We start from the raw sequence: 57,671 nt of genomic DNA, 5'->3' as shown, positions 1-57,671 counted from the left end.
TGGATGTCGAGGTTGCTGGCGAAGAAGTTCTTGCTCGCGTTGTCGATGACGATGCGCTGCATGCCCAGCACGCACAGGCCCACCAGCAGCAGGGCCGCGCCGGCCACCACGCGGCGGCGGCCGACCGGAATCACCTGCTCGCCGATCCAGCGCGGAATGCGGTCCCAGATGCGGTCGCGCTTTTCGGTGTGGCGGTCGCGGTCGCTCGGCGGCTTGAGCAGCGAGCGCACCGCCGGGATGAAGGTCATCTCCAGCAGCACCGCGCTCAGGATGCCGGCGCCGGTGAAGATGCCGAAGGCGCGGATGGTGGCGATGTTGAACACCAGCAGCGAGAAGAAGCCGAGCGCGGCCACCCCGCCGGCAATCATCATCACCGGGCCGACGCCGGCCAGCGAGCGCACCACGGCCTCGCGGTTGGCGGCCAGCGGGTCGAGCTTGCCGTCGGCGCGCAGCAGTTCGTATTCCTCGTAGTAGCGCTTGAGCAGCTGCACCGCATGCCCGGCCGCGATGGCCAGGATGAGGATCGGCGTCGGCGAATTGAAGATGTCCATCTGCTGGCCGAGCAGGCCCATGAAGCCGGTGCCCCAGGCCACCGCCATCAGCGCGGTGACCAGCGGCAGGATCAGGCCCTGGCGGGTGCGGAAGGCTTCGTAGTGCAGCAGCCCGATCACCACGATGGCGATCGGGAACAGGATGCCGATGCGCTCGGAGAACTTCTCGGTCTTGTCGAGATAGACCGGATTGCCGCCGAGCGTGATGTCGATGTCGGGCGAGCGCTCGGCATCGACGGCGGCCAGCACCGGCTCGACCATCTTGCCGAAGCCGTCCGAGCGCTCTTCCAGCTCGACCAGGATGGCGGCGGTGCGGAAGTCGCGCGAGACGACGGTGTCGAGATAGACCGGATTGGCCTCGATCGCGGCCTTGAGCGCGGCGCGGTCGGCCTCGGTCACGGGCAGGCGTTCGAGCAGTGGCTTGGCCTCGAAGCCGTCGGCGGTGCCGCGGATCGCGCGCGACTGCGGCGCGGCCAGGCTGGCCAGCGTCGCCTTCACCACGCCGGGCGTGTTCTCGAGCTTGTGCGTGATGCGCTCGATGCGTTCGAGCACGGCGGGCTGGAGCGCATCGCCCTGCTTGGGCGTGACGCCGATCAGCATCAGGTACTTCGAGCCGAAGACCTTCTCCACATGGTTGGTGGCGGCGATATAGGGATGGCCCTGGGGCGCGAGCGCGGCCGGGTCGATGACGACCTTGAGCCCGGCGGCGAAGGCGCCGAGCACGCCGGTGAGGACGAGGGTCAGGGCAATGACCCACCAGCGGTGGCGGATCAGCCAGTTGGCGTAGGCGAGCATGGTCGGATTCAGTCCTGGAGGATGGGTTGGGCGGCGCGCGCCGTGAGCAGGGCGGCCAGCCGGGGCACGTCTTTTTCCACCTGGCTGACGAGCACCTTGCGCAGCAGCGAGGCCGGGAGGATTCCGAAGAAGCGGCCGGGGTCGGCGGCGAAGCGCCAGTCGACGGCGACGCCGTCGGCATGCGGCGCGAGGCGGTATTCGCCCTCGTAGCGGAACGGGCCGTCGATCACGCGGAAGGCGTAGCGGCTGGGCGCTTCCAGCGCGGTGATCTCGGCGACGAACTTCATGCGCCGGCTCAGGAAGGCGAAGTCGATGCGGTAGCGCGCGCCGACGGCGGGCGCGCCGTCGAGCAGTTCGCAGGCGTCGCAGGAGGCCTGCCATTCGGCATCGTTGGCCGGGTTGCTCAGGTAGTCGAAGGCGAGTTCGGGACTGACCGGTAGGGTGTAGCTGTGGCGGGCTTCGATCATGGCTGGGCCTCGGCGGCGAGGGCGGCCGGCTCGGCCACCGGATGGTGCTGGTTGATGGCGCGCGCCACCTCGGCGGCCTGGGGCGCGTGGACGATGCTGTTGTGGTCGCCGGGCAGGCCTTGCGCGACGAGGCTGGTCGGCAGCAGCCGGTCCCAGCCGAGCAGCGGGCCGTAGTCGGCCGGCTCGTCGCGCGCCAGCAGCAGCAGCGCGGGGATGTCGTCGGCCGGCGGGAAGTACAGCTGGAGCGCGATGGCGTTGGCGATGTAGACCTCGAAATAGCGTTCGAGCCGGGCCCGGTCGGCGTCGGGCGGCAGCACGTCGATGGCGCGGGCGGCGTCGAGCACGGCGTCGAACATGGTGTCGGGCGGCAGCTCGCGCAGCTGTTCGGGCGCGAGGTGCAGCGTCTTGCCGTAGGGCGTGGCGAGGTCGCGCGCGAACCACGACAGCAGGGTGGCGTCGTCGCCGTCGCTCGGCACGTTGGCCTCGATGGGGGCGCGGGTGTCGATGAGCACGATGCCCTCGACCGTCTCGCCCTCGGCGCGCAGCTGGCGCGCGGCCTCGTAGGCGAGCACGCCGCCGAAGCACCAGCCGCCGAGCAGATAGGGGCCGTGCGGCTGGCGCGCCCGCAGCTCGGCGAGATGCGCCTCGGCCATCTTTTCGATGGTGACTTCGGCTTCGCCGTCGGCGGCCAGGCCGGGCGCCTCGAGCGCATGGATGGGCCGGGCCTCGCCGAGCTGGCGGCTGAGTTCGAGATAGCAGAACACCGTGCCGCCGATGGGATGGAACAGCCAGAGCGGCCGGCCGCCGCGTCCGGGCTGGAGCTCGACGACATGGCCGGAGGCTGTCGCCGTGCCGTCCTGCAGGGCCCGCAGCCGGGCCGCCAGCGCGGCCACGCTGCCATGCGCGATCAGCTCGGAGACTGGCAGTTCCACGCCGAGGCTGCGCTTGATGGCGGCCACCAGTTGCACCGCCAGCAGCGAATGGCCGCCGAGTTCGAAGAAGTCGGCATGCACGCCGACGCGCGGCAGGTCGAGCAGGCGGCAGAACTGGGCCGCGAGCGCGATCTCGACCGCGTCGCGCGGCGCGACATGGTCGGCGTCGGCGGCATCGAGCGTCGGCGCCGGCAGCGCCTTGCGGTCGATCTTGCGGTTGTGGGTCTGCGGGAAGGCGTCGAGGAAGACCAGCGCCGACGGCTGCATGTAGGCGGGCAGGCGTTCGCGCAGGGCGGCGCGCAGCGCGGCTTCGGACGCGTCGGCGACCACGTAGGCGACCAGCCGGGCGTCGCCGGCACGGTCTTCGCGCACCACGGCCACGGCGTCGCGCACGCCGGCGGCGGCGCGCAGCACGGCCTCGATCTCGCCGAGCTCGATGCGGAAGCCGCGCAGCTTGATCTGGAAGTCGAGCCGGCCGTGGTGTTCGAGCCGGCCGGCGGCGTTCCAGCGCACGCGGTCGCCGGTGCGGTACAGGCGGCCGGCGCCGGGCAGGCCGGCGGGTTCGGTGAAGCGCTCGGCGGTCAGCTCGGGGCGCTGCCAGTAGTCGAGCGCGAGGCCGGCGCCGCCGATCCAGAGTTCGCCGAGCACGCCGTCGGGCACCGGACGGCCGCGCTCGTCGAGCACATGCAGCGTGGTGTTGTCGATCGGCGCGCCGAGGTGGATCGGCTCGCCGGCACGCACTTCGGCGACGGTGGACCAGATGGTGGTCTCGGTCGGGCCGTACATGTTCCACAGGCTGGCGCAGCGCGCGAGCAGGGCCTCGGCGAGCCAGCCCGGCAGCGGTTCGCCGCCGCACAGCGCGACCAGGCCGGGGCGCGCGTCGAAGCCGGCGTCGAGCAGCATCTTCCAGCTCGCCGGCGTGGCCTGGAGCAGGTCGATGCGCTGCTCGTCGAGCCGGCGCGCGAGCAGGGCGCCGTCGGTGAGCGCGGCGCGGTCGCAGACGACCACGGTGGCGCCGACGGTCAGCGGCAGGAAGAGTTCGAGCAGCGAGATGTCGAAGCTCGGCGTGGTGACGGCGAGCAGGCGCAGCCCGGCCGGCAGCGGCAGTCGGTCGCGCATCGCGTTGAGGAAGTTGAGCAGCGCGCGATGGCCGATGCGCACGCCCTTGGGCCGGCCGGTGGAGCCGGAGGTGTAGAGCAGATAGGCGACGGTGCCGGCGCCCGGGCGCGCGGCGGCGCTGGTGGCGAGTGGCGCGTCGAGCGCGCTGGCGGCGATGCCGGCCGGCACGCGCGCGGCCAGCGCGCTCTCGGTGAGCAGATGGGCGAGGCCGGCGTCGGCGGCCATGTCGGCGATGCGCTCGGCCGGCAGCGCCGGATCGAGCGGCACATAGGCGCAGCCGGCGCGCCAGATGCCGAGCATCGCGGCGACCAGCTCGCGGCTGCGGTCGAGCATCAGGCCCACATGGCTGCCGGGCGCGACGCCGGCGGCGATGAGATGGCCGGCGATGGCGTCGGCGCGCGCCGCCAGCTCGGCATAGCTCCAGCCGCGCGTGGCGCCGGCGGGCGCTTCGAGGCAGTCGGTGACGGCTTCGGCGGCGGGACGGGCGGCGGCCACGGCGAGGATGCGCGCGAGCGTGTCGGCGGCGGGATCGGCGGCGGTGGTGTCGGTGGCGGCATCGGCGGCGGCCGGCGCGGCGGGATCGGCCGGCAGCGGGCGCAGCGGGCCGATGGCGCGCGCGGCCGGCGCACCGTCGGCGGCGCACAGCGGCAGGTCGGCGATGGCGCGTTCCGGGTCGGCGGCGAGCGCCGCGACCAGATGGCGGAAGCCGTCGAGCCAGTGGCCGATGGTGGCGGCGTCGAACAGGTTGTCGTCGTACTTGAGCGTGCCGACGAAGGCGCCGTCGCGCTCGCCGCCCATCTCCAGCAGCAGGTCGAGCTGGCCTTCCTGCTGCGGCACCGGGAAGGGGCTGAGCGCGAACGGCCCGAAGTCGCGTTCGACCGGGCCCGGCTCGGCCAGGAAGAAGTCGGCGAAGTCGGCCAGCAGCGGCAGCCGTTCCCACGAGAAGCCGAGCTGGGCCAGCGGCGCATGGCCCGGATCGCGGCGTGGCGCGAGCTGCTCGACCAGCCAGGAGAACGGGCAGTCCTGATGGCGCATCGCGGTCAGCACGGTCTGGCGCAGCTGCGCCAGCAGCGCGGTGAAGGGCGCCTCGGCATCGATGCGGGCGCGCAGCGCGAGCGTGTTGACGAACTGGCCGAGCATGCGGCGCTGCTCGGCGCGCAGCCGGCCGGCGACCGGGCTGGCGACGACGATGTCGTCGTCGCCCGACAGCCGGTGCAGCCAGGCGTGGCAGGCGGCGAGCAGCACCATGTAGGGCGTGGCGTTGTGCTCGCGGGCGATGCGGCGCAGGCCCTCGCTGGTGGCGGCGTCGAGCGCGAAGGCGCGGCTGCGGCCCTCCCAGCGCTGGCGCAGCGGGCGCGGGCGGTCGAGCGGCAGGCCGTGCAGCACCGGCGCGCCGTCGAGCATGGGCTTCCAGGCAGCGAGCCAGACCGCCTGCCGGGCCGGATCGTGCGAGCGCTGCGACTGGGCGGCGGCATGCGCGAACCAGCCGGCGCCGTCGGGCCGCGCGTCGGGCACGACCAGGCCGAGCCGGGCCGCGATGTCCTGCAGCAGCAGGCCGAGCGACCAGAAGTCGAGCAGCGCGTGATGGACCACGAAGGCGAGCGTCCAGCGGCTGTCGTCGAGGCGGTAGAGATGCACGCGCCAGAGCGGCGCGCGTTCGAGGTCGAACGGCGCGCGGGCGTCGGCGCGCATGCGTTCGCGCAGCTCGGCGTCGCTGACGCCGGCGTCGCGCAGGTCGAGCGTGCGCAGATCGGGCCGGGCGGCCTCGTCGGCGCGCTGGCGCGGGCCGGCGGCGCTGTCCTCGAGGCAGCTGCGCAGCACCGGATAGTTGGCGAGCAGCTCGTCGAGCAGCGCGTCGAGGCGGGCCGCGAACGGCGACGTCACGGTCTCGCGGCGTTCGATCGCGAGGCTGAACACCAGATGCCAGGCGCCGCAATCGGGCGCGAGCCGGTGCAGGAACCACAGCCCGCGCTGTTCCGGCGCGAGCGGGGTGGAGAGTTCGGTCATGGGACGGCGGCTCCGGTTCAGGCGGCGCGGGCGGCGAGATGGCCGGCCAGGTGGTCGGCGATGGCGTCGATGGTCGGGCAGTCCCACAGCAGCGTCGGTTCGAGTTCGAGCCCGAGCCGCTCTTCCAGCTCGCCAGAGACGGTGAGCGCGGCGATCGAGTCGAGGCCGTAGCTGGTCAGCGCGCGGGCCGGATCGACCTCGTGCGGCGGGATCCGCAGTTCGCGGCCGAGCAGGTCGGCGAGCAGGCTGCGCAGGCTGGTGGCGAGGTCAGGCGAAGAGAGATTCATGGCGGGATTCCGGTTGCGGTGTCGGTTCGAATTCGGGGTCGGCTTCGCGCGCGCCTTCGGGCGCCAGCGGCCAGGGCAGCAGCGAGTACATCTGCGGCTCGACGGTCTGGGCGTCGAGCCGGTCGATCAGCGCGGCGGTGGCGTCGGCGCCGAGCTGGCCGGCGGTGAAGCGGGCGTCGGCGCCGCGTTCGAGCGCGGCGAGCAGCCAGTGGCCGGCGGCGAAGAAGCCGGGCCGGCGGTCGCGGTTGAGCAGCCACAGGCCGAGCGCGGCGACCGCGCCGTGCAGCGCGCAATAGCGTTCGGCCAGCGCGAAGCGGCGCGCCGAGTTGCGCTGGCCGCGCGGCGTGGCGTCGGCGAGCGTTTCGGTGTCGATGGCGGCGATGGCGTCGGCCAGCTGCGCGACGGCGCGGCCGAGCGCGGCGAGCCGGTCGGCCGGGCAGTCGGCATCGGCGTCGAGCGCGGCAAGCCGGTCGGCCAGCGCGGGCAGGCTTTCGATGACGGCGTCGCGGCCACGGCCGAACAGCGTGAGCCGGCCGTAGTCGAGCGGCGGCAGGGCGCGGTCGAGGTCGTAGAGCGCGTCGATGGCGGTGGCGTCGAGCCGCAGGCCGCGCTGGCGGGCGCGCGCCAGCTCGGGCAGGAAGGTGGCGAGACTGTCGAGGCAGACGATGCTGCTGCCGTCGAACACCGCCACCACCGCGCCGTCGCGCAGGAACTTCTGGAACATGCCGTCGGCGTGCTTCTCGCGCAGGTAGTAGCGCGCGCCGAGCACGGCGGCGAGTTCGTGCATGGCGTTGTCGACCAGATGCGTGGCCTGCACCTTGGCGATGCTCGACCAGGTCGAGAACTGCTCGGCATGCAGATGCAGTCCGCGCGCCGCGACCAGCGCCACGCACTCGGCCATGAGCTGCGAGAGATAGGCGTTGGCGAGCGTGTCGGCCACATGCGGCAGGCGGTCGATGCTGTTGCCGTAGAGCTGGCGCCGGCGCGCGAAGTCGGTGACCAGGCGCAGCGCGCTGTCGCCCACGCCGAGCGACAGCGCGGTGCAGTAGGTGCGCGTGACCTGGAAGCCCTTGAGCGCGAGTTCGAGTCCGTGGCCCTCGGCGCCGATGCGCGCCATGGCGGGCATGCGGCAGTCGCGAAAGCCGATGCCGCTGATGTCGCAGCCGCGCAGGCCGTGGGTGCGCACGCGCGGCAGGTGGTAGTAGCGGCTCGCGTCGAGCCAGCTCTTGTGCACGATGAACAGCGAATGGTTGCGCAGATGCGGGCCGGCATCGGTGCGCGCCAGCATCACCAGGAAGTCGCTGCGGGTGGCGCGGTTGATCGGCCATTTCTCGCCGCGCAGGCGGTAGTCGGCGCCGTCGCGGCTGGCGCGCAGGTCGTTGGCCGTCAGGTCGGCGCCGTGCTGTTCCTCCGAATAGGCCAGGCAGGGGAACTGGCCGGCGTCGAGCACCCAGCCGGCGATGCGGCGCTGCTGCTCGGCGCTGCCGCCGATCCAGGCCAGCACGGTCCACAGCATGGTGCTGTAGCTCACCGCCACCGACATGTTGCGGCGCGCCAGCGTGCGGCCCAGCGCCAGAAAGCTCTCGCTGTCGTCGAACTCGCCGCCGAGCGCGCGCGGCACATAGCCGCGGTGCAGGCCGAAGTTGTGCAGCCGGGTCACGGCGGCGTCGGGCAGCGCTTCGTCCTCGTCCCAGGCGATGGCGTTGCGAAACGAAAGCAGGTTGTCGGGCGTGAGCGGATCGCCGAGCCAGTGCTCGAAACGGTCGGCCAGCGGGTAGTGGGCGCGGGTCATGCGAGGCTTCCTTCGAGTTCGAAATCGTTGGCCGGCGGGCTGGCCAGCGCGAGCTCGCCGGCCAGCAGCCGTTCGCGCGCGAGCCGGCGCTGGGTCTTGCCGCTCGAGGTGCGCGGGATGCCGCCCGGCCGCACGAAGGCGAGCCGGACGATCTGCAACTGGTGCTCGCGCGCGACCGCGTCGCGGATTGCGGCGGCGAGCGGCGCGGGGTCGGCGGCGAGCTGATGGCGGTCGAGTTCGACCACCAGGCCCAGGCCCTCGCCATCGCCGGCGTCGAGCGCGAAGGCGGCCGCGCCGCGCGGGCGCTGGCCGTCGGGCAGGTCGGCCAGCGTCGCCTCGATGTCGTGCGGGTAGTGGTTGGCGCCGCGCACGATGATCATTTCCTTGATGCGGCCGGTGACGTAGAGCTCGCCGTCGACCAGGGCGCCGAGGTCGCCGGTGCGCAGCCAGCTGCCCGGCTCGCCGTCGATGCGCGCATCGAAGGTGGTGGCGCTGTCGGCGGGCCGGCGCCAGTAGCCGGCGGCCACGGTTTCGCCCTGCACCAGGATTTCGCCGATGGCGCCGGCCGGCAGCGGCGCGCCGCTGTCGGCGTCGACGATGACGACGCGGGTGTCGGGATCGGGCCGGCCGCTGCTGACGAGCGGGAGCGCGTCGGCCGCGTCGGGCGCGGCGGCGCGCACCTGGCCCTGGCCGAGGCTGGCGCGCTCGGCGGCGAGCACGCGGGCGCCGGCGCCGGGCGTGGCGCCGCTCACGTAAAGCGTGGTCTCGGCCATGCCGTAGCAGGGGAAGAAGGCGCTGGCGCGGAAGCCGGCCGGCGCGAAGGCGTCGGCAAAGCGGCGCAGCGTGTCGGCGCGCACCGGCTCGGCGCCGTTGGCCGCGAGCCGCCAGGCCGACAGGTCGAGCGCCGCGAGCTGGTCGGGCCGCACCCGGCTGGCGCACAGCTCGTAGGCAAAGTTGGGCGCCGAGCTGATGCTGCCGCCGACCCGGGTCATCACGTCGAGCCAGCGCAGCGGCCGCTGCAGGAAGGTGTAGGGGCTCATCAGCCAGACCGGGCAGCGCGTGTACATCGGCTGGAGCAGTCCGCCGATCAGGCCCATGTCGTGATACGGCGGCAGCCAGATCACGCCGACGTCGGCCGGCGTGCAGTCCATGGCGCGCTGGATCATCCGCGAGTTGGTGACCAGATGGCGGTGTTCGAGCATCACGCCCTTCGGCGTGCCGGTGGAGCCGGAGGTGAACTGGAGCACCGCGAGCGTGCCGGCGTCGAGCGGCGTCTCGGTCCAGGCGTGGGCGTCGGCGGCGTCGATGGCGTCGGTGGCGAGCCAGCGTGCGCGCGCGGCGATCGGCCGGCCCCATTCGGTCGTGGCCAGCGTGTCGAGCGTGCGCTGCGACGACAGCAGTACCGCCGCGTCCGCGCTGGCCAGCACCTGCTCGATGCGCGCATACGAGGCATTGGGGCGCGGCGCGTACACCGGCACTGCGGTCACGCCGGCATACAGGCAGCCGAGCAGGGCGCGCACATAGTCGGGGCCGGGCGGATAAAGCAGTACCGCGCGTTCTCCGGCCAGGCCCGCGGCCACGAGGTGGGCGGCGATGGCGCGCGCCGCATCCGACAGCTCGCGATAGGTGCAGGCGATGTCGCCTTCGCTGGCCGAGCCGAGAAAGGTGAAGGCGACCTGGTCGGGCGCATCGGCGCGGGCCGACTCGACGATGTCGCGCCAGGTGGGATTTGCAGGCATGAACGCTCCGGATTTTTGCTGGGTGCAATCGACCGGCGCATGCTTGCGTTCGCGAGGTAACCGATTTCTAACGTTTCACCGCATCGTGAAATGTTGGCGCTCGCTTGTTCTTGCGCTGCGGCGCGCGTCGCGCGCGAATGTCCGGACTCACATTTGCGGCAGGGCCTGCAAACGCTTGCAGCCGGTTCCGCACCCCGCTCGGCGATGTCGGATGCCCCGAACAGTCCCGACTCTCCGCAGCAAATCCCCGCATGGCGCGGCCGCTTCGGTCGGGACAATCGCTGTCGCGACGTTTCCGCCCTCCGCCCGCCATGCCCGCCGACACAGTCCTGCTTCTCCTGCCGCTTGCCTGCGCGCTGACCTTTGCCGGGCTGTGGTTCTGGCCGCGCCTGATCGCGCCGCCGGGCGCCGAGCGCGGCTGGTCGGCGCGGCTCGACGACGGGCCGTGGATTGCACTCGTCGGCGCGCTCACCGGACTGCTGTGCTGGGCGCCGCTCGGGTTGCTGGCCAGGCGCGGCTGGCTCGATGCCGAGCTGGCGATGGTGGCGGCGATCGCCGCCGTGCTGGCGGCCAGCCGGGCCGCCGATCTGGCCCATTGCGCGCGGGCGCGCCGGGCCCAACGTCTGCTCACCGAGGTGCACGAGGAACTCGACGAACGCATGCGCCAGCAGGCGCGCCAGCTTGACATCGAGCGCCGCCGCATGGGCGCGCTGATCCGCGTGGCGAGCGACGGCTATGTGATGGTCGACCGCGCCGGCCGCATCCTTGAACTGAATACCGCTGCCGAGGCGCTGCTTGGCTGCAGCGCCGCCGAGGCGGCCGAGCGCTCGCTGCTCGATGCGCTGGCGCCGCTGGCCCGGCCGCGCAGCCAGTGGCCCGAGGATGAATTCGAAGCCTGGGTCGCGGCGCGCGGCGCGCGGCTGCGCTTCGACCAGCAGCTGCGCCGCTGCGACGGCAGCGAGCTGCCGGTGGAAGTGGCCATCGCCCGGCTGCGCGATGAACGCGGCGCGCCGTTCGCGATCTTTCTGCGCGACATCAGCGAGCGGCGCCGCGCCAAGGCCGCGCTCGAAGCCGCGCGCGATGCGGCCGAGGCCGGCTCGCGCGCCAAGAGCAGCTTTCTGGCCACCATCAGCCATGAGATCCGCACGCCGATGAACGCCATCATCGGCATGCTCGAACTGCTCAGCATGACCAGGCTCGAGGACCGCCAGCGCGAGACCGTGGCGCTGGTGCGCGAGGCCAGCGCCTCGCTGCTGGTGCTGATCGACGATGTGCTCGACTTTTCCAAGATCGAGGCCGGCAAGCTGTCGCTCGCGCCCGAGCCCTTCGCCATCGCCGATCTGGCGCGCAACCTGGCGCGCGTGTTCGAGGCCAGCGCGCGCGAGAAGGGCGTGCGGCTCGACTGCCACATCGACGGCCTGCTGGAACCGACCCATCTGGTCGACGGCCACCGGCTGCGCCAGATCCTCAGCAACTTCCTCAGCAATGCGGTCAAGTTCACCCGCGCCGGCAGCGTCGTGCTGCGCGTCGCCGCCGAGCCGACCGAGCTGGGCCCGCGCGGCCTGCGCCAGCAGCGGCTGCGCATCTCGGTCAGCGATACCGGCATCGGCATGGCGCCCGACACCGTCGCCAAGCTGTTCCAGCCCTTCGAGCAGGCCGACTCGGCCACCACGCGCGAGTTCGGCGGCACCGGTCTGGGCCTGGCCATCAGTCGCCGCATCGCCGATCTGATGGGCGCGCGCATCGATGTGCAAAGCCGGCTCGGCACCGGCACCCAGCTCACGCTCACGGTCGAGCTGGCGGTGGTCGGCGCGCCGGCGGTCAATTCGCTCGACCCCTTCACCCGCACCAACGTGATGGCGGCGCTCGGCGTCGAAGCGGCCGGCGGCGCGCCCGACGCCGCCGTGGCGGCCGAGCCCGACATCCTGGTGGTCGACGACCATCCGACCAATCTGCGCCTGCTGCGCCAGCAGCTGCGCGTGCTGGGCCATGGCGCCGAATGCGCCGAGAACGGCCAGCGCGCGCTCGACGCCTTCGGCCAGCGGCGCTGGCGGCTGGTGATCTCGGACTGCCAGATGCCCGGCATGGACGGCTACCAGTTCGCCCGCCTGCTGCGCGAGCACGAGCGCATCCACAACCTGCCGCGCACGCCGCTGCTGGGCTTTACCGCCAACAGCCACCGGGAGGCGCTCGACGCCTGCCTGGCTGCCGGCATGGACGATGTGCTGACCAAGCCGGCCGAGCTGGCCGGCCTGCGCGCCAAGCTCGACCGCTGGCTCGGCGCGCCGGCCAAGGTCGCGCCCAAGCCCTGGAGCGCCGGCGGCGCCAGCCCGACCCAGCCGCTCGACGTGCCGCCGCTCGACCTCACGCCGCTGCCGCGCGACGCCATGCTCTACGAGCCGCGCCGGCTGCTCGATGCCGCCGGCGGCGATGCCGGCCAGCTCAGCGAAGTGGCGAGCGAATTCATGCAATCGGCCCAGGCCGACCTCGACGCGGTCCGCAGCGCCGCCGCCGAGGGCGACGGTGCGGCGCTGCGCCGTGCCGCGCATCGGCTGAAGGGCGCGGCGCGCGTCATCGGCGCCGGCCGGCTGGCCGAGGCGGCCGCGCGCATCGAGGAGCAGGCCGGCATCGCCTCGGCCAGCTCGCAGGGCGACGACGTGGCCGCCACCGTGCCGCTGGCCTCGCTTGCCCACGCCACCCAGCCCGGCGAAACCCGGCGCGCCGCGCGCATCGCCAGCCAGGTCGGCGATCTGGTCGCCAATTTCGAGCGGCTGCGCTCGGCCCTGCCGGTGCGCCGCGCCGAGCAGCCCGCCGGCGCCGCCGAGCCCGACTTTCCGCCGCCGCTGCCCAATCCGCCGCGCAGATGAGCGCCGTGCCGACCCAGCCGGCCGACGGCGAGTTGCAGGTACTCGTCGTCGACGACGAGCCGTTCCAGCGCCGCACGCTGGCGCGCCAGCTGCGCGCCGCCGGCGCCGGCAGCGTGGCCGAAGCCGAGGACGGCGCCGCCGCGCTGCGCTGGCTGCATGCGCACGGCGACGAAGCCTGGCTGGTGCTCTGCGACCTCGACATGCCGGGCATGGACGGGCTGGAACTGCTGCGCCATTTCGATGCCGCCAATCCGCGCGGCGCCATCGCCCTGCTCAGCGCCCACGATGCCGATGTGCTGCGCTCGGCCGCGCTGCTCGGCGGCGCCGACAGCCAGCGCCTGCTCGGCACCTGGGCCAAGCCGCTCGCCGCCGCCGAGCTGGCCGATCTGCTCATGCGCTGGCGCCTGCTGGCCGGCGAAAGCCTGCTGCTGCCGACCGACGCCGGCAGCGCCGCCCGCATCGGCCTGCGCGAACTGCGCGCCGCCCTGGCCGACGGCCGCGTGGTGGCCTGGCTGCAACCCAAGATCGAGCTGGCCAGCGGCCGCGTGGTCGGTGCCGAGGCGCTCGCGCGGCTCGACCTGGGCGCCGGCGGCGTGATGCTGCCGGGCCAGTTCTGGCCCCAGGTGGCGACCGACGGCCGCGAGCTGGACACCACGCTGACGCTGATCGGCCAGCTCGGCCGCGCGCTGCCGGCCATCCTGGCGCGCCGGCCGGGCTTCGTGGTGGCGCTCAATCTCGGGCTCGACAGCATCGCCGGCACCGAGGCGCTGCCCCGCCTCGCGGCGGCGGTCGAGGCGGCCGGCATCGCGCGCGAGCATCTGATGTTCGAGATCACCGAAGGCGCGGCGGCGGCGCAATCGGCGGCGGCGGCCGGCAATGTGGCGCGGCTGCGCATGCGCGGCTTCCGGCTGTCGATCGACGATTTCGGCACCGGCCATTCCACGCTGGAGCAGCTCTACCGGCTGCCGTTCTCGGAGCTGAAGCTGGACCGCAGCTTCGTGCAGCAGGCCATGCACGACCGCACCGCGCGCGCGATGGTGCAAAGCACGCTGGAACTGGCGCGCACGCTCGGCCTGTCGACCGTGGCGGAGGGCGTGGAGGACGCAGCCACCGCCGCGCTGCTCAAGGAACTGGGCTGCGATTGCGCCCAGGGCTGGCTGTTCGCGCCGGCGATGGCGCCGGAGGATTTTGTGCGGTGGATGGCGGGGCAGAAGCAGGTAATTACATAAAGCTTTTAATTCAAGTATTTGTTATCGAATTCTTATTGGTGCAAGTCATCAATAATGAAATTGATTTCTTGGGTATTTGGTGGTTCGAATGGTCGAGTCGGGCTACATGCCGTAATACTTACTGCTAAAACCTACCGAAAATGGTGCGCCATCAAACAGGCAGGCAACATTGACTTTTAGCCTGCGACGGTGATCGTAATAAATGTGTGCGTGCGTACTTTTACGAATGAATTCGAGCTCGTTCGGATTGATGCTTAATGCTTCAAGGATTGGTTCTGAATCAAACTCAGTATTCTGATAGCGAGGGGCAGTACATTTTATTTCGATGTATGCATAACTGATGAAGTTTCCTTCGGCCTCAAGAAATAGATGGCAGTCATTTGTGTCAATGATGATATTGCTAGCGCTATTCGGTATGCCGCCTGTGAGTTCGGCGGCTTGTTGTACTGTGCATCCGACATATTGAAATGGTCTGTGAAAGGGTTTGGGTAACAATGGGAGTGATTGCCGGAGTGCCTTGTCGATTGCAATGCCAAGATTGGAGTTGGTGCTTTGTAGTACGAACGCTTTTCTGTTGAAAACGATATCCATGCTGCGTACCAAGCCTTCAAGTTCGATCATGTAACGTGACTCGTCTTGAAAGTCGGCGTAGCGTTTTCCCAAGAGAAAGCCCGGTAACTCGCATTTGCGATACATGATTGGAAGTACTTTGATCCTGCGCCCTGCAATTTCTTGATTCATTGCTACATCCATCTCCCGCTGCACCCAAGATGAGTTGACTGAGGCGGGCGATAAAATTATCGCAACAAAGTCCATTTCGTCTATGCCGGTACGGATTTTTTCGATGAGTGAGTCGCCAATCTTGATTTCCGCCTCATCCAGCCAGCATTGAATTCCCTGTGCGTCTAAATCGATTGCTAGGCGGCGTACGAATGCTTTGTCCGCGTGATTGTGGCTAAGAAATATTCCTTTTGTGTTCATGCTAAGCTCGGAGGAGGTTTCATTAATGAGATTTTCGCAGCACTGGTTTATTCTTTGGGTGAATCTTTTGCCGAGATGGCAATATAGGTTGCATGAATGATGATGGTGTCTGTATCGGTTATGTGGTGGGATTTGTCAACGATAATGGCAAATTTCAGCAGGTTATATTCTGGGAACCAATGTTCTGCTTGCTGGGAATTTAAATAAAATTTGTCGCCTATTGAAAATGAATTGAATGGGAGTGGGCTTTCAATGTTCATGACTCGGTCATTTGCTAACGAGTCGCGGCATACTTGGAGATTGTAAACGACGGATTTCTGAATTTCCATTAAATTCTCCGGTTGACTATTTGTTCCCATCAAGAACTGATGCGGATTGGTGCAAGAGTAACCAGCAATATTCTTGCTGCCAATCGCATCATTTTTAATCAGCTTTCAGCAGCGCCGGTACTCCACGAACGCATGCGCCGGCGCGCCGGTCGCGGCATCGGCCGGATGCGTTTCGCGCGCCACTTCCACCAGCCCGGCCGGCAGCGGCGGCAGTCGCGTGTCGCCGTCGGGATCGAGCGCCACTTCGGTAATCACGAAGCGCTCGGCGCGCGCGAACGCCAGTGCATAGAGCTGGGCGCCGCCGATCACGAACACCTCGGGCGCGTCGGCCGCGAGCGCCAGCGCCGCGTCGAGCGAGCCGACCACCTCGGCGCCGGCCGCCGCGTAGTCCGGGTTGCGGCTCACCACGATGTTGCGGCGCCCGGGCAGCGGCCGGCCCAGCGATTCCCAGGTGTTGCGGCCCATGACGATGGGCGCGCCGAGCGTGGTGGCCTTGAAATGCCTGAGGTCGGCCGGCAGCCGCCAGGGCAGGCTGTTGTCGCGGCCGATGATGCCGTTGCGCGCGACGGCGACGATGACGGAAAGCCGGCTCATCAGATCGCCACCGCCGCCTTGATGTGCGGATGCGCCTCGTAGCCGACCAGCTCGAAATCCTCGTACTCGTAGCCGTCGATGCTGTCGGGCTTGCGCTTGATGACGAGCTTCGGCAGCGGGAACGGCTCGCGCCCGAGTTGCTCGCGCGCCTGCTCCAGATGGTTGCTGTACAGATGCACATCGCCGCCGGTCCACACGAAGGTGCCCGGCTCCAGGTCGCACTGGTGCGCGATCAGCATCAGCAGCAGCGCATAGCTGGCGATGTTGAACGGCACGCCGAGGAACACGTCGCAGGAGCGCTGGTACAGCTGCAAATGCAGCTTGCCGTCGATGACGGCGGTCTGGAACAGGCAGTGGCAGGGCGCGAGCTTCATGTCGGGCAGGTCGCCCACGTTCCAGGCGCTGACCAGCTGGCGGCGCGAATTCGGGTCGCGCTTGATCTGGGCGATGAGCTCGGCGATCTGGTCGACGTGGCGGCCGTCGGCGGTGGCCCAGTCGCGCCATTGCTTGCCGTACACCGGGCCGAGGTCGCCGTTGGCGTCGGCCCATTCGTCCCAGATGCTCACCTTGTGCTCATGCAGCCACTTGACGTTGGTGTCGCCGCGCAGAAACCAGAGCAGCTCGATGAAGATGCTGCGCACATGCAGCTTCTTGGTGGTGATGAGCGGAAAGCCGTCGGCGAGGTCGAAGCGCATCTGGTGACCGAACACCGCGCGGGTGCCGGTGCCGGTGCGGTCGGGCCGGTCGTGGCCCTCGTCGAGAATGTGGCGGAGGAGATCGAGGTAGGGCTTCATGGCGGGCTCCGGGCCGGATGCGTCCAGAACGAAAAGCCCGCGAGTGTGGCCGCCGGGCGCGGCGCTGGCAATGCCGCCGCGCGGGCCGGGCTGCTCGGCGGCGGGCCGCGCAGTCGGGCCAGCGCGCCGACGGCCAGCCCGGCGCTCCGCTCAGCGCGCAGCCGTCGTCTGCTCGCCCATGTAGATCTCCACGCGCCGGTTGCGCGCGCGGCCGGCCTCGGTGGCATTGCTGGCGATCGGCTCATGCGAGCCGCGGCCGGCGGTCGCCACATTGGCGCCGGGCACGCCGCGGTTCACCAGATAGGCGCGCACGCTGTTGGCGCGGTCGAGGCTGAGCGGATCGTTGATGGCGTCGCTGCCGGTGCTGTCGGTATGGCCGACGATGCGCACCGTCGCGGCCGGGTTCTGCTTCAGCCCGCTGGCGAACTGGTCGAGGATGCTGCGGAAGTTGGGTTCGATGTCGGCGCGGCCGGTCTCGAACGAGATGTCGCTCGGGATGTCGAGCTTGAGCTGGTTGTCGGGCGTCTGGGTCACGGCCACGCCGGTGCCCTGGGTGGCGCGCTGCATCGACTGCTTTTGCTGCTCCATGCGCTGCGACCAGATGTAGGCGCCGAGCGCGCCGACGCCGGCACCGATCACGCCGCCGGTCACGGCGCTGCGGCCGGTGTGGCCGCCGGCAGTCAGCGCGCCCAGCGCGGCACCGGCGGCCGCGCCGGCACCGGCGCCCTTGGCGGTATTGCTCTGGGTGTCGTTCATGTTGGCGCAGCCGGTGGCGAGCACGGCGGTCGCGGCCAGGGCCAGGGTGCTGCGTTGCAGGAATCGGTTCATGTGGCTCTCCTTGTTGGTGTGGGCAGGCGCCGGCGTGCCGGCGCGTGCGGGCCGCAGTCTTGGCCTGGCGGCTCGCTTCAGGTGCGACGCGCGGTGACAGCCCGTTACCCGGTCGGGCCCGGGATACCTGCGGTCACCGCGTTGGCCGACCGGCGCCGCCAGATGGCTTGCAATGAGAATCGTTCGCATCTAGATTGCAGGCGACGGGAGCTGCGGCACTGCCGCATGCGCCCGGTTGCACCGCGCAAGCCGTCGCCAGCGGGTGCCTTGTCCGTTCGAGAGGTTTGCGATGTGCGATCACTTCATGCGCCTGCCGCTGGGTCTGGGCGCGGTTCATTGCGATGCGCCGTTGCCGCTGCCGGCGCTGGTTGCGGCGGCCGGCGGTTCGCGCCGGCGCCGGCTCTGGGACTTGCCGCACGAGACCCATTGCGCGCTGATCGGCGTGTGCTTCGGGCTCGATGCGCTGCGCCGGCTGGTCGGCAAGGTCACCGGCGGCACGGTGCAGGGCGACGATTACGAGGTGCATGTGGGCGCGGTGGCCGAGAGCCGCTCGCGCAACCGGCTGTCCGAGGCGCTGCAACGCGATCTCGATGCGCGCCATGCGCTGGCGATCCGGCAATGGGCGGCGCTCAAGACGGGCGATGCGGTCGAGGCGCGCTGGCGTGCCGCGCTGGCCGACGGCGCCGAGGTGGGCGCGGCGCTCTGGGTCGCGCTCACCCATCCGCGCTGCGACCCGCTGCTGCAGGAGCGCATCTGCCGCGACATCCACATGCTTCAGCACCAGGTCGGCCGGCACGGCGCCCGCCCCCGAGCCGGCCGCCGTGCCGGCCGAACCGGGCGGCCAGGCGCCGCTGCCGGCGGCCGCGCTGCGCGACCGCGCCGTGCTTTGCGTCGGCGGCCGGGTCAATCATCTGGCGCGCTACCGCCAGACCGTCGAGGACAGCGGTGCGCGCTTCCTGCATCACGACGGTGGGCTGGAGGACAAGCCGGCCCAGCTCGACAGCTGCCTGGCCGCCGCCGATCTGGTCATCTGCCAGACCGGCTGCATCAGCCATGCCGCCTACTGGCGCGTGAAGGACCACTGCAAGCGCACCGGCAAGCGCTGCGTCTTTGTCGAGAACCCGAGCGTTGCCAGCCTGGTGCGCTCGCTGTCGGGGCTGGCCGAGGCCGACTGAGCCCGGCTTGCGGCCACCCGTCGGCGCTGCGGGTTTTTCTCGATTTATGTTGCATTGCATCGTGAAGTCAGATTTCACCGGAAAGTGGGCGTGAACTTGTCACCCGCTGCGCTTTCTCTAGGGAAACTACGTAATCCGACCGACCAGATCGGGCATCAGCAAAGCCCCTGACTTGCTGTCGTTGGCAGTCGCCGCTTAGTCTTTTGTTGCGCCGCGACAAGGTTGCAGGAGCAACCTCAGCCGTGGGCCGCCGGGCAAACCTGCCGGCGTCCGCCACCGTCAACGACCGGGAACGAGCATGCCCCCCCAACTAACCACCCAGGTTTCCGCGCCGCCAGCGCAGCCGGCGCTTGCGGACGAGCAGCTGCATCGCGCGCTCGATGCCCTCGACGCCGCCGCGCCGGACCGTCAGCTGGAGGTACTGGTGGTGCTGTGTCAGGCCGCCGGCTTTGCCGGGCTGGCCGTGGTGCGGGCCGATGGCGATGGCCGGCTGCGGCTGACCGGCGGCGTGCAGCTCGATGCCGATAGCGAGGCGCGCGGTCGTGGCTGGTCGCCGGGCCAGGGGCTGCCGGGCCGGGTGTTCGTCACCGGCCAGCCGGCGGTGCTCGACGGCGAGCGGGCCGCCGAGGAGCTGGCCGCCGCGCCGCGGCTGTTTGCGTCGGCGCCTGGCGACGACCGGCTGCTGGCGGTACCGATCCGCCAGCGCGGCCAGGTCACCGGCAGCCTGGTGGCACTGCGGCGCGGCGTCGCGCCGGGCACGCTCGCGGTCGACGATCTGCGCATGCTGGCCCAGGTGGCGCCGACGCTGGCGCGCGCGGTCTGAGCCGGCGGCGCGCGGCCGGCGGCACCTGACGCGCCTCAGCCCGTCACCGGCTCGCCGTCGGGTTGCAGGCCGGCCAGCCGCGCATACATGCCGCCGCGCGCCAGCAGCTCGCCGGGCGGGCCCATTTCCACCACGCGGCCGGCTTCGACCACCACGATCAGATCGGCCTTGCGCACCGTGCTGAGCCGATGGGCGATGACCAGCGTCGTGCGGCCGCGCATCGCCGCTTCCAGCCCTTCCTGCACCAGCTTCTCGCTCTCGGTGTCGAGCGCGCTGGTGGCCTCGTCGAGCAGCAGCACCGGCGGGTTCTTGAGGATGGCGCGCGCAATCGCGATGCGCTGCTTCTGCCCGCCGGACAGCCGCACGCCCTTTTCGCCGAGGAAGGTGCGGTAGCCGTCGGGCAGGCGGGCGATGAACTCGTCGGCCAGCGCGGCGCGCGCGGCGGCGATCACCTCGGCCTCGCTCGCGTCGGGCCGGCCGTAGCGGATGTTGTCGAGCGCATCGGCCGAGAAGATCGCCGGCTCCTGCGCCACCACGCCGATCTGCCGGCGCAGCTCGCGCGGATCGAGCCGGCGGATGTCGTGGCCGGCAAACCGGATCGCGCCCGACTCGATGTCGTAGAAGCGCAGCAGCAGCTGGAACACGGTGGTCTTGCCGGCACCGCTCGGGCCCACAAGCGCGACCGTTGCGCCGGCCGGCACATCCAGGCTGAAGCCGGCCAGCGCCTGCACCAGCGGCCGCGACGGATAGCGGAAGCCGACGTTGTCGAAGCGGATCAGCGGCGGCGCGGCGCTGCCGGCGCTGCGGTGGGCGCGCGGGTCGAGCGCCATCAGATCGGCATCGAGCGGCTCGGGATCGGCCGGCGCGGCGACCGATGGCTCGGCGGCGAGCAGCTCGGCCAGCCGCTCGGTGGCGCCGGCGGCGCGCTGCACATCGCTCCACACCTCGGCCAGCACGCCGACCGAGCTGGCCGCGAAGGCCGCGTACATCACGAAGGCGGCGAGGTCGCCCTGGCTCATGCGGCCGGCCATCACGTCGCGCGCGCCGAGCCACAGCACGAAGACGATGGCCGCGAACACGCCGCCGATCATCGCGGCCATGAGCAGCGAGCGGGTGCGGCTGCGGCGCACCGCCACGGCAAAGCTGCGCTCGACGCTCTCGGCATGGCGCGTGGCCTCGCGGTCTTCCTGGGCATAGGCCTGCACGGTCTGGATCGCGCCGAGCACCTCGCCGGCCAGCGCCGCGCTGTCGGCGATGCGGTCCTGCGATTCGCGCGACTGGCGCCGCACGCGCCGGCTGGCGATCACCAGCGGCACGACCACCACCACGAGCAGCAGCAGCGTCACGCCGAACAGGCGCGGACTGGTCACGCCGAGCATCGCCAGCCCGCCGGCGAGCTGGAACAGGCTGCGCAGCCCCATCGACGCCGACGAGCCGACGACGGTCTGCACCAGGGTGGTGTCGCCGACCAGCCGCGACAGCACTTCGCCGGTACGGGTTGTTTCAAAAAACTCGGGCGACTGGGCCAGCATGCGGCGTTGCACCGCGATGCGGAGATCGGCGGTCACGCGCTCGCCGAGCCAGCTGACTTGATAAAAGCGGCCGGCCATCAGCGCGGCCCAGGCCAGCGCAATGCCGAGCAGGCCGAGGAAATGGCCGCCGACCGGCTGGCCGGCGACGAAGCCGCGATCGACCAGATCGCGGAAGGCCCAGGGCACGGCCAGCAGCGCCAGCGAGGCGCCGATCAGCAGCACGAAGGCAAAGCCGAGCCGGGCGCGGTAAGGGCGGATGAAGGGCAGCAGCGTGCCCAGGGTGGCGAGGGCGGGGCGGCTGGCCGGCGTGGCTGCCGCCGCGTCGGCGGGACGGGCGAGGGAATCGGGCATGGGCGCAGGAGGAGAGTCGGCCTGCGGAAGGCGGCCGGCGAGGCCCGATTCTGGCGCCGGTGCCGGTCGGCCGGCGGGCGCTCGGGTTACCGGAGTGCCGCGCGCACGGGCCGCAGGCGGCGCTCGATCAGCCGCGTCCGACGCCCGGGCCGGCGGCGATCAATGCATCAATGCGTGTCGTCGAGCGCCCAGGCCGCCACATGGTCGATCAGCAGCGTGGCCGGCGCGGGCGTGCTGGCGTCGGACTTGCCCACGCTGCCGTGGCTGCCGACCGCCAGATTGATGAGCAGATACATCGGCGTGCGCATGCTCTCGGGCGTGGGCGCGCTGGCGATCGGCTGGCGGTCGATGTACCAGGTGACGACATCGGCGGTCCACAGCACGCCGTACAGATGGAAGGCGCTGGCAGCGTCGGGCACATGGGTCTGGCAGGGCGAATGGGCCCAGCCCTTCGAGTCGATCCAGTTCAGGTTGAACTTGATCAGATCGACCTTCTGGCCAGCCACCTCGAACACGTCCAGTTCGGGCGGCCAGCGTCGGTCGGTCGGCAGCAGCCAGAACGCCGGCCAGAGCGCCTTGCCGGCCGGCATGCGCGCGCGCAGCTCGAAATAGCCGAAGCGCTGGCTGAAGAACTTGTGCGACGACAGCAGCCCCGAGGTGAAGTGGGCATTGCCCAGCAGCGAGCGGAGCTCGGGCGGCGTGCGGTCGGCGGTGATGCCGAGCACACCATCCTTGATGGAGAACGGGTCGAGCTTGAGCGGTATCGCGCCGGTGCCGCGAAAGCCGGCATCGACATAGACCTGCTCCTCGCCGTTGGGCAGCGAGCGCTTGACGAGTCCGTCGTAGCCGAACCAGCGGTGCGTCACCGGATCGTGGCCGCCATCGAAATGCGGCGCCCAGTGCTGGTCGTCGAGTTGCAGCCGGTCGAAGCGGTCGACGAAGCTGAGCTTGAGCCGGGCGTGGCCGGTGGTGTTGGCGCGGGTGTTGATCTGGCAGACCACCGGCTTGTCCGCCGGGCGGTCGGGCGGATCGGCCATGGCCCGGTCGGCGGCTGGCAGGTCGAGCGTGTCGGGGATGTCGGCGGGAGCCGGCGCGCTGAGATCGGGCGTGGGCACGTCGACGATGGTGTAGGGCAGTGGCGCGGGCCGTTTCGCCTCCTTGGAGCAGGCGGCAAGAACGAGCAGCAGCGCGGCAAGTGCCGCAGTGCGCGGGCGGAACGAAGGCATGCGAATGAGTCCGTGAACGGCCACCGGCGACGGCCGGCGGCGATGCGCCAATTCGCGCACGGAGCGCCTTGCCAAGCGCTTGCCAACGGCCGTCGGCCGGGCCGCGAGCGTGCGGAGTTGCCGCATCGCCGCGCCGTGGCGGCCGCTCGGGCGCGGCCGCCGGACCGCTTCAGATCGGCCCGTTCTCGTCCAGCGCCTCGACCGACACCATCTGCTCGCGCAGCGCGAAGCGGGCATAGAAGTGGGTGTACTTGTCGAAGTCGGGATCGTTCTCCATCGCGGCGATGGCTTCCTTGTCGCTCCACAGCACATGGCACAGGCCGTCGACGCGGATCGCCACGGCGGCGGCGCAGGCGTCCTTTTCCTCGATCGGCTCGGGCTGGTAGACGCCTTCGCCGAGCAGCGCGTCGGCGCGGTAGAGCGGCGTGTCCCAGCCGTGGGCTTCGCCGAGCGCATAGACGGCCGGGCAGTCGTCCTTGACTCCTGGGGTCTCGGGCGTCTTGTCGAACAGGTCGAGCAGTTCGCGCGCGCTGGTCACGTCATAGATTTCCCAGGGCTCGCGGCCGCCGAGGGCGTAGACCTTGCGGATGAAATCCGGCAGGTCGAAGGCGAACCATGCCTTCACATCGCCTTGTTTCGGTTCTTCAACGACGTAGATCACGGTTTCTCCGGGAGTAGTTAAGTAGCGCTGGCGCCGGGCCATGCAGATTTGGTGCCGTGCCGGTTTTGTCGCGAAGCCGACAGCGCCGCCTCAGAGCTTGAGCGCGCCGGCATAGCCGGTGAGTTCGAGATAGCCGAGGCCGACGCGGCGGCCGTCCTCCAGCGCGCGCACCGCGCCTTCCCAGTAGACGGTGCCGGTCGAGCGGCGCGAGTCGAGCTCCTGATCGTCGAGCAGCGGTTCGAGCACCAGCCGGCGCGCGCCGAGCTGTACCGCCATCGCGACCGGATAGCGCGCGCCGCTGCGCGGGCTGGTCCACCAGCGCAGCGGGGTCAGCGCCGGCGCGCCCGGATCGGTGACGGTGGCGCTGCCGGCGGCGCGCCAGCTCGCGTGCTGCCAGAGCGGCGCGGCGCCGTCGCCGGCGCCCTTGCGGCGCATGCGGAAGGCCATGAAGGCGCCGCCGTCGTCGAGATTGAGCGCCAGCCAGTCCCAGCCGGCGGCATCGGCCGCGAGGTACTGGCTCGACCATTCGCGGTCGAGCCAGGCGCGGCCGCTGACGGCGCGGGCGCGGCCGGCGCGGCTGACGCTGCCGGTCACGGCGAGCCCGGGTAGCGAGTAGTAATGGCTGGCCGGCACCGGCTGGCCGGGCAGCGCCGGCGATTTCTGCGACCAGCCGGCGTCGCCTTGCAGCATCGCCGGCTGGGTCGGCGCAAAGCTCAGGTCGAGCGTGAAGTCGCGCGCGGGCAGCCGGGCCTGCCAGCGGTCGCTGGCGGCGTCGCGCGCGAGCGACCAGTCGCCGAGCACGAGGCGCGCATCGCCTTCGGCAGCGACGGCGTCGGCGAAGCCGGCGCGCAGCGCGCGGTCGTCATGCAGCGCATGGCCCGCGGCCGGATCGGACAGCGCCACATGCGCGAACACGATCTGGCGCGGCGCGAAGCGCGAGGCGTTGTCGGCAGCGACCGCGAGCCGGCTGCGGAAGAAGGTGATCTGGAAGCCGAGCGGCGCGGCGCCGTCGGCATCGAGCCAGCCGGTGACGTACCACCACTCGGTGCGAAACCGCGGATGGGCGCCGTGATCGCGCGGGAAGGTCAGCCGGGCGCCGCGCTGCGGTTCCGCGAAGTCGGCGTCGGCCGGGTTGGCGGCGGCGCGTGCGTCTGCATTGCCGGCAGCGCCGGCCGCTGCGCCGCCATCCGCGCCGGCCGCCCGGCTCGCGCGCCCGGCCAGCCCGGCGCCCGCTGCCAGCGCGCCGGCCAGCAGACGTCGGCGCGTCAGCGCCGCCGGCAGATCGATGGGCGCCGGCGTCGCTGCCGGCCCGTTCCTGTCACCGCTGTCCATACCCGCTCCTTCACCGCGCCGCCCGTCGGCCCGGTGCCGGAGCATGCCGCAGCCGTCACTGCCAGTCGGCGCTCCACAGATGCACGACATAGCTGGAGACGAAGGGCGCGGTGTTGCCGTAGTAGGCGGTGGTGTTGGTCCAGAGCAGCGTGGTGCGGCCGTCGGCCTGGGCGGCCAGCCGCGGATAGCTGGCGCTGTAGCCGGCGCTGCCGGTCTCGATCGCATGCACGCCGGGCAGGCTGGGCGCGCTCCAGCTGGCGCTGGCGGCGGTCCAGCGCCGGGTGCGCAGCTCGCGCGCATTGCCGCTCGCGTCGCCGCCGTCCCAGGCCAGGGTCAGATTGCCGGCGCCGTCGGCGGCGAACTGCGGCGGGCTGCTGTCGTCCGGCGTCTGGGTGAAGGCGGCGACTGCCGCATCCCAGCGCAGGTTGCGCGCATCGAAGCGCTGCACCTTCCATTGCGCCAGCGGCCGCGCGCCGTCGCCGTAGAACAGGAAGGCGTCGTTCTGCCGCGCCGAGGTGCCGATGACGCTGGCCGGCGCGCCCGGCACGCGGGCGGCGGCGGTCACCGGCCAGCTGTCGGGGCCGACCATGCGCCACCAGGCGCCGGTCTCGGTCTCGCTGCCGCTCCAGGCCACGACCGCGCGGCCATAGCTCAGCGGCAGCACCTGCGGCGCGCTGGCGCGCAGCTGGTCGACCGACAGCAGATTGGGCCAGCGCGAGGCGCCGGTGAGCGGGTTGTAGAGCTGGATCCAGGTCGCGGTGCGGCCATCCGCCAGACAGCGCGTGGTGTAGGCCACCAGCAGCTTGCCGTCGCTGTTGGTCACCACGCTCGGCGTGCCTTCCCAGCTGTAGGCGGGCGTCAGCAGGCGCAGGTTGACCGGCGTCTTCCAGGCCTTGGCGGCGGTGTCGAAATGCGCCACCCACAGGCCGAGCTGCTGCCAGCCGGTGTCGTCGCTGGCCGGGCCGCCGATGCCGACCAGCAGCGCGCCGCCCTGGCCGTCGGAGACGAGGCGCGGCGGGCTGTCCAGGCTCACGCCGTCGAAGCGGTCGCCGGGCACGCGATAGGGGCCGCTCCAGCTGCCGCTCGCCGCGTTGTACCAGGCGCTGCGCAGTTCGCCGCGCGAGCCGTTGCGCCAGGCCCAGAGCGCGACCGCGTCGCCGCCGGCCACATGCACGATTTGCAGATCGGACAGCGCCTCGAAGCCGTCCGGATCCTCGGGGCCCATCGGCAGGTCGGCATTGACCCACACCGAGCTGCCGGCGGCGCGATGCAGCGCCTTGTAGGTCGCATTGCCAAAGCCGCTGTCGACCAGCCAGGCGCTGATGGTGTTGCCGGCGGGGTCGGTCACCACCGTGTGCGCGCGCACGACCCAGGAACGGTAGCGCTCGATCGGATAGTCGATGCCGCTGCCGGTATCGGTCGGCGGGCGCCAGCTGCGTACCGGCGCGGCGGCGATGCCGGCGCGCCCGGTGGTTGCAGTGACGGTGACCGCGCTGTCTGTCAGATCGGCGCTGCTGGCCAGCATGGCGGCGGCGCCCACTTCGTCGCGCGGCAGGTCGGAGAAGGTGGCGCGCGCGAGCGCCTTCTCGGCCGTGCCGACCTTGGTCCAGCGCTGGGCCTTTTCGACCGGCACGCCGGCCAGGGTGAGGCGGGCCAGGGTGGCGCTGGCGGAGCTGGCGGCGGCGATGCTGGCGCGCGCGTCGGTGGCGGCGCCGTCGGCGCCATTGCCGCCGCCGCAGGCGGCCAGCGCGAGAACGAGCGGCAGGACCAGCAGACGGGCGGCGGGGTGATCGGACGGGTGCGCGTGGAGGGCGGACATGGCAGGGCTTCCTGTGAGTAAGACGGCACTGGCCGATTGCCTGAAGGCTAGCCAGCGCCGCCGGGCCGACCTGGCCAAAGTCAAGGAACTGTGGCTGGTCGATCTGCAAGTGCAAGCGAATCTTACGGTTGCAACACAGGTTTTTTCCTAGGCATTACTAGGTGTCAGCAAATTTTCCCTGGGTGGCCGCTCGCTTTTGCAGCGCGGGCTACGGGCATTCCCAGGGGCTGGAAAAGCGCTGGCTGGCGGCTTGACAGGGCTCTCGGTCCGGGGGCCTCGCGGTGGCAGTGCGGTCAGGCCCTGATCGGCCGGCTGGGCCGGGCTTCGTCTGCCTGCCGCATGGACGAATTCATCACGTTGTTGCCATCACCTGTGAGTGTTACCTGTACCGGCAATCAACCGGAAACAGGGAATTCGATCGATTCCCGCTCCATCGAATATGCGCGAGGAATTGAGCGAATGGGTACTTACAACTTTGCCGCGCTGGCGGGCACTTCGCTGTCGGGATTCAATATCGCCAGCGACAGCCTGCTATTCGATTACGGCTATCCCGCCACTCAACTGGGTTTGCTGGCCAGCGGTGCCGACACCCTGGTGACCCAGGGCAGCCAGACGCTGCGACTGGTGGGCATCGCGCCGGCCAGCCTGGGCGGCAGCCAGTTCAGCTTTGCCGACGGCTCGATCTATCGCCAGGGCACGGCAGCCGCCAATGCATTTGCCGGTGGCACTGCCGGCGATTTGTTCGATATTTCGCAAGGCGGCAACGACAGCGTTTCGGGCAATGACGGCAATGACGTGATCGTGGCCGGCAATTCGCTCACCCAATTCGACACGATTGCCGGCGGCGCGGGCAATTACGACGAATTGCGGCTGTCCGGCAATTACGCCGCCGTGGTTACGGCCGGCAGCATCACCGGCATCGAGCATTTCGTGTTCGGGCCCGGCACGGTGCAGCTGCGGCTCAATGCCGGCATTTTTTCGTCGGTGCAGGGCGCGGTGACTTTCGATGCCAGCGGCCAGGGCCAGAGCGATGCGCTGGTGCTCGACGCGAGCGGCATCGCCGCCTACATCGATGCGCTCGGCGGCGCCGGCGCCGACCGCCTCACCGGCGGCAACCTGGGCGACAGCCTGCGCGGCGGCATCGGCGCCGATGCGCTGGCCGGCGGCGCCGGCGACGACACGCTGGTGGGCGGGCTCGATGCCGACACGCTCACCGGCGGCAGCGGCAACGACCGCTTCGTCTACGACTTTGCCTATGGCCTGGGGCTGGCGCGCACCGACTCGTCGCCGAGCACCGCCGATCATATCGCCGACTTCACCACCGGCGACCGCATCGATCTGCCCGGCATCAACACCATCAACGGCAAGCCGCTGGTGTTCGAGCGGCTGCCGCTGGCCTTCGAGTACATCGACGGCAACTCGGGGCAATGGGCGCCCACCGGCGACGAGAACGACGGCTTCGTGGGCGTGTACTGGAACAACGATGTCGCCAACCACCGTCTGCGCATCTGGGTCGACGGCAACGACGACGGCCAGTTCAGCGAGGCCGACCTGCTCATCTACCTCGACAACCAGGCGGCCGGCGCCACGCTGACCCGGGCCGACTTCGTCGACAACTTCCTGGGCTGGCGCGGCACCACCGGCAACGACAGCGATTACGGCGGCAACGCCGGCGACAACTTCGGCTGGGGGCTGGCCGGCAACGACACGCTGATCGACGACCTCGGCCGGGACTCGCTGCATGGCGGCCTCGGCAACGACAGCTTGGCGGGGGGCGCCGGCAACGACTGGCTCGAAGGCGGCGACGGCGCCGACACGCTGCTCGGCGGCGAAGGCGATGACCAGCTTGATGCCGAGGGCAGCAACTACCTCAACAGCAGCGCCAGCGACGAGCCGGGCACGGTCAACCTGCTCTACGGCGGCAACGGCAACGACTACCTCTACGGCGGCGCCGGCGACGATCAACTGAACGGTGACGCGGGCAACGACCAGCTGAGCGGCGACGCCGGCAACGACCGGCTCGACGGCGGCAGCGGCGACGACCGGCTCTGGGGCGACGCCGGTGCCGACACGCTGCTCGGCGGCGCCGGCAACGACGACCTCGACGTGGGCGGCGGCAGCGGCAGCGGCGTGGCCGACAGCCTCGACGGCGGCGACGGCGACGATGTGCTGCACGCCGGCCGGCGCGTCTATGGCGCGGACCGCGCCACGCTCACCGGCGGCCTGGGCGCCGACCGCTTCGCCTTCACCACCGGCCAGTACGACGCCGCCGGCTGGTACGACGACAACATCGCCAGCAACAGCTACAGCCCGGTGTACTCGCCCGATCTGGTCAGCGATTTCCGCAATGCCGAGGGCGACCTGATCCGCACCGGCCTGTACGGCGGCACCTATGTCGGCGTGCCGGTGGTGTGGCGCGGCACGGCGCTGGCCGGGTTCACCGGCACGGTGGGGCAAAGCCTCGCGGCGGCCGGCAGCGATCCGACCGACACCCGCTTCCTGGAGCTGTGGACCTGGTACGACGCTGCGGCCAACCAGACAGTGCTGTTCATGGACCGCAACCGCGACTTCACCGTCGATTCCAACGACCTCAAGATCCTGTTCACCGGCAATGTCGGCCTGACCGAGGCCAGCTTCGTCGCTGGCACCTTCACGGTGAAGGTCGGCACGGTGGGCGCCGATACCGATACCCGGCCGGCGCTCGGCAACGGCGCCGATCTCGCGTTCGGCCTCGGCGGCAACGACACGCTCAACGCGCTCGACGGCGACGACACCGTCAACGGTGACGCCGGCAACGACTACCTTGTGGGCGGTACCGGCGACGACCGGCTCTACGGCGGCAGCGGCAACGACGTGCTCAGCGGCAGCGCCGGCAACGACTATCTGGTCGGCGGCAGTGGCGCCGACACGCTGTTCGGCGGCGACGATGCCGACCAGCTCATGGCCGAGGGTGCGCTCGACTCGACCGGCGGATCGGGCACCGACGCGGCCGGGACGGTCAACGTGCTGTTCGGTGGCGCCGGCAACGACGGGCTCCAGGGCGGCGCCGGCAACGACGCACTCAACGGCGACGGCGGCGACGACACGCTCGATGGCGGCGACGGCCGCGACACGCTCAACGGCGGCGATGGCAACGACACGCTTTCCGGCGCCGGCGGCATCGACCTGCTCGACGGCGGCGCGGGCAACGACCAGCTCCGGGCCGGCTACGGCGGCCTGGGCAGCGGCACGATCGACACCCTCACCGGCGGCAGCGGCGACGATGTGCTGTGGGCGGTCCGCCGCAACTACGGCGGCGAGCAGGCGGTGATGGTCGGCGGCAGCGGCGCCGACCGCTTCGTCTTCACCGGCGTCGGCTACGACGGCGGCGGATCGCCCTACGACAACCTCACCTCCGGCTACAGCACGGTGGCGGCGCCCGACCGCATCACCGACTTCAACGCCGCCGAGGGCGACCTGATCCGCACCGGCATCGCCGACGGCCTGGGCGGCTACAACCTGCCGATCGTTTGGGGCGGGTCGACCGCCGCCGGCTTCACCGCCACGCTCGGCCAGACGCTCACGGTCGCGGCGGGCAGCGCGATCGATCCGCGCTTCCTCGCGTTCTGGACCGGCTATGACGCGGCCAGCGGGCGCAGCTTCGTGTTCATGGACCTCAACCGCAATTCGCTGGTCGATGCCGACGACTTCAAGCTGCTGTTCAACGGCCAGCCGACGCTCAACGCCGGCATCTTCACGGCCGGCAGCTTTAGCGTGAAGGTGGGCACGCTGAACGCCGACAGCAACACCACGGTGGCGCTCGGCAACGACGCCGACCTGGCCTTCGGGCTGGCCGGCAACGACACGCTCAACGCGCTCGACGGCAACGACACGGTGAACGGCGATGCCGGCAACGACTACCTCGTGGGCGGCAACGGCTACGACCTGCTCTATGGCGGCACCGGCAACGACGTGCTCAGCGGCGGCGCGGATCGCGACAACCTGATCGGCGGCAGCGGCGCCGACACGCTCTACGGCGGCGACGACGCCGATCAGCTCTCGGCCGAAGGCGCGCTCGATTCGACCGATCCCTATACCTCCGGCGCCGACGCGGCCGGCACGGTCAACGTGCTGTTCGGCGGCAATGGTGACGACGGGCTTTCCGGCGGCGCCGGCAACGACGTGCTCAATGGCGACGCCGGCAACGACTACCTGTCGGGCGGCGATGGGCGCGACACGCTCAGCGGCGGCACGGGCGACGACCGGCTGTACGGCGCCGGCGGCATCGACCTGCTCGATGGCGGCGCGGGCAACGATTCGCTCGATGCCGGCTACGGCACGCCCGGCAGCGGCGTGATCGACACCCTGACCGGCGGCGACGGCGACGACGTGTTGAACGCGGTCCGGCGCAACTACGGCGGCGAACAGGCGCTGATGACCGGCGGTGCCGGCGCCGACCGCTTCGTGTTCGCCAGCACGACCTATGACGGCGGCGACGCACCGAGCGGCGACATCACCTCCGGCTTCAGCACCGTGGCGGCACCGGACCGCATCGTCGATTTCAATGCCGCCGAGGGCGACCTGATCCGCACCGGCATCGGCGACGGCCTGGGCGGCTACAACCTGCCGGTGGTGTGGCGCGGAGCGGCCGCCAGCGGTTTCACGGCCAGCGTCGGCCAGACGCTGGTGCAGGCCGATCCGCGCTTCCTGGAGTTCTGGACCGGCTATGACGCCGGCAGCGGCCGCAGCTTCCTGTTCATCGATCTCAACCGCAATGCGGTGGTCGATGCCGACGACTTCAAGCTGCTGTTCAACGGCCAGCCGGCGCTCGGCACCGGCGCCTTCACGGCCGGCACCTTCACCGTCAAGGTCGGTACCGTGGGCGCCGACGGCAACACCGCGCCGGCGCTCGGCAGCGGCGACGATCTGGCCTTCGCGCTGGCCGGCAACGACACGCTCGACGCGCTTGACGGCGCTGACACGGTGAACGGCGACGACGGCAACGACAGCCTGCTCGGCGGCCTGGGCGACGACCGGCTCTACGGCGGCAATGGCAACGATGCGCTTGCCGGCGGTGCGGGGCGCGACAACCTCTGGGGCGGCAGCGGCGCCGACACGCTCAACGGCGGCGACGATTCCGACCAGCTCTCGGCCGAAGGCCCGACCGATTCGACCTCCGGGCAAAGCGCGGCTGACGCCGCCGGTACTTACAACCTGCTCAACGGCGGCGCCGGTGCCGACTATCTCAGCGGCGGTGCCGGCACCGACCAGCTCAACGGCGATGCCGACGACGACCAGCTGTACGGCGGTGACGGCAACGACACGCTCAACGGCGGCGACGGCGCCGACTACCTGTATGGCGACGCCGGCAGCGACTCGATGCTCGGCGGCGCGGGTGCCGACACGCTGTGGGCCGGCTACAGCGGCGGCGGCGCGACCGACACGCTCTCGGGCGGCGAGGGTGCCGACGTGCTCTATGCCGCCCGTGGCACCGGCGGCGATCGCTCGGTGCTGACCGGCGGCCTGGGGGCCGACCGCTTTGCGTTCACCACCAATTCATCGGATGTCTACGGTTCCAGCTCATCCGATCTGACCGCCGGCTACAGCCGCGTGGCCGCGCCCGACCGCATCACCGATTTCAATGCCGCCGAGGGCGATCTGATCCGGATCGACACGCTCGACGGCCGGGCCAGCGGCATGCCGGTGGTCTGGCGCGGCGTGGCCGCCGCCGGCTTTACCGCCACGCTCGGCCAGAGCCTGGCGCTGGCCGGCGCCGACGCGACCGACAGCCGCTATCTCGACTTCTGGACCTTCTACGACAGCGCGGCCAACCGCACCGTGCTGTTCATGGACAGCAACCGCGACTTCGTCGTCGACGACAACGACTTCAAGCTGCTGCTCGACGGCAACGTGGCGCTCGGCACCGCCAGCTTCAATGCCGGCGCCATCGTGGCGCGGCGCGGCGGCAGCGGTGCCGACAGCGCCGCCACCCTCGCGCCCACCGAGGCCGCCGATCTGCTCATCGGCGCCAAGGGCGACGACAGTCTCGCCGGCCTCGGCGGCAACGACCGCCTGTACGCCAACCAGGGCCGCGACACGCTCGACGGCGGCATCGGCGACGACGAGCTGTATGGCGGCGCCGACAACGACAGCCTGCTCGGCGGCGACGGCCGCGACACGCTCTACGGCGGCAGTGGCAACGACACGCTCGACGGCGGCGTGGGCGACGACCAGCTCTGGTCGGCCCGCTACAACGACAGCAATCTTTACAGCGATGCGGTCGAGGACGCTGCCACCGCCGTGAACACGCTGCGCGGCGGCATCGGCAACGACACGCTGACCGGCGGCGCCGGCATCGACCTGCTCTACGGCGGCGGCGACAACGATCAGATTTACGGCTACGCCGGCAACGACCAATTGCTGGGCGAAGGCAATGCCGACAACCTCGACGGCGGCGACGGCGACGACACGCTCGCCGGCGGCAGCGGGCTCGACTCGCTTTACGGCGGCGCGGGCGCCGACGTGTTCGTGTTCGACACCGCGCCGGTGCTCGGCAATGCCGACAACCTCTGGGACTTCAGCAGCGTCGACGATGTCATCCGGCTCGACCACAACGCGATGGTCGGCCTCGGCGCCACGCTCGGCACGCTGGCGGCGGCCAGGTTCTGGAGCGGCGCCGGCGTGACTGCGGCCCACGATGCCGACGACCGCATCGTCTACAACACCACCACCGGCGAGCTGTACTACGACGCCGACGGCACGGGCGCCACGGCGGCGGTGCTGCTGGCCACGCTCGGCTATGGCAGCGGGGCTGCGGTCGACAGCGGCGACTTCGTCATCGTCTAGCCGGGGAGTCGGGGGCGCTCAGGTATCGGCCCGCACCGCCGCGATCGCCGACGTGCCGGTTGCCGTGCGCGCCGCCAGCACCGCCGTGAGCGCCGCCGCGCCCACCAGCGCCAGCGCCACGCCGGCCAGCAGGCCGAGCGGCGCATGCCAGTGCATGGTCCAGTGAAAGCTCTGCGGATTGACCACGAACACCAGCACCGCGCCGATGGCCGCGCCGAGCGCCAGCCCGGCCAGCACGCCAACGCTGGCCAGCAGCGCGCCTTCGAGCGCCAGCATGGCCAGGATCTGGCCGCGCGCCACGCCCAGGTGCTGGAGCATCCCGAACTCGCGCGAGCGCGCCAGCGCCTCGGCGCCGAAGGCGGTGGCCACGCCGGCCAGCCCGACCGCGATGGCGACCGCTTCGAGCAGATAGGTGATGGCGAAGCTGCGGTCGAAGATGCGCAGGCTGAGCGCGCGGATGTCGCGCGTGAGCGCGATGTCGGCGCCGGCCAGACCGGGCAGGTCGCGCAGCGCGCCGGCCAGCGCTTCGGCCGAGGCGCCGGGCGCGAGCCGGAAGGCGGCATCGGTGGACGGTGCGGCGCGGCCCGAGGCGGCGGCCAGCGCAGCCCGGTCGATGACGATGGCGCCGAACTGGCGCGCGTAATCGCGCCACACGCCGGCCACGCGCACCGGCACCGGCGCGCCGTCGGGCCCGAGCGGCAGCGTGCCGCGGCTGCCGGGCGCGAGGCGGTAGAGATCGACCATCGCCTCGGACACCCAGATCGGGATCGCGGCCGGATCGGTGGCGGCAGCCGCGACCGCGCTGCCCTCGACCAGCGGCAGCCGTTCGGCGGCGGCACGCGCATCGGGCAGCGGGCGGGCGATCAGCAGCACATTGGGCCGCAGCGGATCGAGCGCCAGCGGCGCCAGCCGGGCGAATTCCACCGCAGCCACGCCGGGCAGGGCGGCCATGCGCGCCTCGGCGCCGGGCGGCAGGGCGGCGTCGCTGCCGGTCCGCAGATAGACGTCGGCCGGCAGGATTTGCCCGAGCCAGTCGTCGACCGAATGGCGGAAGCTGGCGACCATGATGGCCATCGCCACCACCAGACTGAAGCTGGCGACCACGCCGGCCAGCAGGCTGCCGGCGCGCGCCGGGCTGTGCGCCACCCGGGCCGACGCCAGCAGCAGCACCGCCGAGCGCAGACCGGCGGCGCGCCGGCCGAGCGGCCGCACCAGCGCCGCCGCCAGCGCCGGCATCAGCCACAGGCCGCCGGCCAGCAGCGCCGCAATCGCCAGATAACCGCCGAGCGCAATGCCGCCGACCGGCGGCAGCCAGGCCAGCGCCAGCCCCAGCGCGAGCAGGCCGAGGCCGGGCGCAGCGGGTGCGCCGGCCAGCCGGATCGCGCTCCAGCGTGTCGGCCGCTGCGCACCGGCCGACGCAGTGCCGGCCGACGCCGCACCCGCCGGCGCGCTCGCTGCCTCATCCGCATCGATGCCCTTGAGCCCGCGCGCCGGCGCAATCCGCCCGGCCGCGCGCGCCGGCCACAGCCCGCCGGCCAGCGCCGCGCCCAGGCCCAGCGCCGCAAACACGCCGGCCGCCGGCCACGACCAGGCCAGCGCCGGCGTGCCGCCCTGGAAATAGCCGCCGCCCAGATCGCCGCCCAGCAGCCTGAGCACCGCCGCCGCCAGCGCGCCGCCGGCCGCGATGCCGAGCGCCGCGCCGCCCAGGCCGAGCAGCAGGCCCTCGGCCATGACCGCGCCGGCAATCTGGCCGCGCGACGCGCCGATCACCCGCAGCAGCGAAAACGCCACCAGCCGCCGCCGCACCGCCAGCGACTGCACCGAGTAGACGAGGAAGCCGCCGGTCAGCAGCGCCACCAGCGCCAGCATGTTCAGGTTGACGCGGTAGGCGCGGCTGAGGCTGGCGCCGCGCTGCTCGTCGATGGCCGGCTCGGCGGCGACCACATTGCCGGGCAGATCGAGCGCGGCGGCAAAGGCGCGCGCATTGCTGCCGGGTGCGAGCCGCAGATCGATGCGGCTGAGCCTGCCGAGCCGGCCAAAGCCCTGCTGCGCGGTGGCGATGTCGACCACCGCGAGGCTGCGGCCGGCGCCCGCACCCGGCACCGCGCCGGCCACGGTCAGGCGCTGCGGCGCGCCGCCGTCGGGCGCGGCCAGCAGCAGCCGGTCGCCGGGCGCCACGCCGAGCGCGGCCTGGGCGGCGGTCGACAGAAACACCGCCGCCAGATCGAGCGGCCGCAGATCGAGCCCGCCGGCGGGCTGGCCGACCAGCGCCGGCGCCACCGCCAGCGCGCGCAGCGGATCGAGGCCGACGAGGCTGAGATGGGTCGGCCGGGCATCGGGCGCGGCGGGCAGTGCGGCCGCGGGCGCGCCCTGGCGCTCGACGCCGAGCACGCGCACGTCCAGCTCCAGCACCGGGCTGGCGGCCTGCACGCCGGGCGTGGTCAGCAGCCGGTCGAACAGCGCCTCGTCGAAACCGTCGGCCACCGCCAGCCCGCGGCCGCGCAATTGCAGATCGGCGCTGCCGGCGGTCTGGCGCACGGCGGTCGAGAACTCGTCGAGTGCCGAGGCATTGACCAGATGCACCGCAAAGCCGAGCGCCACGCCGGCCGCGATGGCCAGCAGCGCGACCGCCAGCCGCAGCGGATGGGCGCGCCATTCGCCGGCCAGCGATTGCGCGATCAGCGCGGCCAGGGCGCGCAGCGCGGCGCGGCGGTCGGCCGGGCGGCGGGGCGAGGTGGCGGCGGCGGCAACGCGCAACCGGCTCATTGCCGCACCAGCCCGGCCCGGGTCAGGGTCACGATGCGGTCGCAGCGTCGCGCCGCCTCGTGCGAATGCGTGACCAGCAGCGCCGCCGCGCCGCTGCTGCGCAGCCGGCTCTCGAACAGGTCGAGCATCGCGGCGCCGGTCTCGGGGTCGAGATTGCCGGTCGGTTCGTCGGCCAGCAGCAGGCGCGGCCGATGCACCAGTGCGCGCGCGATCGCCACGCGCTGCAATTCGCCGCCCGACAGTTCGCGTGGCCAGCCGTCGGCGCGGTCGCCGAGGCCGACGGCCGCGAGCAGCTCGCGTGCGCGCTCCTCGCGCTCGGCGGCGGGCCGGCCGGCCAGCAGCAGCGGCAGCGCCACGTTCTGCGCCAGCGTGAGGTGCGGCAGCACATGAAAGGCCTGGAACACGAAGCCGATGCGCTCGCGCCGCAGCGTCACGCGGCCGGCTTCATCAAGCGCCGGCACCGAGATGCCGTCGAGCCGGATGTCGCCAGCGTCGATCGGTTCCAGCCCGGCAATCATGTTGAGCAGCGTGGATTTGCCGATGCCCGATTCGCCCATCACCGCCACGTATTCGCCCGGCGCCACCGTCAGGTCGAGATCGCGCACAAGGCTGCGCTGGCCATAGGTCTTGGTGACGCGGAGGAGTTCGAGCATCGGGGCGGTGGCGGACGGGCGGGAGGAGGGCCGGCGCGCGGCCGGGCGCCGTGGGACGCAGAGCGCGGCGCGAGGTTCCGCCACGGCGGCGGCAATGTCACGCGGCGCGCCGGCCGGGCAGCGCCGGCGCGCGCATTTGGCCGCATGCAGCCGGCGCCGGTGTTACAGCGGCGCCACCGGGCCGGCGCGGCCGCCCCGGCTCATGCGGTCGAGCTGGCGCACCCAGCGCCGCGCGACGGCGGCATCGGCATGCTCGGCCAGCCAGCGCAGGCCGGCGCGGCGGCAGTCCTCGCGCATGGCGGGCGCCAGCAGCGCGGCGGCCAGCAGCAGATCGAGCCCGCGCGGCTCGTTGCCGGCCAGCAGCAGGCAGCCGTAGAGGTAGCGCGGCCGGGCGGCGTCGCGCGCGCGCTCGATCACATGCTCGAACAGCGTGGCGGCGTGCTGGCGCTGGCCCTGCTCAGCCAGCAGCACGGCGCATTCCTCCTGCTCCTGTGGCGTCAGGCTGTCGAGCGGGCGGCCGCGCCATTGGGCCAGCCGTTCGGCGGCCTGACGCATGCGTTCGTGGCGGCGCCGCCAGGCGCGGCCGTGCTCGTTCCACCAGCGCCGGTCCAGCTCGCCGGCCAGGCTGCGCATGCTGCTGCCGAGCAGCGCGGCGGCGGCGGTCTCGGGCGGCGCGACCGGCGGTGGCGGGCGCGGCGGCAGGTCGAGCGCGGCGAGCCGGCGCGCCAGCCCGGGATGGCTGTCGCCGGGCAGGGCGCCGCGCGCCAGGGCGCAGACCAGCCGGCCCGGCTCGCTCCAGCCGCGCTGGCCCTTGGCGATCAGCCGCACCATCGACACATGCGGCAGAAACGGCGGCACCGGGCGCAGGTCGGCATGGGCATACAGGTCGGGCCAGAAGCGCTCGTTCATCCAGCCCTCGACCAGCTCGATGCGCACCAGCGCGCGCGCCACGGTGACCGCGCCGACGGTGCGCGCCGCGAGCAGATCGGCGTCGATCTCATGCTCGCGCGCCAGCACCAGACTGCGCGGCTCGTACCACGGCGCGATCGCGTCGAGCAGCTTGCGGCCGATGCAGGCCGAGATGCCGCCGCGGTCGCGCAGCCGGGCCCGCGCGCGCGCCCGCAGCGCCACGAAGCTGCCGCGCTGGCGATACAGCCGCGCGCCGAGCGGCATCGCCTCGGTGATGTGTGCCAGCTCATGCGCCACCACCGCGGCCAGCTCGTCGCGGCTGAGCGCGCACAGCAGCGGCAGCCCCAGCACCAGCGTGTTGCGATGGCCGCCAAACAGCCCGAAGCGCGGCGACTGCACCAGCGCCGCATTGAAGTCGGCCGTGATCACCACGCGATGCACCGGCCGCGTGTCGAGCCGTCGGCACAGCTCGCCGACGAGCGCGAACAGCGCCGGCGCATGGCGCGGCCGCAGCTTGATGCCCTCGGGCGGATCGAGCCGCGCCGCCAGCGTCCCCAGCACCGCACGCGCCAGCAGCAAGGCCAGCAGCAGCGCCAGCCCGGCGCCGAGCCGCTCCAGCCAGCCGGCATGGCGCCACAGCGCCAGATTGAGCGCCAGCACGAAGCCGCCAAGCGCCGCCAGCGTCAGCGCGATGCCGGCCCACAGCGCCAGACTGGCCAGCGCAAACCGGCGACCGAAGCCGCGCGGCGCGCGTCGCAGACGGGCTTCCAGTTGGGCCAGCAATCTGGCCTGCGCGCGCTGGGCGGATGACGGCATGAGGTGTTAGTGGTTGCTGACCTGGGTCGCGGGCGGCCGATTGTAGGGACAAGCCGCCGCTTCATGCGAACGTCACCGGACTGCCATGCATGGGTCATCGCGCACGCCGACCATGCCCGCGTGACCTCCGACACCGCCTCCGCCGACAGCCCCGCGCACTACCGCGCGGTGTGGATTTCCGACGTGCATCTGGGCACCAGCGAATGCCAGGCCGGCCATCTGCTCGACTTCCTGCGCAGCTTCGAGTGCGAGCGGCTCTATCTGGTCGGCGACATCATCGACGGCTGGCAGCTGCGGCGCGGCTTCTACTGGCATCGCAGCCACAACGACGTGATCCAGAAGCTGCTGCGCAAGGCGCGCAAGGGCACGCGCGTGGTCTATGTGCCGGGCAACCATGACGAGGCCGCGCGCCAGTTCATCGGCCTGGCCTTCGGCGACATCGAAATCGTGGATGAAACGGTCCATGAGCTGGCCGACGGGCGGCGGCTCTGGGTGACGCACGGCGACCTGTACGACGGCGTGATCCAGCACGCCAAGTGGCTCGCCTACGTGGGCGACCAGGCCTACGAGTTCACGCTCCAGCTCAACCGGCGGCTCAACAGCCTGCGCGCGCGGCTCGGGCTGCCCTACTGGTCGCTGAGCAAGTACCTCAAGCACAAGGTCAAGCGCGCGGTCGGCTTCATCACCGACTTTGAAAAGGCGCTGGCGGCCGAGACGCGCCGGCGCGGCCTCGACGGCGTGGTCTGCGGCCACATCCACCATGCCGAGCTGCGCGACATCGACGGCGTGCTCTACGCCAACGACGGCGACTGGGTCGAGAGCCTGACCGCCCTCGTCGAGCATGCCGACGGCCGGCTCGAAATCGTCGACTGGGCCGCCCGCGTGCGCGCCGAGGCCGCCCAGCGCCGCTCGGTCCGCGCGGCGCGCCCGCCCGAGCCGATCGCGCTGCCGGCGCCGGTCCCGTCCGAACCCGTTACCGCCCGCGCAAGCCTGCGCGGCTGACTCCCGTTTCCAAGGCAGCTCCCTGCAATGCGCATCGCGATCGCGACCGATGCCTGGCATCCCCAGGTGAATGGCGTGGTGCGCAGCACCGCGCAACTCGTCGACGCCCTGGTGGCGGCCGGCCATGAAGTGAAACTGCTGTCCGGCGCCGGCCTGCCCGGCTTTGCGCTGCCCAGCTATCCGGAAATCAGGCTGGCCTGGGCGCCGGGCCGGCAGGTGGCCGAATGGCTCGACGGCTTCGCGCCCGACGCGGTCCACATCGCCACCGAAGGCACGCTCGGCCATGCCGCGCGCAGCCATTGCCTCAAGCGCGACTGGCCCTTCACCACCCACTACCACACGCGCTTTCCCGAATATCTGGCGCTGCGCACCGGCCTGCCGACCGGGCCGTTCTACCGCTGGCTGCGCCACTTTCATGGCCCGGCGGCGCGGGTGATGGTGCCGGGCGCCGGCGTGCTGGCCGACCTGGAGCGGCACGGCTTTCGCAATGCGGTGCTGATGCCGAACGGCGTCGATACCGCGCTGTTCCGGCCCGATGCGGCGGGCGCACTGCCGGCCGGCTTCGAAGACCTGCCGCGACCGATCTTCACCACCGTCGGCCGGGTTGCGGTCGAGAAGAATCTCGATGCCTTCCTGCGCCTCGATCTGCCCGGCAGCAAGGTCGTCTGCGGCGACGGGCCGGCGCGCGCCCGGCTGCAACGCCAGTATCCGCAGGCCTTCTTTGCCGGCCAGCTCGACACGGCGCGGCTGGCGCAGGTCTACCGCGCGAGCGATGTGTTCGTGTTCCCGAGCCGCACCGACACCTTCGGCCTGGTGCTGCTGGAGGCGCTGGCCTGCGGCACGCCGGTGGCGGCCTATCCGGTGTCGGGGCCGGTCGACGTGATCGGCGATTCGCCGGCCGGCGCGCTCGATGCCGATCTGCGCAGCGCCTGCCTGCGCGCGCTCGAGCTGCCGCGCCCGCTGGCGCGCGCGCATGCGCTGCGCTTCTCGTGGGCCAGCGTGGCCGAGCGCTTCGTCGGCCAGCTGGCGCGCATCGAGCGGATGGCGCTGGCCTGAGCCGGCGGGCGGGGCGGTCTTGCGGCGGCGCCGGTGCGCGGCGGTGTCAACATCGCGGGCGGCACTCCATTCCGACAGCGAGACACCCATGACCAAGCGAATCCAGTTCGATGCCCCCGGCGGCCCCGAAGTGCTCAATTACGTCGACCACGATCCCGGCGCGCCCGGCCCGGGCGAGGTGCTGGTACGCCATGCGGCCATCGGCGTGAACTTCATCGACATCTATTTCCGCTCGGGCCTGTATCCGATCGCCAGCTGGCCGTCGGGCCTGGGCCAGGAAGCCGCCGGCACGGTCGAGGCGGTGGGCGAGGGCGTCAGCGGCTTTGCGCCCGGCGACCGGGTCGGCGCACCGTTCGGCCCGCTCGGCGCCTATGCCGAGTTGCAGCGCATTCCGGCCGCCAAGCTGGTCAGGCTGCCCGACGGCGTGAGCTTCGAGGCCGCGGCCGCCGCCATGCTCAAGGGGCTGACGGTGCAATACCTGTTCCGCCAGATCCGGGAGCTGAAGGCCGGCGACACGGTGCTGTTCCATGCGGCGGCCGGCGGCGTCGGGCTGATCGCCTGCCAGTGGGCGCGGGCGCTCGGCGTGCGGCTGATCGGCACCGCCGGCGGCGCCGAGAAATGCGCGCTCGCCAAGGCCGCCGGCGCGGCCGAGGTCATCGACTACCGCAGCGAGGATGTGGTCAAGCGGGTGCTGGAACTGACCGACGGCAAGAAGGTGGCCACGGTCTACGACGGCGTCGGCAAGGACACCTGGGCCGCCTCGCTCGACTGCACCGCGCCGCGCGGGCTGGTGGTGAGCTTCGGCAATGCCTCGGGCCCGGTGGACGGCGTGAACCTCGGCATTCTGTCGGCCAAGGGTTCGCTGTTCGTCACCCGGCCGACGCTGGGCACCTATGCCGCCACGCCGGAGATGGTGGCGGTGTCGAGCGCCGAGCTGTTCGGGCTGATCGCCGGCGGCGCCATCGTGCCCGACGTGAGCCAGCGCTTTCCGCTGGCCGAGGCCGGCGCCGCGCAGGAAGCGCTGGCGGGCCGGCGCACCACCGGCTCGACGGTGCTTGTGCCTTGAAACGGGCGCGACGCGCTCAGAACTCGACCGTCTCGCTGCTTGTGAGCGTGCCTTCCTCGTCGAAGGTCATGGTCGTGGTCTGGTCGTCGGCCAGCTCGATGACGGCGTGCGCGACGCGGCCGTTCGGGTGATAGCGGTAGGTGTGGCGCAGCTCGACCGCGCCGTACACCGCCTTCTCGATTTTCACCACGCGCTCGTCGGCATCGAACCAGCCGCGGAAATAGGTGTTGCGGTTGTTGAGCGCCGTCTCGGGCATTTCGTCGAGCAGCTTGAGCGGCAACTTGACGCCGGTGTAGGTGACGAAATAGCGCAGGGCGAGCGAATCGGTATCGGTGGTCATGACGGCGGCGGGCAGCGGTGGGCGGGCATCCGGCGCAGCGGCCGGATGAGCGAGGCCGCGATTCTCGCGCAATTCCCGCACGTTTCGTGGGGGCATGGCGCCGCGCCGGTTCAGCGCTCGTCCATCCAGTGCGCTTTCGACTTCATGCCGACCACCGGCGTGCCGCCGCAGGCAAACGGCCCCTGCGCGGCGATGCAATCGTTGCGCTGGCCAAAGCTGTCGCGGTCTTCGCGCAGGCCGCCGTTGCGGTCGGCCAGCGAGCGGAACGGCCGGTCGGGCTTGTTGAGGCTGTTGCGCAGGATTTCTTCCGGGCTGCGCCGGTCGGCAAAGCCTTCGACCACCACCCGGCCCAGATCGACGCCGGCATAGGCGCTGTCTTCGAGCCGCTGGCGCGCCGCGTCGAGCGTGGCCTTGGTCGGCGCCGGCTGCTCGACGCCGGGCAGTTGCGGGCCCGGCGTGGGCTTGAGCACGAAGGAGCGGCCGCTGGCCGTGCCGGCCTGGGCCGCCGCACCGTGCGGCGCGGCGAGCGCCACCAGCGCGAGGGCCAGCGATGCGATTGCCGCGCTCGGCTTCATGTCAGGCCTTGTGGTAGCTGGTGGCCACGTCGACTTCCTCGGCGCTGCCGAGCACCACGCTCACGCGCTGATGCAGCTTGGTCGGCTGGATGTCGAGGATGGTCTCGATCGCATTGGTGCTCTTGCCGTGCGCCTGCTCGACCAGAAAGCTCATCGGATTGGCTTCGTACATCAGGCGCAACTTGCCCGGCTTGTCGGCTTCGCGCGAGTCCTTGGGGTAGGTGAAGATGCCGCCGCGCGTGAGCACGCGATGCACGTCGGCCACCATCGAGCCGATCCAGCGCATGTTGAAGTCCTTGCCGCGCGGGCCGTCCTTGCCGGCCAGCAGTTCGCCGATGTAGCGCTGCATCGGCGCTTCCCAGTGGCGCTGGTTGCTCATGTTGATCGAGAACTCCTTGGTCGCCGCCGGAATGCGCATGGCGGCCTCGGTCAGCACGAACTCGCCGGCCTCGCGGTCGAGCGTGAACGCCTGCACGCCGTGGCCGAAGCTCAGCACCAGCGTGGTCTGCGGTCCGTACACGCAATAGCCCGACGCGGCCTGCTCGCGGCCCTTGATGAGATAGGCCTCGTCGAGCGACGGATCGATGCCGGTCTTGTGCGGCAGCACCGAGAAGATGGTGCCGATGCTCACGTTGACGTCGATGTTGCTGGAGCCGTCGAGCGGATCGAACAGCAGCAGATAGGGCGCGTCGTCGAAGCCGGTGGCATGCGGATGCTCAAGCTCCTCGGACGCCATGCCGGCGAGCGCGCCGGTCCAGGCGTTGCCGCTCAGCAGCAGGTCGTTGGAAATGACGTCGAGCTTCTTCTGCTCTTCGCCCTGCACGTTGCCGGTGCCGGCCGAGCCGATGATGGCCGCGAGCGCGCCCTTGCTGACCAGCGAGCTGATGCGAAAGCAGTTGGCGGCCACGGTTTCGAGCACCAGCGACAGCGCCGGGTCGAGGTTGCCGGCGCGGATGTGGCCGGTGAGATGGGCTTTGAGCGAAAGAGTCATGGGCGATTGGGTTGCTGGGGATGCGGACTGCGGAAGGCCGCGCGCGGTGGCGCGGGTGACGGTCCCGGATTTGTGGGTTGGAATTTGTCGGGCACCAGACCGCGCATGGCTGCGCGGACAACGGCCGCTAGTGTAAAGACGCGCGGCCGCCGGCGTCTGGCCTGCGTCACGCCGCGCTGCGTCGAGTCGGCAATGTCGGACTGGATCGCAGGGCTTTTCCGCGCTTTCGGGCCCGGTGGCGACGTTCAAGCTCAGCACACTGACAACAAGTCCGCCGGCGCCTTGAAGAGGATTGGCGCGGCGACCATGGAGACCGCGAATGCTGCTCAATCTGCGGCTGACGACCCGAATTGCCGGGGGCGTCGCCATCCTCATCTGCCTCATCGTCGTCAATGGTCTGGTCGGGGCGCTGGCGCTACGCAGCCAGGCCAGTGCGGCGCATGAATCGCTGGTCGGCGGCGTGGGCGCGCTGCGACTGGTGGCCCAGCTGCGCGCCGAGGCCGCCGAGCTGGCCTGGGCCGATCCGGCCGCCGTCGATGCGACGCGCGCCGATACCGAGCGGCTGGCGACCGCGCCGATCGATGCGGCGCTGCTGGCACGCCGCGACGCCGTGGTGGCGCAACTGCGCTCCCAGCTCGACGGCAAGACCGGGCGCGGCGGCTCGGCGGAAGACGATCTGGGCGCGTTCGCGGGCGAGCTGGTGACGGCCGCCGAGCAGCGCACCCAGCGCGAGGTCGAGGCTGCCGATACCGCGTTCTCGGTCATCGTCGGCAGCACGATCGCGTCGGTGCTGTTCGGCGCGCTGCTCGGCTGGCTGATGCGGCAGGCGATTCGCCAGCCGGTCGAGCAGCTGGTCGAATCGGTGCAGCGCATCGCCGCCGGCGACCTGGTCACGCGCATCGGCTCCAAGGGCCGCGACGAGATCGCCTGGCTCAACTACGAGCTGAACACCATGCGCAAGAAGCTGCACGCGACCATCGATTCGGTGCGCTCGTCGTCGGCGACGGTGGCCCATGCCACGCAGGAAATCGCCTCGGGCAATGCCGACCTCAGCGCGCGCACCGAAGGCCAGGCCAGCGGCCTGGAACAGACCGCCGCGTCGATGGAGGAACTGACCGCCACCGTGCGCCAGAACGCCGAGAACGCGCGCCAGGCCAATCAGCTGGTGCTGCGCGCGAGCGACGTGGCGACGCGCGGCGGCACGGTGATGAGCGAGGTGGTCGCGACGATGGGCGACATCAACGCCAGCGCGCGGCGTGCGGTCGACATCATTTCGGTCATCGACGGCATCGCCTTCCAGACCAACATCCTCGCGCTGAACGCGGCCGTCGAGGCGGCGCGCGCCGGCGAGCAGGGGCGCGGCTTTGCGGTGGTGGCGAGCGAGGTGCGCAGCCTCGCGCAGCGCAGCGCCGAGGCATCGAAGGAGATCAAGCAGCTCATCGGCAACTCGGTCGAGAAGGCCGATGTGGGCGCACGGCTGGTCGGCGACGCCGGCAGCACGATGGACGAGATCCTGACCAGCGTGCGTCAGGTGACGGACATCATGGCCGAGATCTCGGCGGCCAGCGAAGAGCAGCGCATGGGCATCGAGCAGGTGAATTCGGCCATCGAGCAGATGGACGGCGCCACGCAGCAGAACGCCGCGCTGGTGGAGCAGGCCGCCGCCGCGGCCGAGTCGCTGCGCGAGCAGGCCGGGCGGTTGCATGAGGCGGTGCAGGCCTTCCGCACCGCCTGACGGCCGTCAGGCCGCGAGCGCCTTGCCGACGATCTCGCGCACGTCGTTCGACAGCTCGGGCTTGTCGGCCACGCGTTGCAGCGCCGCCCGCATGCGCGCCTGACGCTCGGGCGTGTGGCGGCGCCAGCGGTCGAGCGAGCGTGCCAGCCGCGCCGCGATCTGCGGATTGAGGCCGTCGAGCTTGAGCACGTATTCGGCCCACAGCTCATAGCCGCTGCCGTCGTCGGCATGGAAGTGGCGCGGGTTGTTCATGCAGAACTGCAGGATCACCGAGCGCGCGCGGTTGGGGTTGCGCAGGCTGAACGCCGCATGCTTGAGCAGCCCCAGCACATGCAGCACGAAGCGCTGGTCGCTGCCGTCGGGCACGCGGGCGGCCGTGCTTTGCAACGTGAACCACTTGTCGAGCACCAGCGCATCGTTCTCGTGGCGCTTGAAGAAGTCTTCGAGTTCCATCTTTGCCGCGCCGGCGTGGGCCAGCGCGGTCAGCGCGGCGAGCCGGTCGGTCATGTTGGTGGCGGCCGCGTACTGCGCGCGCGCCAGCCCGATGCCGTCGCCGTCGATCTCGGTCAGATAGCGCAGGCAGAGGTTGCGCAGGCCACGCCGGCCGGCGCTGGCCGGATCGGGCCGGTACTCGCCGGTGGCGGCCAGCGCCACGCCGAGCGCGGTGTAGCGCGCGCGCAGCGACGGCGCGAGCGCGCTGGCGATCTGGCGCTTGAGTTCGTCGCGCACCCGGGCCACGGCCGGCGCGTCCACGACTTCGAGCGTCTCGGCGATGTAGATCTCGTCGGGCAGGGCCAGCGCCACTTCGACAAAGCCGGGGTCGAGATCGGCCTCCAGCGTGCGATGCATCGCCTCGACCAGCGCCGAGGTCTGCAGCGCCGCATCGTCGCCGCGCAGCCGCGCATGGATGACCGACAGCATCAGTTGCTGGCCGGCTTCCCAGCGGTTGAAGGCGTCGCTGTCGTGCGCCATGAGAAAGGCCAGCTCGCGCGTGTCGAGGTCATGGTCGAGCACCACCGGCGCCGAGAAACCGCGCAGCAGCGAGGGCACGGGCATCGCCTCGCCCGCCGGCAGACCAGTGAACACGAAGCTCTGTCGCGCTTCCTTGAGATGCAGCACGCGCTCGGTCGGCGCGGCGCCGGTCTCGCCTTCGAGCCGCAGCGGCAGGTCGGCGCCGTCGCTGCCGAGCAGGCCGAGCAGCACCGGAATGTGCAGCGGCAGCTTGACCGGCTGGCTCGCCGACGGCGGCGTCTGCTGGCTCAGCGTGAGCGTGAGGCGGCCGGCCGCCGGGTCCCATTCGCGCTCGGCGCTGACGATGGGCGTGCCCGACTGCGAATACCAGCGCCGGAACTGGCCCAGATCGGCCAGCTCGCCGAGCTGGGCATTGCCGGCTTCCATCGCGGCGACGAAGTCGTCGCAGGTCACGGCCTGGCCGTCGTGGCGGCGGAAGTACTCGTCCATGCCGCGCCGGAAGCCGTCGCGGCCCAGGATCGTCTGCTGCATGCGGATGATCTCCGCGCCCTTCTCGTACACGGTGGCCGTGTAGAAGTTGTTGATCTCCTGGTACTCGTCGGGCCGGATCGGATGGGCCATCGGGCCCGCATCCTCGGGGAACTGGGCGGCGCGCAGCGTGCGCACATCGTCGATGCGCTTGACCGCCTTGCCCGAGGCCGCGACGGCCGGCGTGGCCGCCGCCGCGGCAATCATGTCCATCGAGAATTCCTGGTCGCGGAAGACCGTCAGGCCCTCCTTCAGCGACAGCTGGAACCAGTCGCGACAGGTCACGCGGTTGCCGGTCCAGTTGTGGAAGTACTCGTGGCCGACCACCGATTCCACATTCGCGAAGTCGATGTCGGTGGCGACCTCGGGATTGGCCAGCACGAACTTGGTGTTGAAGATGTTCAACCCCTTGTTCTCCATCGCGCCCATGTTGAAGTCGCTGACCGCGACGATCATGAAGCGGTCCAGGTCCAGCTCAAGGCCAAAGCGTTCCTCGTCCCACTTGATGCTGTTGATGAGCGATTCCATCGCGTGATGGCTCTTGTCGAGATCGCCGTCCTCGACCCAGACCTGCAACAGCGCCTGCTTGCCCGAGCCGGTGGTGAGGGTGGTTTCCTCGCACACGAGCTTGGCCGCCACCAGCGCGAACAGATAGCTCGGCTTGAGGAAGGGGTCATCCCAAACGGCGTAGTGGCGGCCGTTGGGCAGCTCGCCTTCCTCAAGCAGATTGCCGTTGCCGAGCAGCACCGGATAGCGCGCCTTCTCGGCGCTCAGCCGCACGCGGTAGCGCGACATCACGTCGGGTCGGTCCGGAAAGTAGGTGATGCGGCGGAAGCCCTCGGCCTCGCATTGCGTGAAGAAGCCGTTCTTCGACATGAACAGACCCGACAGCGTGGTGTTGGCCTGCGGGTTGTTGGCGCTGACGGTCACGAGCGTGAAGCTGTCGGGCACGTCGGCGAGCGTGAAGCGGTTGTCGCCGAACACCGGCTGCACGGGCTGGCCGTCGAGCGTGGCGGAGATGAATTCGAGCGCCTCGCCGTCGAGCACCAGCGTGCGCGGCGCAGTCGATGCGGGATTGCGGCGGATCGCAAGCCGGGCCTCGACGATGCTGCGCTCGGCGTCGAGCGCGATGTCGAGTTCGACGCTGTCCACCAGATAGGCGGGCACCTGATAGTCGAGGCGGCGGATCGTGACGGTCTGGTCGGTGCGCATGGAGGCTCGCGATTTTTTTCGCGCCGGCGCGGCCCGCAAACGGCGTCCGTGCAGCGCGAAAGGTTTGGAAACCGGGGATTCTAGTCGGCGACTTTCGGGCCCCGGTGCGTCTGGCATAGTCGGAAACGCCAGTTTCAGACCCGGGGCTGGCAGCGTCGCCCAGGCCCTTGCGAGCCAACCGATTCCGTTCAACGCGCCGGCCCGCGCCGGTGTCCAGCCATGCGCATTTCCTCGCCTTCCCGCCTTGCCTGCGTCGCGCTCTGCCTGATCGGCAGCCTGTTGCTCGGCGCCTGCGCCACGCCGCCGCAGCGCGTGCGTGCCGACGTGACCGCCTTCAGCCAGTGGCCCACCAACGGCACCGACGGCGCGACCTATGCCTTCGAGCGCACGCCGGGCCAGGCCGACAGCCTTGAGCATCGCGCCTACGAGGCGCTGGTGGCCGAGCAGCTCGACCGCTTCGCGCTGCGCCCGGCCCGGGCCGGCCAGCCGGCGCGCTTTACGGTGGCGCTGAGCTATTCCATCGCCAAGCAGGACGTGAGCACGCTGGTCACCGACTGGCCCGAGCCGCCGATGACGACCTGGGGCTTCATGGGCTACACGCGCTACGGTCGGCCGGTCTACGGCTGGCGTCCCTATGCCTATGGCGGCTACTGGGGCGCGCCCTGGGGCGCCGGCCCGGTCACCCGCGAAGTGCGCGAGACGCTGTGGCGGCGCGAACTCAAGCTCGATCTGCGCGAGGGCGCCGGCAAGGTCTGGGAAGGCACGGCCACCAGCGACGGCCGCACCGACAACTTCAGCGCCATCGCGCCCTATCTGGTGCGCGCGCTGTTCGAGGAATTTCCGGGCGCGAGCGGCAAGGTGCGGCGGGTCGAGATCCCGATCGAGGCACAGCCGGCCGGCCCGCTGCCGCCGGCTGCCGCGCCCGCCGCCGCGCCGCCCGCCGCTCCCGCGCGCTGACGTGACGCGCTGACACGGCAGCGCCGCGCGACCCCGCGCATGGCCACGCGCCGCGACACGGCCGGCCTTGCATCGGCGGACTCCTACAGCGGCGCGGCCGCCACGCCGCTGCCACCGCCCGGTCCGCAGCCCCATCCTGACTCGAGATTCCGGCGCCCTTGCCTTGGCGCGCCGGAACCCTCGACCGTGGGAGTGTGGGAATGAAGCTGTTGACCTGTGGCCATTGCGGCCAGCGCGTGTTTTTCGAGAACGTCAGCTGCGGCAATTGCGGCCTTGCGCTCGGCTTTTCGCCCGACGAGATGGCGATGCTGGCCTTCGAGCTGCCGGCCGCCGTCGATGCCGCCACGCCGCTGCCGCCGCTCTGGCATCGGGTCGGCGGCGGCGCCGACCTGCGGCCCTGCCACAACTATGTCAACGAGAACGTCTGCAACTGGATGGTCGCGGCCGACGATCCCAATCCGCTCTGCCGCTCCTGCCGCACCACGCATGTGATTCCGGCGCTCGGCAACGGCGCCAACCGCGGCTACTGGTTCGCGCTGGAGCAGGCCAAGCGCCGGCTGCTCTACACGCTGATCGATATCGGCCTGCCGTTTCCGCCCAGCACCGAGGATGCGGAGCACGGCCTGTCCTTCCACTTCCTCGAAGAGGTCGATCCGGCGCGCCGCGTGCTCACCGGGCATGACCACGGCCTCATCACGCTCAACATCGCCGAGGCCGACGATGCGCGCCGCGAAGCCATGCGTGCCTCGATGCACGAGCCCTATCGCACGCTGCTCGGCCATTTCCGCCACGAGTCGGGCCACTACTACTGGGACCGGCTGGTCGACGGCTCGCCCTGGCTGGCGGAATGCCGCGCGCTGTTCGGCGACGACCGCGCCGACTATTCCGCCGCGCTCCAGCATCACTACGAGGCCGGCCCGCCGGCCGACTGGGCCCAGAGCCATGTCAGCACCTATGCCACCGCCCATCCGTGGGAGGACTGGGCCGAATGCTGGGCCCACTACCTGCACATGATGGACGGCCTGGAAACGGCGGCCGCCTGGGGCCTGCGGCTGGATGCGGTGATGCCCGGCGGCGCGCCGGTCACGGCCCAGGCCGTCGGCGGCGACGACGACGGCGTGGGCGCGGCGCTGGTGGCGCAATGGCTGCCGGTGTCCCAGTTCATCAACGGGATGATGCGCAGCCTCGGCCTGCACGACGGCTATCCGTTCCAGCTGCCGGCGACCGTGGTGGCCAAGCTCGAGTTCATCCACAAGGTGGTGCGGGCGGCGGCGCGCGGCGAGGTGCCGATGCGCTTCGGCGCCAATGCGCCGGCATCCACCGCCGAGCTGCCGGACCCGGCCGAGCCGCAAGGCAGCGAGCTGCAGCCCGGCAACGGCTCGATCGCGTTTTCCGACGGTTCGCCGCCGGCGGTGCACGACGAGCGTCCGATCCAGCCGGTGGGCGGCGGCCAGCCCGCCGCGCCGGGCGAGATGCCGGTCGAGCCCGACTCGCCGGCGGTGCCGCCGCCCGACCTGCCGGCGCCCGACGGCGTGGAGCCGGCCCAGGCGCCCGCCGGCAAGCCCACGCCGGTCGAAGTCTGAATCGACGGTCCATTCCGGCTGGCTGGCCGGCTCGCGTCATCGCTCACGAAAGGTCCAGGCCATGCCCGATGGATTCGATCCCGCCCACGCGGCCCGGCAACTGGAAGAGGGCTCGCCCTTTCCGCGCGGCGCCACCTATACCGGACGCGGCGTCAATTTCGCGCTGTTCTCCGCCCATGCGACCAAGGTGGAGGTCTGCATCTTCGACGCGCAGGGCGAGACCGAAATCGCGCGCATCGCCCTGCCCGAGTACACCGACGAGGTCTGGCACGGCTTCATCCCGGGCCTCGGCCCCGGCACGCGCTACGGCTACCGCGTGCACGGACCGCATGCGCCCGACGCCGGCCATCGCTTCAATCCCAACAAGCTGGTGCTCGACCCGTATGCGCGCGCCCATGTCGGCGAACTGCGCTGGGGGCCGGAACTGTTCGGCTACACGCTCGGCCATGCCGATGCCGATCTCAGCTTCGACGAGCGCGACAGCGCCGCGCTGATGCCCAAGTGCGTGGTGGTCGATTCGCGCTTCGTCTGGCAGCAGACCGACGCGGTGCGCGTGCCCTGGGACCGCACGGTGCTCTACGAGACCCATGTGCGCGGCTACACCAGGCGCCATCCGCAGGTGCCCGAGGAATTGCGCGGCACCTTCGCCGGCCTGGCCAGCGACGCGGTCGTCGACTACCTGAAGCACCTCGGCGTCACCAGCATCGAACTGCTGCCGATCCAGACCTTCGTCGACCAGAGCTCGCTGCTCGACAAGGGGCTGCGCAACTACTGGGGCTACGACACGCTCGGCTTCTTCGCCGCCGATCCGCGCTATTTCCACGAGCCGAGGATCGACGAGTTCAAGGGCATGGTCGACCGCTTTCACGCCGCCGGGCTGGAGGTGATCCTGGACGTGGTCTACAACCACACGCCCGAGGGCAACGAGCTGGGCCCGACGCTGTCGTTCAAGGGCATCGACAACGCCAGCTACTATCGGCTCATGCCCGAGCAGCCGCGCTACTACATCAACGACACCGGCACCGGCAACACCGTCAACCTGAGTCATCCGCGCGTGCTGCAGATGGTGACCGACAGCCTGCGCTACTGGGCCACCGAAATGCGGGTGGACGGCTTCCGCTTCGACCTCGCCACCATCCTCGCGCGCGAGCCGCACGGCTTCGACGAGAGCGGCGGCTTCCTCGACAGCTGCCGCCAGGACCCGGTGCTGTCGAGCGTCAAGCTGATCGCCGAGCCCTGGGATTGCGGGCCGGGCGGCTATCAGGTCGGCGGCTTTCCGCCCGGCTGGGCCGAATGGAACGACCGCTTTCGCGACTGCGTGCGCGCCTACTGGAAGGGCGACGCGGGCCAGGTGCCGGAGCTGGCCGCGCGCCTCACCGCCAGCGGCGATCACTTCAACAAGCGCGGCCGGCGGCCCTGGGCCAGCGTCAACCTGGTCACCGCGCACGACGGCTTCACGCTCGCCGATCTGGTCAGCTACAACGAGCGCCACAACGAGGCCAACGGCGAGGACAACCGCGACGGCCACGGCGACAACCGATCGTGGAACTGCGGCGTCGAAGGCCCGACCGACGATCCGGCCATCCTCGAACTGCGCGCGCGCCAGCAGCGCAATCTGCTCGCCACGCTGCTGCTGTCGCAGGGCACGCCGATGCTCCTCGCGGGTGATGAATTCGGCCGCAGCCAGCTGGGCAACAACAACGCCTACTGCCAGGACAACGAGATTTCGTGGGTCGACTGGGAGGCGCGCGGCGCGGCCGGGCTGGCGCTGGCCGAGTTCACGCGGCGGCTGATCCGCGTGCGTCAGGCCCTGCCGGTACTGCGGCGCGGGCGCTTCCTCACCGGCGAATGGAACGAGGCGCTCGGGGTGAAGGACCTGACCTGGCTGGCACCCGACGGCAGCGAGATGTCGCCCGGGCACTGGAACGATCCGCATCTGCGCTGCTTCGGCATGCTCATCGACGGCCGTGCCCAGGCCACCGGCATCGTCAGGCCGGCGTCGGATGCAACCCTGTTGCTGCTGTTCAACAGCTGGCATGAGCCGGTCGAGTTCACGCTGCCGACGGTGCCCGGCGCCAGCGTCTGGACCCGGCTGATCGACAGCGCCGAGCCGGTACGCGATGCGCTGTCGGAACACGTCTCGGGAGAGCGGCTGGCATTGCCCGGGCGGGCGCTTCAGCTGCTGGCGCTGGAAGCGCGCGGCGCGGCGGCCAAGGTGTTCGAGGGCGTGGCGCGCACGCTGACGACGGGTTGACCGCCGGCGCGCGTCAGAACAGCGGACGCCCCGGTACCGCCATCTCGCGGTGCAGCGCGATGTCGCCGAGCGCGGCCGCATCGATGACGCGCAAGCGGCCGCCCGACAGCTCGTACACGCCCAGCGTCAGCAGCCGGCGCAGCGTCTTGTTGGTGTGCACCAGCGACAGGCCGAGCGCATCGGCGATGTGCTGCTGGCTGACCGGGAAGGGCACGGCGCCGCTGGCATCGGCCAGATCGCGTTCGACCGCGCGCGCATACACATGCAGGATCAGCGCCGCCATCCGTTCGTCGGCGCTGCGGCGGCCGACCGACAGCAGGCTTTCCTCCGATTGCCGGCGTTCGTTGGCGGCGATCCACATCAGGTCGAGCGCCAGGCTCGCGTCCTGGGCCGCGGCTTCGAGCAGGCGCTGGCGCGGCAGGGTCAGGATTTCGGTTTCGGTCAGCGTCTCGATGCCGTAGGGAAACATCGGCGCGCCCGGCTCCAGCACGCCGAGCAGATCGCCCGGCATGACGAAGCCCAGGATCTGGCGCCGGCCGTCCTCCAGCGACTTGAAGCGGAAAGCCCAGCCGCCGCGCAGCAGATGGATGTTCAGCGTGTCGTCGCCTTCGCGCGCGAGCATCTGGCGCGGGCCCAGCACGACGCGCTTGCCCCGAAGTTCATCGACAAGGCGGCGGCGCGCATGACCGTAGGCAACGGGCACAAGACGCGCGCCCGGTTCGTCACTGCTGGAATTGGACATTGGATCCGCTGCCGGCATCGGAAGCCGCCCGATCGCATCTGCCCGAGCCGGGCCAGATCGCGCCAGATTGCTTGCTGCATCGCACCCAACGAAACGGGATCTTGTCGAGCGATAACAGCAAAGGGGCCAACTTCCGGATGCGTGGGTGGTGTGTGATTTTTCTCAGCGCGAGGGTATCGACGGGCGGGGTGGCTGGCTATGTTCTAAGACATACCGTCTGATGGGCGGTAGCCCCATTCGTCGCTGCGGGTGCTTACAACCTGGACCGACGGTTGACAAGCGCTGCCGGCACTCTCATGGTGATCGCGGGCATGCGGCTCGCGGCGTTCATCCCCGGGAGAAGCAGATGCAGCCGAGCGATTTCAACGATGCCCAGGTGGCGGTCCTCGTCACCGACCGGTTCGAGCAGTCCGAATTGACCGGGCCGCGCGAGGCGCTGGAAAAGGCCGGCGCGCGCGTGGTGCTCATCTCGGATCGGCTCGGCAGACTGCGCGCCACCCGGCAGGACGAGCCGGCCGACGAGTTCGAGATCGACAAGACTTTTCTCGGCGTCTCGGCCGAGGAGTTCGACGCGGTACTGCTGCCGGGCGGCAGTGTCAACTCGGCGCGCCTGCGCGAAGTGCCCGAGGCGCTCACCTTCATCCGCCATGCCTTCGAGCTTCAACTGCCGGTCGGCGCGATCTGCCACGGGCCGTGGCTGCTGATCGCGGCCGGGCTGGTGGCGGACCGCACGCTGACCGGCGCGCCCGGCATCGCGGACGACATCCGCGCGGCCGGCGGCCACTGGGTCGACCGCGAGGTGGTGGTCGACGGCAAGCTCATCACCAGTCGCGGCCCGGGCGACATCGCCGCCTTCAGTCGCGAGCTGATCGCGGCGCTGCGTACCCGGCAGACCCGTGACAAGGCAAAAGTCGGCACGCCGACCGTGACCTGAGTCTTGAGTCCGACGCTGGGTCCGAGGCCATCCCTGCCCGGTACTGAGCCGGACAGGATTGACGGCGCTTGCGTTGCGCTGTTTTAGGCGACGCTCCGGCGCAGGCAGGGGTTGGTTGGCCATCACGCCAGGTGGCTGGCGATCGCAGGCGTGTTTCGGGACGCGGCCGTTGCAAGCAATCCCTTGCAATGCGTCTTGCCCGGGTCCGGCGGTTTCCGGCGACGGTCGGCAGGGCGGGGCCGATTGCTAAACTCGACCGATTCTATTCAGGGCTTTTCCCAAGGCTGATCGTGTCCACTCGCCCCATCCGTTCCCGCTTCGCTCCCTCGCCCACCGGCTATCTCCATCTCGGCGGCGCGCGCACCGCGCTCTATGCCTGGGCGCTCGCGCGCCACGCCGGCGGAACCTTCGTGCTGCGCATCGAGGACACCGACCTCGAACGCTCCACGCCCGAGGCCGTGCAGGCCATCCTCGACGGCATGAAATGGCTCGACCTCGAACACGACGAGGGCCCGCACTACCAGATGCAGCGCATGGACCGCTACCGCGAAGTGCTGGCGCAGATGCGCGCCGCCGGCAGCGTCTACCCGTGCTACTGCTCGCCGCAGGAAGTCGAAGCCATGCGCGAGGCGCAACGCGCACGCGGCGAAAAGCCGCGCTACGACGGCCGCTGGCGCCCCGAGCCCGGCAAGACGCTGCCGCCGGTGCCCGAAGGCGTGCAGCCGGTGCTGCGGTTCCGCAATCCGGCCGACGGCGAGGTGACCTGGAACGACTTCGTGAAGGGCGAAATCACCATCGCCAACCGCGAGATGGACGACCTCATCGTCGCTCGCCCCGACGGCACGCCGACCTACAACTTCTGCGTGGTGGTCGACGACTGGGACATGGGCATCACCCATGTGATCCGCGGCGACGACCATGTCAACAACACGCCGCGCCAGATCAACATCCTCAAGGCGCTCGGCGCCGAGGTGCCCGAGTACGGCCATGTGCCCATGATCCTCGGCCCCGACGGCGAGAAGCTGTCCAAGCGCCACGGCGCGGTCAGCGTCATGCAGTACGACGACGACGGCTATCTGCCCGAGGCGCTGTGCAACTACCTGGCGCGCCTCGGCTGGAGCCATGGCGACGATGAAATCTTCTCGCGCGAGCAGTTCGTGGAATGGTTCGACGTGGCCCACCTCAGCCGCTCGGCCGCGCAGTGGGACCCGAAGAAGCTGAACTGGGTCAATCACCACTACATCAAGCAGGCCGACGTGGCCCGACTCGCCGCGCTGGTCGCGCCGCGCATCGAACGGCGCGGCGGCATCGTGGCCGGCGGCGTCGATCTGCCCACAGCCGTGCTGCTGCTGCGCGACCGCGCCGAAACGCTGGAGCAGCTCGCCGATGCGGCCATGCTGTTCTACGCGCCGTTCAAGGACGACGCTGCCCTGCGCGAGCAGCACGTCACTGCTGCCGTGCGTCCGGCCATCGCGGCCTTCGCCACCGCCGCCGCCGACATCGAGTGGAAGCGCGAAGCCATCGCGCCGCTGCTCAAGCAGGTGCTCGCCGCCCACAGCCTGAAGATGCCGCAGCTCGCGATTCCGCTCCGCGTGCTGGTGGCCGGGCAAACGCACACGCCGTCGGTCGATGCGGTGCTCGAACTGTTCGGCCGCGAGACGGTGCTGGCGCGCATCGCCGCCGGCCTCGATGCAGTCTGATGTGCGTGGTTGATACATTTTCGACACAGGCACTTGCCAAGTCGTAGAGCACTCTGCATAATTCGGCTTCTTCGCTGCTTGCACAGCAAAACGCAAACAACGAAGAACGCTGCACATCGCAAGGGGGTATAGCTCAGCTGGGAGAGCGCTTGCATGGCATGCAAGAGGTCAGCGGTTCGATCCCGCTTACCTCCACCATCAAGATGGTGCAGCGGTTGTGAGGTGATTCGGGTTTGAGTGTCCCTATCGTCTAGAGGCCTAGGACACCGCCCTTTCACGGCGATAACCCGGGTTCGAATCCCGGTGGGGACGCCAAACCCGAGTCACCTCAATGTTCGTCAAGATGGCTTAGCTTCTCGGCTAAGCCATTTTTGTTTGAGCGGTCGATGCTAGTCGGCCGTGCATGTCGCGCAGTTGCGGGTCCCTATCGTCTAGAGGCCTAGGACACCGCCCTTTCACGGCGATAACCCGGGTTCGAATCCCGGTGGGGACGCCAGTCAGTCGCCCGCAACCTGTGCAGTCAACGCAAAAAAGCCCGCAGATGCGGGCTTTTCTGTTTTTGCGCGCCCTTTCGGCAGCAGGGAATTCCGCGACGGCCGGCCCGGCGCGTTGCAGGATCATGCGACGCAACTATCGTTGCCCGATCCTCCCGCTTCCTGCCGAGACCCATGACCGAGCCGCGCCCCGCCACACTCAGCTTCACCGATCCCGACCGCGCCGCCGACCATGTCGAGCAGCTGTACGACGCAAGCATCGCCCGACTGCGCGACGCGCTGCGCCGCTTCGTGGCCGGCGAAGACCTCGGCGGCCATGTGCGCGCCTGCTATCCCTTCGTGCGTGTGCATACCGATACCGTGGCGCGCGCCGACTCGCGGCTGGCCTACGGCTTTGTGGCCGGGCCGGGCACCTACGAGACCACGCTCACCCGGCCCGACCTGTTCGCCGACTACTACCGCGAGCAATTCCGGCTGCTGCTGCGCAATCACGGCGTGGCGCTGGAAGTGGGACTGAGCACGCAGCCGATCCCGGTGCACTTTTCCTTCGCCGAGCACGATCACATCGAAGGCAGCCTGAGTGCCGAGCGCCGCATGCGCATGCGCGACGTGTTCGATCTGCCCGACCTCGGCGCGATGGACGACGGCATCGCCAACGGCACGCACGAGATCGACCTCGGCGAGCCGCAGCCGCTGGCGCTGTTCACCGCGCCGCGCGTGGACTATTCGCTGCACCGGCTGCGTCACTACACCGGCACCGCGCCCGAGCATTTCCAGAACTTCGTGCTGTTCACGAACTACCAGTTCTACATCGACGAGTTCATCAAGCTCGGCCACCAGATCATGGCCAGCGCGCCCGACGGCGGCGAGAACGACGCCTACTGCGCCTTCGTGGAGCCGGGCAATGTCGTCACGCGACGCGTGGGCGAGGCGGCCGAAGCCGGCGACGCCCTCGGCGCGCCGCCGCCCCGGCTGCCGCAGATGCCGGCCTATCACCTGCTGCGACGCGACCGTACCGGCATCACGATGGTCAACATCGGCGTCGGGCCGGCCAATGCCAAGACCATCACCGACCACATCGCGGTGCTGCGCCCGCATGCCTGGATCATGCTCGGCCATTGCGCCGGCCTGCGGAACACGCAGAACCTGGGCGACTACGTGCTGGCCCACGGCTATGTGCGCGAGGACCATGTGCTCGACGAGGACCTGCCGCTGTGGGTGCCGATCCCGCCGCTGGCCGAGGTGCAGCTGGCGCTCGAAGGCGCGGTCGAGGACGTGACCCAGCTGGAGGGCTATGAGCTGAAACGCATCATGCGTACCGGCACCGTGGC

40 protein-coding genes and 3 tRNA genes (2 of these 43 only partly in view) are annotated in these 57,671 nt (G+C 70.8%); 18 read left to right on the top strand and 25 right to left on the bottom strand.

Annotated features, from left to right (window positions below; translation table 11 throughout):
- The 6 genes in view from B9P64_RS00440 to B9P64_RS00420 are tightly spaced (at most 17 nt apart) and all read right to left on the bottom strand, a layout consistent with a single transcriptional unit that may run on beyond the window.
- Nucleotides 1-1,346 carry the 5' end (the start) of an outer membrane lipoprotein-sorting protein gene (locus B9P64_RS00440; protein ID WP_217808627.1) on the bottom strand. It extends 1,798 nt beyond the left edge of the window, so only the first 1,346 of its 3,144 coding nucleotides appear in the window; its start codon is at nt 1,344-1,346; its stop codon lies off the left edge, out of view.
- A gap of 8 nt (nt 1,347-1,354) precedes the next feature.
- A complete protein-coding gene (locus B9P64_RS25950; protein ID WP_217808626.1) occupies nt 1,355-1,813 on the bottom strand; it encodes an SRPBCC family protein in 459 nt (152 codons plus the stop codon).
- Complete coding sequence (locus B9P64_RS28345; protein WP_085314308.1) at nt 1,810-5,871, bottom strand: non-ribosomal peptide synthetase; 4,062 nt, start codon at nt 5,869-5,871, stop codon at nt 1,810-1,812. Before B9P64_RS28345 ends, B9P64_RS25950 begins: the two co-directional genes overlap by 4 nt.
- Nucleotides 5,872-5,888: 17 nt before the next feature.
- The gene (locus B9P64_RS00430) at nt 5,889-6,158 is read right to left on the bottom strand and encodes an acyl carrier protein (RefSeq protein WP_085314307.1); all 270 of its coding nucleotides are present in this window, start codon (nt 6,156-6,158) and stop codon (nt 5,889-5,891) included.
- Nucleotides 6,139-7,950, bottom strand: coding sequence for an acyl-CoA dehydrogenase family protein (locus tag B9P64_RS00425; protein ID WP_085314306.1), 1,812 nt, complete (start codon nt 7,948-7,950; stop codon nt 6,139-6,141). The genes B9P64_RS00430 and B9P64_RS00425 overlap by 20 nt, the downstream gene beginning before the upstream one ends.
- Nucleotides 7,947-9,689 (bottom strand): fatty acyl-AMP ligase, encoded by a 1,743-nt coding sequence (locus B9P64_RS00420; RefSeq protein ID WP_085314305.1) that lies wholly within the window; start codon nt 9,687-9,689, stop codon nt 7,947-7,949. The genes B9P64_RS00425 and B9P64_RS00420 overlap by 4 nt, the downstream gene beginning before the upstream one ends.
- A 311-nt stretch (nt 9,690-10,000) precedes the next feature.
- Between B9P64_RS00420 and B9P64_RS00415 the strand changes: the two genes are divergently transcribed.
- Nucleotides 10,001-12,556: a hybrid sensor histidine kinase/response regulator gene (locus B9P64_RS00415; protein ID WP_176256667.1), complete on the top strand. Its 2,556-nt coding sequence runs from the start codon at nt 10,001-10,003 to the stop codon at nt 12,554-12,556.
- Nucleotides 12,553-13,785: an EAL domain-containing response regulator gene (locus tag B9P64_RS00410; protein ID WP_085314303.1), complete on the top strand. Its 1,233-nt coding sequence runs from the start codon at nt 12,553-12,555 to the stop codon at nt 13,783-13,785. Before B9P64_RS00415 ends, B9P64_RS00410 begins: the two co-directional genes overlap by 4 nt.
- A 102-nt stretch (nt 13,786-13,887) precedes the next feature.
- Here the strand turns inward: B9P64_RS00410 and B9P64_RS00405 are convergent, their stop codons facing one another.
- The 6 genes from B9P64_RS00405 to B9P64_RS29150 form a co-directional block, all read right to left on the bottom strand.
- Entirely contained in the window at nt 13,888-14,766 is an 879-nt protein-coding gene (locus B9P64_RS00405; RefSeq protein ID WP_085314302.1) for a toll/interleukin-1 receptor domain-containing protein, read from the bottom strand.
- 47 nt (nt 14,767-14,813) lie between these two features.
- Nucleotides 14,814-15,026, bottom strand: a complete 213-nt coding sequence (locus B9P64_RS23415; protein ID WP_176256666.1) for a hypothetical protein — start codon at nt 15,024-15,026, stop codon at nt 14,814-14,816.
- 174 nt (nt 15,027-15,200) lie between these two features.
- Nucleotides 15,201-15,689, bottom strand: coding sequence for a dihydrofolate reductase (locus B9P64_RS00400; protein WP_085314301.1), 489 nt, complete (start codon nt 15,687-15,689; stop codon nt 15,201-15,203).
- Nucleotides 15,689-16,483 carry a thymidylate synthase gene (thyA, locus tag B9P64_RS00395; protein ID WP_085314300.1) on the bottom strand — a complete coding sequence of 265 codons (795 nt, stop codon included), beginning with the start codon at nt 16,481-16,483 and terminating at the stop codon, nt 15,689-15,691. The genes B9P64_RS00400 and thyA overlap by 1 nt, the downstream gene beginning before the upstream one ends.
- Nucleotides 16,484-16,633: 150 nt before the next feature.
- The gene (locus B9P64_RS00390) at nt 16,634-17,311 is read right to left on the bottom strand and encodes an OmpA family protein (protein ID WP_085314299.1); all 678 of its coding nucleotides are present in this window, start codon (nt 17,309-17,311) and stop codon (nt 16,634-16,636) included.
- Between the two features lie 133 nt (nt 17,312-17,444).
- Nucleotides 17,445-18,107: a hypothetical protein gene (locus tag B9P64_RS29150; protein WP_328589839.1), complete on the bottom strand. Its 663-nt coding sequence runs from the start codon at nt 18,105-18,107 to the stop codon at nt 17,445-17,447.
- A 25-nt stretch (nt 18,108-18,132) separates the two neighbouring features.
- On the opposite strand from B9P64_RS29150, the gene B9P64_RS29145 reads away from it, so the two are divergent.
- Both B9P64_RS29145 and B9P64_RS00380 read left to right on the top strand, forming a co-directional pair.
- Nucleotides 18,133-18,486: a DUF2325 domain-containing protein gene (locus B9P64_RS29145; RefSeq protein ID WP_328589838.1), complete on the top strand. Its 354-nt coding sequence runs from the start codon at nt 18,133-18,135 to the stop codon at nt 18,484-18,486.
- Nucleotides 18,487-18,784: 298 nt separating this feature from the next.
- Nucleotides 18,785-19,309, top strand: a complete 525-nt coding sequence (locus tag B9P64_RS00380) for a GAF domain-containing protein (protein WP_085314298.1) — start codon at nt 18,785-18,787, stop codon at nt 19,307-19,309.
- Between the two features lie 35 nt (nt 19,310-19,344).
- Here the strand turns inward: B9P64_RS00380 and B9P64_RS00375 are convergent, their stop codons facing one another.
- The 5 genes from B9P64_RS00375 to B9P64_RS00360 form a co-directional block, all read right to left on the bottom strand.
- The gene (locus B9P64_RS00375; RefSeq protein WP_085314297.1) at nt 19,345-21,192 is read right to left on the bottom strand and encodes an ABC transporter transmembrane domain-containing protein; all 1,848 of its coding nucleotides are present in this window, start codon (nt 21,190-21,192) and stop codon (nt 19,345-19,347) included.
- 167 nt (nt 21,193-21,359) lie between these two features.
- Nucleotides 21,360-22,418, bottom strand: coding sequence for a glycoside hydrolase family 16 protein (locus B9P64_RS00370; RefSeq protein ID WP_176256665.1), 1,059 nt, complete (start codon nt 22,416-22,418; stop codon nt 21,360-21,362).
- A gap of 169 nt (nt 22,419-22,587) precedes the next feature.
- Complete coding sequence (locus tag B9P64_RS24860; RefSeq protein ID WP_176256664.1) at nt 22,588-23,079, bottom strand: hypothetical protein; 492 nt, start codon at nt 23,077-23,079, stop codon at nt 22,588-22,590.
- Between the two features lie 90 nt (nt 23,080-23,169).
- A complete protein-coding gene (locus B9P64_RS00365; RefSeq protein ID WP_085314295.1) occupies nt 23,170-24,411 on the bottom strand; it encodes a lipocalin-like domain-containing protein in 1,242 nt (413 codons plus the stop codon).
- Nucleotides 24,412-24,466: 55 nt separating this feature from the next.
- The gene (locus tag B9P64_RS00360; RefSeq protein ID WP_085314294.1) at nt 24,467-26,230 is read right to left on the bottom strand and encodes a hypothetical protein; all 1,764 of its coding nucleotides are present in this window, start codon (nt 26,228-26,230) and stop codon (nt 24,467-24,469) included.
- Between the two features lie 459 nt (nt 26,231-26,689).
- Here B9P64_RS00360 and B9P64_RS28340 point away from each other — a divergent pair, with 459 nt between their 5' ends.
- The gene (locus B9P64_RS28340) at nt 26,690-33,055 is read left to right on the top strand and encodes a calcium-binding protein (protein WP_268877121.1); all 6,366 of its coding nucleotides are present in this window, start codon (nt 26,690-26,692) and stop codon (nt 33,053-33,055) included.
- Nucleotides 33,056-33,073: 18 nt separating this feature from the next.
- On the opposite strand, the gene B9P64_RS00350 is transcribed toward B9P64_RS28340, so the two are convergent.
- The 3 genes from B9P64_RS00350 to B9P64_RS00340 all read right to left on the bottom strand — a co-directional run bounded on the left by B9P64_RS00350 (nt 33,074) and on the right by B9P64_RS00340 (nt 38,199).
- Nucleotides 33,074-35,821 carry an ABC transporter permease gene (locus B9P64_RS00350; RefSeq protein WP_085314292.1) on the bottom strand — a complete coding sequence of 916 codons (2,748 nt, stop codon included), beginning with the start codon at nt 35,819-35,821 and terminating at the stop codon, nt 33,074-33,076.
- Nucleotides 35,818-36,474 (bottom strand): ABC transporter ATP-binding protein, encoded by a 657-nt coding sequence (locus B9P64_RS00345; RefSeq protein ID WP_085314291.1) that lies wholly within the window; start codon nt 36,472-36,474, stop codon nt 35,818-35,820. The genes B9P64_RS00350 and B9P64_RS00345 overlap by 4 nt, the downstream gene beginning before the upstream one ends.
- Nucleotides 36,475-36,636: 162 nt before the next feature.
- Complete coding sequence (locus B9P64_RS00340) at nt 36,637-38,199, bottom strand: M48 family metallopeptidase (protein ID WP_085314290.1); 1,563 nt, start codon at nt 38,197-38,199, stop codon at nt 36,637-36,639.
- A 63-nt stretch (nt 38,200-38,262) separates the two neighbouring features.
- Here B9P64_RS00340 and B9P64_RS00335 point away from each other — a divergent pair, with 63 nt between their 5' ends.
- From B9P64_RS00335 to B9P64_RS00325, 3 genes are all read left to right on the top strand, one after another.
- Entirely contained in the window at nt 38,263-39,201 is a 939-nt protein-coding gene (locus tag B9P64_RS00335; protein WP_085314289.1) for a UDP-2,3-diacylglucosamine diphosphatase, read from the top strand.
- Between the two features lie 27 nt (nt 39,202-39,228).
- The gene (locus tag B9P64_RS00330; protein ID WP_085314288.1) at nt 39,229-40,257 is read left to right on the top strand and encodes a glycosyltransferase family 4 protein; all 1,029 of its coding nucleotides are present in this window, start codon (nt 39,229-39,231) and stop codon (nt 40,255-40,257) included.
- Between the two features lie 88 nt (nt 40,258-40,345).
- Complete coding sequence (locus tag B9P64_RS00325) at nt 40,346-41,323, top strand: quinone oxidoreductase family protein (protein WP_085314287.1); 978 nt, start codon at nt 40,346-40,348, stop codon at nt 41,321-41,323.
- 16 nt (nt 41,324-41,339) lie between these two features.
- Here B9P64_RS00325 and B9P64_RS00320 read toward each other — a convergent pair whose 3' ends face one another.
- The 3 genes from B9P64_RS00320 to B9P64_RS00310 form a co-directional block, all read right to left on the bottom strand.
- Nucleotides 41,340-41,663, bottom strand: a complete 324-nt coding sequence (locus tag B9P64_RS00320; RefSeq protein ID WP_085314286.1) for a DUF6156 family protein — start codon at nt 41,661-41,663, stop codon at nt 41,340-41,342.
- A gap of 110 nt (nt 41,664-41,773) precedes the next feature.
- Nucleotides 41,774-42,238 carry a hypothetical protein gene (locus B9P64_RS00315; protein ID WP_085314285.1) on the bottom strand — a complete coding sequence of 155 codons (465 nt, stop codon included), beginning with the start codon at nt 42,236-42,238 and terminating at the stop codon, nt 41,774-41,776.
- Between the two features lies 1 nt (nt 42,239).
- On the bottom strand, nt 42,240-43,229 hold the full coding sequence (locus B9P64_RS00310; protein WP_085314284.1) for a class 1 fructose-bisphosphatase: 990 nt from the start codon (nt 43,227-43,229) through the stop codon (nt 42,240-42,242).
- Nucleotides 43,230-43,548: 319 nt separating this feature from the next.
- Between B9P64_RS00310 and B9P64_RS29140 the strand changes: the two genes are divergently transcribed.
- The gene (locus B9P64_RS29140) at nt 43,549-44,964 is read left to right on the top strand and encodes a methyl-accepting chemotaxis protein (RefSeq protein WP_085314283.1); all 1,416 of its coding nucleotides are present in this window, start codon (nt 43,549-43,551) and stop codon (nt 44,962-44,964) included.
- Between the two features lie 6 nt (nt 44,965-44,970).
- Here B9P64_RS29140 and pepN read toward each other — a convergent pair whose 3' ends face one another.
- On the bottom strand, nt 44,971-47,676 hold the full coding sequence (gene pepN, locus B9P64_RS00300) for an aminopeptidase N (protein ID WP_085314282.1): 2,706 nt from the start codon (nt 47,674-47,676) through the stop codon (nt 44,971-44,973).
- Between the two features lie 219 nt (nt 47,677-47,895).
- Here pepN and B9P64_RS00295 point away from each other — a divergent pair, with 219 nt between their 5' ends.
- From B9P64_RS00295 to glgX, 3 genes are all read left to right on the top strand, one after another.
- The gene (locus B9P64_RS00295) at nt 47,896-48,633 is read left to right on the top strand and encodes a DUF4136 domain-containing protein (RefSeq protein WP_085314281.1); all 738 of its coding nucleotides are present in this window, start codon (nt 47,896-47,898) and stop codon (nt 48,631-48,633) included.
- 200 nt (nt 48,634-48,833) lie between these two features.
- On the top strand, nt 48,834-50,216 hold the full coding sequence (locus B9P64_RS00290) for a zinc-binding metallopeptidase family protein (RefSeq protein WP_085314280.1): 1,383 nt from the start codon (nt 48,834-48,836) through the stop codon (nt 50,214-50,216).
- A gap of 61 nt (nt 50,217-50,277) precedes the next feature.
- Complete coding sequence (gene glgX / locus B9P64_RS00285) at nt 50,278-52,470, top strand: glycogen debranching protein GlgX (protein ID WP_085314279.1); 2,193 nt, start codon at nt 50,278-50,280, stop codon at nt 52,468-52,470.
- A 13-nt stretch (nt 52,471-52,483) separates the two neighbouring features.
- Here the strand turns inward: glgX and B9P64_RS00280 are convergent, their stop codons facing one another.
- The gene (locus B9P64_RS00280) at nt 52,484-53,212 is read right to left on the bottom strand and encodes a Crp/Fnr family transcriptional regulator (protein WP_176256663.1); all 729 of its coding nucleotides are present in this window, start codon (nt 53,210-53,212) and stop codon (nt 52,484-52,486) included.
- Between the two features lie 346 nt (nt 53,213-53,558).
- Here B9P64_RS00280 and B9P64_RS00275 point away from each other — a divergent pair, with 346 nt between their 5' ends.
- From B9P64_RS00275 to B9P64_RS00250, 6 genes are all read left to right on the top strand, one after another.
- The gene (locus B9P64_RS00275) at nt 53,559-54,146 is read left to right on the top strand and encodes a type 1 glutamine amidotransferase domain-containing protein (protein WP_085314277.1); all 588 of its coding nucleotides are present in this window, start codon (nt 53,559-53,561) and stop codon (nt 54,144-54,146) included.
- A 290-nt stretch (nt 54,147-54,436) separates the two neighbouring features.
- On the top strand, nt 54,437-55,846 hold the full coding sequence (gene gltX, locus B9P64_RS00270) for a glutamate--tRNA ligase (RefSeq protein ID WP_235839842.1): 1,410 nt from the start codon (nt 54,437-54,439) through the stop codon (nt 55,844-55,846).
- A gap of 122 nt (nt 55,847-55,968) precedes the next feature.
- Nucleotides 55,969-56,044, top strand: a tRNA-Ala gene (locus B9P64_RS00265).
- A 41-nt stretch (nt 56,045-56,085) separates the two neighbouring features.
- A tRNA-Glu gene (locus B9P64_RS00260) sits at nt 56,086-56,161 on the top strand.
- Between the two features lie 105 nt (nt 56,162-56,266).
- Nucleotides 56,267-56,342 (top strand) — tRNA-Glu (locus tag B9P64_RS00255).
- A 172-nt stretch (nt 56,343-56,514) separates the two neighbouring features.
- Nucleotides 56,515-57,671: the 5' portion of an AMP nucleosidase gene (locus B9P64_RS00250; protein ID WP_085314275.1), read on the top strand. It continues 334 nt past the right edge of the window; 1,157 of the gene's 1,491 nt are visible here — the first part of the coding sequence; its start codon is at nt 56,515-56,517; its stop codon lies beyond the right edge, outside the window.

The organism is Derxia lacustris (assembly GCF_002105195.1).
In the GTDB taxonomy this organism is placed as follows: domain Bacteria; phylum Pseudomonadota; class Gammaproteobacteria; order Burkholderiales; family Burkholderiaceae_E; genus Derxia; species Derxia lacustris.
The sequence above is the reverse complement of the archived record's forward strand: the minus strand, read 5'-3'. Positions and strand labels throughout refer to the sequence as shown.

Bases quoted from the DNA above. Each gene is read 5' to 3' on its own strand.
- B9P64_RS25950 (WP_217808626.1), bottom strand. From the start codon at position 1,813: ATGATCGAAGCCCGCCACAGCTACACCCTACCGGTCAGTCCCGAACTC.
- B9P64_RS28345 (WP_085314308.1), bottom strand. From the start codon at position 5,871: ATGACCGAACTCTCCACCCCGCTCGCGCCGGAACAGCGCGGGCTGTGG.
- B9P64_RS00430 (WP_085314307.1), bottom strand. From the start codon at position 6,158: ATGAATCTCTCTTCGCCTGACCTCGCCACCAGCCTGCGCAGCCTGCTC.
- B9P64_RS00425 (WP_085314306.1), bottom strand. From the start codon at position 7,950: ATGACCCGCGCCCACTACCCGCTGGCCGACCGTTTCGAGCACTGGCTC.
- B9P64_RS00420 (WP_085314305.1), bottom strand. From the start codon at position 9,689: ATGCCTGCAAATCCCACCTGGCGCGACATCGTCGAGTCGGCCCGCGCC.
- B9P64_RS00415 (WP_176256667.1), top strand. From the start codon at position 10,001: ATGCCCGCCGACACAGTCCTGCTTCTCCTGCCGCTTGCCTGCGCGCTG.
- B9P64_RS00410 (WP_085314303.1), top strand. From the start codon at position 12,553: ATGAGCGCCGTGCCGACCCAGCCGGCCGACGGCGAGTTGCAGGTACTC.
- B9P64_RS00405 (WP_085314302.1), bottom strand. From the start codon at position 14,766: ATGAACACAAAAGGAATATTTCTTAGCCACAATCACGCGGACAAAGCA.
- B9P64_RS23415 (WP_176256666.1), bottom strand. From the start codon at position 15,026: ATGAACATTGAAAGCCCACTCCCATTCAATTCATTTTCAATAGGCGAC.
- B9P64_RS00400 (WP_085314301.1), bottom strand. From the start codon at position 15,689: ATGAGCCGGCTTTCCGTCATCGTCGCCGTCGCGCGCAACGGCATCATC.
- thyA (WP_085314300.1), bottom strand. From the start codon at position 16,483: ATGAAGCCCTACCTCGATCTCCTCCGCCACATTCTCGACGAGGGCCAC.
- B9P64_RS00390 (WP_085314299.1), bottom strand. From the start codon at position 17,311: ATGAACCGATTCCTGCAACGCAGCACCCTGGCCCTGGCCGCGACCGCC.
- B9P64_RS00380 (WP_085314298.1), top strand. From the start codon at position 18,785: ATGCCCCCCCAACTAACCACCCAGGTTTCCGCGCCGCCAGCGCAGCCG.
- B9P64_RS00375 (WP_085314297.1), bottom strand. From the start codon at position 21,192: ATGCCCGATTCCCTCGCCCGTCCCGCCGACGCGGCGGCAGCCACGCCG.
- B9P64_RS00370 (WP_176256665.1), bottom strand. From the start codon at position 22,418: ATGCCTTCGTTCCGCCCGCGCACTGCGGCACTTGCCGCGCTGCTGCTC.
- B9P64_RS00365 (WP_085314295.1), bottom strand. From the start codon at position 24,411: ATGGACAGCGGTGACAGGAACGGGCCGGCAGCGACGCCGGCGCCCATC.
- B9P64_RS00360 (WP_085314294.1), bottom strand. From the start codon at position 26,230: ATGTCCGCCCTCCACGCGCACCCGTCCGATCACCCCGCCGCCCGTCTG.
- B9P64_RS28340 (WP_268877121.1), top strand. From the start codon at position 26,690: ATGGGTACTTACAACTTTGCCGCGCTGGCGGGCACTTCGCTGTCGGGA.
- B9P64_RS00350 (WP_085314292.1), bottom strand. From the start codon at position 35,821: ATGAGCCGGTTGCGCGTTGCCGCCGCCGCCACCTCGCCCCGCCGCCCG.
- B9P64_RS00345 (WP_085314291.1), bottom strand. From the start codon at position 36,474: ATGCTCGAACTCCTCCGCGTCACCAAGACCTATGGCCAGCGCAGCCTT.
- B9P64_RS00340 (WP_085314290.1), bottom strand. From the start codon at position 38,199: ATGCCGTCATCCGCCCAGCGCGCGCAGGCCAGATTGCTGGCCCAACTG.
- B9P64_RS00335 (WP_085314289.1), top strand. From the start codon at position 38,263: ATGCGAACGTCACCGGACTGCCATGCATGGGTCATCGCGCACGCCGAC.
- B9P64_RS00330 (WP_085314288.1), top strand. From the start codon at position 39,229: ATGCGCATCGCGATCGCGACCGATGCCTGGCATCCCCAGGTGAATGGC.
- B9P64_RS00325 (WP_085314287.1), top strand. From the start codon at position 40,346: ATGACCAAGCGAATCCAGTTCGATGCCCCCGGCGGCCCCGAAGTGCTC.
- B9P64_RS00320 (WP_085314286.1), bottom strand. From the start codon at position 41,663: ATGACCACCGATACCGATTCGCTCGCCCTGCGCTATTTCGTCACCTAC.
- B9P64_RS00315 (WP_085314285.1), bottom strand. From the start codon at position 42,238: ATGAAGCCGAGCGCGGCAATCGCATCGCTGGCCCTCGCGCTGGTGGCG.
- B9P64_RS00310 (WP_085314284.1), bottom strand. From the start codon at position 43,229: ATGACTCTTTCGCTCAAAGCCCATCTCACCGGCCACATCCGCGCCGGC.
- B9P64_RS29140 (WP_085314283.1), top strand. From the start codon at position 43,549: ATGCTGCTCAATCTGCGGCTGACGACCCGAATTGCCGGGGGCGTCGCC.
- pepN (WP_085314282.1), bottom strand. From the start codon at position 47,676: ATGCGCACCGACCAGACCGTCACGATCCGCCGCCTCGACTATCAGGTG.
- B9P64_RS00295 (WP_085314281.1), top strand. From the start codon at position 47,896: ATGCGCATTTCCTCGCCTTCCCGCCTTGCCTGCGTCGCGCTCTGCCTG.
- B9P64_RS00290 (WP_085314280.1), top strand. From the start codon at position 48,834: ATGAAGCTGTTGACCTGTGGCCATTGCGGCCAGCGCGTGTTTTTCGAG.
- glgX (WP_085314279.1), top strand. From the start codon at position 50,278: ATGCCCGATGGATTCGATCCCGCCCACGCGGCCCGGCAACTGGAAGAG.
- B9P64_RS00280 (WP_176256663.1), bottom strand. From the start codon at position 53,212: ATGTCCAATTCCAGCAGTGACGAACCGGGCGCGCGTCTTGTGCCCGTT.
- B9P64_RS00275 (WP_085314277.1), top strand. From the start codon at position 53,559: ATGCAGCCGAGCGATTTCAACGATGCCCAGGTGGCGGTCCTCGTCACC.